This window comes from Phaeodactylibacter xiamenensis, assembly GCF_000759025.1.
Lineage (GTDB): Bacteria > Bacteroidota > Bacteroidia > Chitinophagales > Saprospiraceae > Phaeodactylibacter > Phaeodactylibacter xiamenensis.
Map to the genome: position 1 here is coordinate 1 of NZ_JPOS01000002.1, position 57,671 is coordinate 57,671.

46 protein-coding genes (1 of these 46 running past the window's edge) are annotated in these 57,671 nt (G+C 49.6%); 9 read left to right on the plus strand and 37 right to left on the minus strand.

All coding sequences use genetic code 11. The features are described 5' to 3' along the window. Positions 1-964 precede the first annotated feature (964 nt). The 9 genes from IX84_RS00020 to IX84_RS00070 all read right to left on the minus strand — a co-directional run bounded on the left by IX84_RS00020 (position 965) and on the right by IX84_RS00070 (position 11,897). Positions 965-2,242 (minus strand): DUF4236 domain-containing protein, encoded by a 1,278-nt coding sequence (locus tag IX84_RS00020; protein ID WP_072013633.1) that lies wholly within the window; start codon positions 2,240-2,242, stop codon positions 965-967. 1,008 nt (positions 2,243-3,250) lie between these two features. Beyond that, the gene (locus IX84_RS00030; RefSeq protein WP_044215496.1) at positions 3,251-3,760 is read right to left on the minus strand and encodes a hypothetical protein; all 510 of its coding nucleotides are present in this window, start codon (positions 3,758-3,760) and stop codon (positions 3,251-3,253) included. Between the two features lie 568 nt (positions 3,761-4,328). Further along, positions 4,329-5,873: a DUF5655 domain-containing protein gene (locus IX84_RS30535; protein ID WP_052515650.1), complete on the minus strand. Its 1,545-nt coding sequence runs from the start codon at positions 5,871-5,873 to the stop codon at positions 4,329-4,331. Positions 5,874-6,102: 229 nt separating this feature from the next. After that, positions 6,103-7,557: a tyrosine-type recombinase/integrase gene (locus tag IX84_RS32335; RefSeq protein ID WP_052515651.1), complete on the minus strand. Its 1,455-nt coding sequence runs from the start codon at positions 7,555-7,557 to the stop codon at positions 6,103-6,105. A gap of 409 nt (positions 7,558-7,966) precedes the next feature. Then, positions 7,967-8,674, minus strand: coding sequence for an SH3 domain-containing protein (locus IX84_RS00050; protein WP_044215500.1), 708 nt, complete (start codon positions 8,672-8,674; stop codon positions 7,967-7,969). A 290-nt stretch (positions 8,675-8,964) separates the two neighbouring features. Beyond that, the gene (locus IX84_RS32340; protein ID WP_081968540.1) at positions 8,965-9,465 is read right to left on the minus strand and encodes a DUF4190 domain-containing protein; all 501 of its coding nucleotides are present in this window, start codon (positions 9,463-9,465) and stop codon (positions 8,965-8,967) included. 103 nt (positions 9,466-9,568) lie between these two features. After that, on the minus strand, positions 9,569-10,219 hold the full coding sequence (locus IX84_RS00060; RefSeq protein WP_152604863.1) for an outer membrane beta-barrel protein: 651 nt from the start codon (positions 10,217-10,219) through the stop codon (positions 9,569-9,571). 171 nt (positions 10,220-10,390) lie between these two features. Then, the gene (locus IX84_RS00065; protein ID WP_044215504.1) at positions 10,391-11,089 is read right to left on the minus strand and encodes a hypothetical protein; all 699 of its coding nucleotides are present in this window, start codon (positions 11,087-11,089) and stop codon (positions 10,391-10,393) included. 61 nt (positions 11,090-11,150) lie between these two features. Further along, positions 11,151-11,897, minus strand: a complete 747-nt coding sequence (locus IX84_RS00070; RefSeq protein ID WP_044215506.1) for an outer membrane beta-barrel protein — start codon at positions 11,895-11,897, stop codon at positions 11,151-11,153. Positions 11,898-12,017: 120 nt separating this feature from the next. Between IX84_RS00070 and IX84_RS00075 the strand changes: the two genes are divergently transcribed. Next, positions 12,018-12,395 (plus strand): DUF2116 family Zn-ribbon domain-containing protein, encoded by a 378-nt coding sequence (locus tag IX84_RS00075; RefSeq protein WP_044215509.1) that lies wholly within the window; start codon positions 12,018-12,020, stop codon positions 12,393-12,395. A 415-nt stretch (positions 12,396-12,810) separates the two neighbouring features. On the opposite strand, the gene IX84_RS00080 is transcribed toward IX84_RS00075, so the two are convergent. Beyond that, the gene (locus IX84_RS00080) at positions 12,811-15,066 is read right to left on the minus strand and encodes a hypothetical protein (RefSeq protein WP_044215510.1); all 2,256 of its coding nucleotides are present in this window, start codon (positions 15,064-15,066) and stop codon (positions 12,811-12,813) included. 223 nt (positions 15,067-15,289) lie between these two features. On the opposite strand from IX84_RS00080, the gene IX84_RS00085 reads away from it, so the two are divergent. Both IX84_RS00085 and IX84_RS00090 read left to right on the plus strand, forming a co-directional pair. Continuing rightward, positions 15,290-15,712 (plus strand): DUF423 domain-containing protein, encoded by a 423-nt coding sequence (locus tag IX84_RS00085; protein ID WP_044215513.1) that lies wholly within the window; start codon positions 15,290-15,292, stop codon positions 15,710-15,712. A gap of 89 nt (positions 15,713-15,801) precedes the next feature. Next, a complete protein-coding gene (locus tag IX84_RS00090) occupies positions 15,802-16,413 on the plus strand; it encodes a porin family protein (protein WP_044215514.1) in 612 nt (203 codons plus the stop codon). Positions 16,414-16,490: 77 nt separating this feature from the next. On the opposite strand, the gene IX84_RS00095 is transcribed toward IX84_RS00090, so the two are convergent. The 16 genes from IX84_RS00095 to thyA form a co-directional block, all read right to left on the minus strand. Beyond that, positions 16,491-16,763, minus strand: coding sequence for a hypothetical protein (locus IX84_RS00095; protein ID WP_044215515.1), 273 nt, complete (start codon positions 16,761-16,763; stop codon positions 16,491-16,493). Between the two features lie 58 nt (positions 16,764-16,821). Further along, positions 16,822-17,397 carry a DUF420 domain-containing protein gene (locus IX84_RS00100; RefSeq protein WP_044215517.1) on the minus strand — a complete coding sequence of 192 codons (576 nt, stop codon included), beginning with the start codon at positions 17,395-17,397 and terminating at the stop codon, positions 16,822-16,824. A gap of 9 nt (positions 17,398-17,406) precedes the next feature. Continuing rightward, positions 17,407-18,054 carry a hypothetical protein gene (locus tag IX84_RS00105; protein ID WP_152604864.1) on the minus strand — a complete coding sequence of 216 codons (648 nt, stop codon included), beginning with the start codon at positions 18,052-18,054 and terminating at the stop codon, positions 17,407-17,409. A 143-nt stretch (positions 18,055-18,197) separates the two neighbouring features. Continuing rightward, positions 18,198-18,629, minus strand: a complete 432-nt coding sequence (locus IX84_RS00110; RefSeq protein WP_052515652.1) for a cytochrome C oxidase subunit IV family protein — start codon at positions 18,627-18,629, stop codon at positions 18,198-18,200. A 41-nt stretch (positions 18,630-18,670) separates the two neighbouring features. Beyond that, positions 18,671-19,612 (minus strand): cytochrome c oxidase subunit 3, encoded by a 942-nt coding sequence (locus tag IX84_RS00115; RefSeq protein WP_052515653.1) that lies wholly within the window; start codon positions 19,610-19,612, stop codon positions 18,671-18,673. A gap of 39 nt (positions 19,613-19,651) precedes the next feature. After that, positions 19,652-20,233, minus strand: a complete 582-nt coding sequence (locus IX84_RS00120; protein ID WP_044215522.1) for a cytochrome c oxidase subunit 3 — start codon at positions 20,231-20,233, stop codon at positions 19,652-19,654. Between the two features lie 8 nt (positions 20,234-20,241). Next, complete coding sequence (cyoE, locus tag IX84_RS00125) at positions 20,242-21,135, minus strand: heme o synthase (protein WP_052515654.1); 894 nt, start codon at positions 21,133-21,135, stop codon at positions 20,242-20,244. Positions 21,136-21,231: 96 nt separating this feature from the next. Next, positions 21,232-23,088: a cytochrome c oxidase subunit I gene (locus IX84_RS00130; protein WP_044215524.1), complete on the minus strand. Its 1,857-nt coding sequence runs from the start codon at positions 23,086-23,088 to the stop codon at positions 21,232-21,234. 79 nt (positions 23,089-23,167) lie between these two features. Then, positions 23,168-24,343 (minus strand): cytochrome c oxidase subunit II, encoded by a 1,176-nt coding sequence (locus IX84_RS00135; protein ID WP_052515655.1) that lies wholly within the window; start codon positions 24,341-24,343, stop codon positions 23,168-23,170. Positions 24,344-24,499: 156 nt separating this feature from the next. After that, positions 24,500-25,825 carry a hypothetical protein gene (locus IX84_RS00140; protein WP_044215526.1) on the minus strand — a complete coding sequence of 442 codons (1,326 nt, stop codon included), beginning with the start codon at positions 25,823-25,825 and terminating at the stop codon, positions 24,500-24,502. Between the two features lie 192 nt (positions 25,826-26,017). Then, positions 26,018-26,950 carry a c-type cytochrome gene (locus IX84_RS00145; RefSeq protein ID WP_044215528.1) on the minus strand — a complete coding sequence of 311 codons (933 nt, stop codon included), beginning with the start codon at positions 26,948-26,950 and terminating at the stop codon, positions 26,018-26,020. A 25-nt stretch (positions 26,951-26,975) separates the two neighbouring features. Further along, positions 26,976-27,506, minus strand: coding sequence for a DUF3341 domain-containing protein (locus IX84_RS00150; RefSeq protein WP_044215530.1), 531 nt, complete (start codon positions 27,504-27,506; stop codon positions 26,976-26,978). Between the two features lie 31 nt (positions 27,507-27,537). Next, positions 27,538-28,947 (minus strand): NrfD/PsrC family molybdoenzyme membrane anchor subunit, encoded by a 1,410-nt coding sequence (gene nrfD / locus IX84_RS00155; RefSeq protein ID WP_044215531.1) that lies wholly within the window; start codon positions 28,945-28,947, stop codon positions 27,538-27,540. Positions 28,948-29,011: 64 nt separating this feature from the next. Further along, the gene (locus IX84_RS00160; RefSeq protein WP_044215533.1) at positions 29,012-32,356 is read right to left on the minus strand and encodes a TAT-variant-translocated molybdopterin oxidoreductase; all 3,345 of its coding nucleotides are present in this window, start codon (positions 32,354-32,356) and stop codon (positions 29,012-29,014) included. Positions 32,357-32,392: 36 nt separating this feature from the next. Continuing rightward, positions 32,393-33,823, minus strand: coding sequence for a c-type cytochrome (locus IX84_RS00165; RefSeq protein WP_044215535.1), 1,431 nt, complete (start codon positions 33,821-33,823; stop codon positions 32,393-32,395). 268 nt (positions 33,824-34,091) lie between these two features. Further along, positions 34,092-34,997 carry a thymidylate synthase gene (gene thyA, locus IX84_RS00170; protein ID WP_044215537.1) on the minus strand — a complete coding sequence of 302 codons (906 nt, stop codon included), beginning with the start codon at positions 34,995-34,997 and terminating at the stop codon, positions 34,092-34,094. 141 nt (positions 34,998-35,138) lie between these two features. Between thyA and IX84_RS00175 the strand changes: the two genes are divergently transcribed. Next, positions 35,139-35,801: an START domain-containing protein gene (locus IX84_RS00175; protein WP_160213591.1), complete on the plus strand. Its 663-nt coding sequence runs from the start codon at positions 35,139-35,141 to the stop codon at positions 35,799-35,801. Positions 35,802-35,963: 162 nt separating this feature from the next. Then, complete coding sequence (locus IX84_RS00180) at positions 35,964-37,793, plus strand: UbiD family decarboxylase (protein WP_044215540.1); 1,830 nt, start codon at positions 35,964-35,966, stop codon at positions 37,791-37,793. A gap of 7 nt (positions 37,794-37,800) precedes the next feature. On the opposite strand, the gene IX84_RS00185 is transcribed toward IX84_RS00180, so the two are convergent. Beyond that, entirely contained in the window at positions 37,801-38,538 is a 738-nt protein-coding gene (locus IX84_RS00185) for a DUF3667 domain-containing protein (protein WP_044215542.1), read from the minus strand. A gap of 155 nt (positions 38,539-38,693) precedes the next feature. On the opposite strand from IX84_RS00185, the gene cysM reads away from it, so the two are divergent. Continuing rightward, complete coding sequence (gene cysM, locus IX84_RS00190; protein WP_044215543.1) at positions 38,694-39,578, plus strand: cysteine synthase CysM; 885 nt, start codon at positions 38,694-38,696, stop codon at positions 39,576-39,578. On the opposite strand, the gene IX84_RS33185 is transcribed toward cysM, so the two are convergent. The 8 genes from IX84_RS33185 to IX84_RS00225 form a co-directional block, all read right to left on the minus strand. After that, positions 39,551-39,724: a hypothetical protein gene (locus IX84_RS33185; protein ID WP_160213593.1), complete on the minus strand. Its 174-nt coding sequence runs from the start codon at positions 39,722-39,724 to the stop codon at positions 39,551-39,553. The two genes, cysM and IX84_RS33185, sit on opposite strands and share 28 nt — an antisense overlap. A 57-nt stretch (positions 39,725-39,781) precedes the next feature. Then, the gene (locus IX84_RS30545; RefSeq protein WP_052515656.1) at positions 39,782-41,620 is read right to left on the minus strand and encodes an ATP-binding protein; all 1,839 of its coding nucleotides are present in this window, start codon (positions 41,618-41,620) and stop codon (positions 39,782-39,784) included. Positions 41,621-41,746: 126 nt separating this feature from the next. Continuing rightward, positions 41,747-42,871 carry an FIST signal transduction protein gene (locus tag IX84_RS00200; protein WP_044215544.1) on the minus strand — a complete coding sequence of 375 codons (1,125 nt, stop codon included), beginning with the start codon at positions 42,869-42,871 and terminating at the stop codon, positions 41,747-41,749. Between the two features lie 940 nt (positions 42,872-43,811). Beyond that, positions 43,812-45,011, minus strand: coding sequence for an NAD(P)/FAD-dependent oxidoreductase (locus tag IX84_RS00205; protein WP_044215546.1), 1,200 nt, complete (start codon positions 45,009-45,011; stop codon positions 43,812-43,814). Between the two features lie 88 nt (positions 45,012-45,099). Next, positions 45,100-45,960 (minus strand): DUF1641 domain-containing protein, encoded by an 861-nt coding sequence (locus IX84_RS00210; RefSeq protein ID WP_052515657.1) that lies wholly within the window; start codon positions 45,958-45,960, stop codon positions 45,100-45,102. A 308-nt stretch (positions 45,961-46,268) separates the two neighbouring features. Further along, entirely contained in the window at positions 46,269-47,189 is a 921-nt protein-coding gene (locus IX84_RS00215) for an isoaspartyl peptidase/L-asparaginase family protein (protein ID WP_044215548.1), read from the minus strand. 9 nt (positions 47,190-47,198) lie between these two features. Then, positions 47,199-48,548 (minus strand): SusD/RagB family nutrient-binding outer membrane lipoprotein, encoded by a 1,350-nt coding sequence (locus tag IX84_RS00220; RefSeq protein ID WP_044215550.1) that lies wholly within the window; start codon positions 48,546-48,548, stop codon positions 47,199-47,201. 21 nt (positions 48,549-48,569) lie between these two features. Then, positions 48,570-51,722 (minus strand): SusC/RagA family TonB-linked outer membrane protein, encoded by a 3,153-nt coding sequence (locus IX84_RS00225; protein ID WP_052515658.1) that lies wholly within the window; start codon positions 51,720-51,722, stop codon positions 48,570-48,572. A gap of 597 nt (positions 51,723-52,319) precedes the next feature. On the opposite strand from IX84_RS00225, the gene IX84_RS00230 reads away from it, so the two are divergent. The 3 genes from IX84_RS00230 to IX84_RS00240 all read left to right on the plus strand — a co-directional run bounded on the left by IX84_RS00230 (position 52,320) and on the right by IX84_RS00240 (position 55,962). Next, positions 52,320-53,186 (plus strand): T9SS-dependent choice-of-anchor J family protein, encoded by an 867-nt coding sequence (locus IX84_RS00230; RefSeq protein ID WP_081968543.1) that lies wholly within the window; start codon positions 52,320-52,322, stop codon positions 53,184-53,186. Between the two features lie 64 nt (positions 53,187-53,250). Next, positions 53,251-54,558: a Type 1 glutamine amidotransferase-like domain-containing protein gene (locus IX84_RS00235; RefSeq protein ID WP_044215694.1), complete on the plus strand. Its 1,308-nt coding sequence runs from the start codon at positions 53,251-53,253 to the stop codon at positions 54,556-54,558. 18 nt (positions 54,559-54,576) lie between these two features. After that, positions 54,577-55,962, plus strand: coding sequence for a YfcC family protein (locus tag IX84_RS00240; protein WP_044215554.1), 1,386 nt, complete (start codon positions 54,577-54,579; stop codon positions 55,960-55,962). A 2-nt stretch (positions 55,963-55,964) separates the two neighbouring features. On the opposite strand, the gene IX84_RS00245 is transcribed toward IX84_RS00240, so the two are convergent. Beyond that, positions 55,965-56,549: an OmpH family outer membrane protein gene (locus IX84_RS00245; protein WP_044215556.1), complete on the minus strand. Its 585-nt coding sequence runs from the start codon at positions 56,547-56,549 to the stop codon at positions 55,965-55,967. Between the two features lie 110 nt (positions 56,550-56,659). Beyond that, positions 56,660-57,671, minus strand: partial view of a T9SS type A sorting domain-containing protein gene (locus IX84_RS00250; RefSeq protein WP_044215558.1) — the 3' portion only. Its footprint extends 578 nt past the window's final position; 1,012 of the gene's 1,590 nt are visible here — the last part of the coding sequence; its start codon lies beyond the right edge, outside the window — the gene reads right to left on this strand; it ends in the stop codon at positions 56,660-56,662.

The window sequence follows — 57,671 nt, forward strand, 5'->3', positions numbered from 1 at the left end:
AACGGCCCGGCTACGTGCTGTGCCGGACTCTAAATTTACCATTTTCGTTCCATTTCACAAATGCTAGCGCAGGCAGCAAAAGGCGAATTTGGCGCAGCCTGGCTTTTGCTGCCTGTGCGGGTTTTCCATCTCCATTTTCCTCTCAAAGATTTTTACCGGCATGACATGTAGCCATTGTTGGGCGCTTCCATTTTATTCGTCGTAAACCTAAAAAAGCGACCGGTTTACCGGTTCTGGATACTCCAAAAGGGCCGTTTTTACCGATTTTTCAATCTCATTGAACCGATTCCCTAATTTTGATAGTCTCAAATTGATCTTGAAAACTGATCTCAATTTACCGATTTCAAATTCTTGATCTTGAAAGTCAATCTCCCAAATTGATCCAAATTTCTAATCTCCAGTCTTCAATTTGATTCGGCTAACTTTCAGTTTTCTTGATTGATCTCAAATTCAAGTTGACCAATTCAATCTACTCATTTTCAATCTCCAAAATTTCAACTTGATTCTCGACAACCCGATTCAATTTGATCAGATTCTTATCCGGTGAAAGGTTCAAATTTCTTGTCCTCCTACTCTATTCAATTCGACGGTTTACCCAATTCTTATTTTCCGTATTGAGGCCCTAAACGTAAACCCACTCCAAAAAACTCAATTTCTTCTTTCGATGACAGGGAGCGGTAATTGTTAAGGATCTCAATTATTCGGGAGAACGAATTACCCGATAAAACAACTCTATTTTCCATTTTTTGCCTGCCTAATTGGGCTATACATTCAATTGACCGTAACAAACAAAACTTGGGTTCCAAAAACCAATTATTCCCGATTTTCAAAGGCAGGCTTAATCTCTAATCAATTGTTTTTCAGATTCTTATTCCCAAATGGAGTGCGCCCAACGGGTTGTGCAGCCGCAGTACGGAGCGCAGCGGAGTATTGCCGGCTGCACTGTGTTAGGCCCAGTATCACATTAAAACAATGGTTCAATTTCTCTCAACTGATACGTTTTCGTCAAATCTATTCGATGATGGAAATTTTTGATTGCTTCTGTTGGCTCAATCATGTCCATATTTATTTTAGCTATCGTTTCCCTATCAAAACGAATTGAATAAACATACTGATCTTCTTCGTTTCCAGTTTTCTTCGATATTCTTTGAGTATAACCTGAAAGGTCAATAACTTCAATCGACGGAGAAAGGTTAAATATATTACATGCTAAATAAAACCCTAAACCAATGGCACATCTAGCATATTCTTCTTTTAATTGCTTTTGAGTTTTATTTCTTACCGACAACTTAGATGTTGATGTCAAAATAGCTTTCTGAGTTGGCAAATCTTCTATCTCTGGTAGATCTAAATCAACTCTCATAGTCCTTTCTACCGATGAAAAATCGTAATCGACATAAAAATCTACAGGTAGTTCTGTATCTTCTAAAAACTTTTTAAAAGATTCGGAAATAAACTGAGTATCTCCTTTTAAGCTTAATTCTATTCTCTCAATAATTGACTGAAGGTTCATTTGGGCTTCTGCCAAATTATCTTTCCATCTCTTTACTCTTTCTCCATGATATTCTTCGAGCCTAGATTCAACAAATTTCTCTCGATTTCTTTTATTTCTCCAAAACAGTAAACTTTTGATTTTATTCTTAGCCTCTAGTTCTAAATCTCTTCTACTTTCTTCGACTGTTGGCTCTTTTAAACCTTCAACTTTATTCAAGTAATTTGGGGATTGAATGTCATTTAACTTGTCAGTCAGCTCTTCAGTAGTAATGATTTTTGGAGACTTCCTAAATATTTCAGTTAAAATCTTGGTTCTTAAGTTTATTTCTTCTGCCTTTTCATTGGCTGCTTCTTTTAGTAATTCTTTATATACAGGGTTTCTTTTTATTTCGTATAAAACCTCCGAATTTCTTATAATTTCTCCTTTTTTTGCTCTAACTCCATTGGGTAAATTTTGATTCCTGTTCCAATATATTTGAGGTGAATTATTATCGTCCAATTTCACTTCAATAGATATCTTCGTATCAACTTTTGTTATTGATTCTGAATCATCTCTATAGGTTCTCCCTCTCGTTCCGATTTTTTGCCTATGAGATAACCCTGTTCCAGGAATTCCTGTATTTAGGTACAATCCATTTTTTCCATAATTCATTGATAAGCCGGGTCCTCCAAAAGACATACTAGCTCCTGATTTAGAGAGATTCATATTTACTCCCTTTCCCATTTTAACTCGTTTGCTAAATCTCATATGATTATTTATTTATTTATCTATTTATTTATTGGGCCTAACGGCCCGGCTACGCGCAGGCTGGGATTCTAAAATTAATCTTTTCATCCGATTTCACCAATAACTAGCGCAGGCAGCAAAAGGCGAAACTGGCGCAGCCTGGCTTTTGCTGACTGCAGCGGACTTTTCATTCTGATTTTTCAATCGTAGATTTTTACCCAGCTTGTGTGTAGCCATTGTTATGGGTTGCCGCTTTATTCTTTTACCCGTTTCAAAAAAAGGGCCCATTTCAAATTCTGGACTTTCCAAAAGGCGGCTGTTCAATTCTTTTCAACTGATTTCAATTTACTGATTTTCAGGCGATTCAATTTCAAAATCTTGATTCTTCAATTTGATCTTCGCAAATCTAAAATCAACCAAAAATCCGATGAAATCAACTTATTTCCAGATTCTGATCTCAATTTCCAGAAGATTCAACCTGATTTTTGATCACTGATTTACTCAATTCGATTTCCAGATTCATCAAAATCAGTTTCAGGTTCTTCAAATCTCGAGTTTCTAATCTTAGTTCTCAAATTGATTCAATCAACGGTTTCCAGTTCAAAATTTACAGATTCCAGATTCCCAAATTCTATTTTTGGACGAGATTCAAATTCCTGATTTCTATTTCAAAAGCCGCCTAAACGTAAATCTCATCTGAAAAAACCAATCTCATTTTTCAAGATGGGCCCGGTTAATCTTAGGAATCCAAATTTTTCGTCTTCTGCCCGATTAACCGTAAAGAATACAATACTCGACAGGACTTTTACCCGCCGTTTCAAAATTTCAATTACCCGATTGGGAACTCAAGTTCTCGATTTCTGGACTATTCTCAATTCTGAGTTTTCATTTTTGAGGCGGGACAATCCATATTTTCAATTCCATAGAATGCCAATTCTGATGCGGTACCCCATAACTCGGGCTTGGGCGCAGGCCGAGGCACGAGGCTTGTCGCACAAGCTAAGTTCTGCGCTTTCAATTAATCTACTTCTATATGGAATTACGTTTTAGTCCCACGGAATAACCTACAACACAGATTTCTTTTGGTTCATCTTGGTATATACATTCCCTGTTTATCCTGAAATCAAACATAATTTCTAGCAAATAAGGATTCTTATTGCTACCATCCGATAACATTACCACTTCATCCAACACCCTTCTCACTTCCTCATGAAAAATTATCGGTGTCCCATATTCATCGGAAATAGTATGTATGATATATCTATTATTTCGATCACAACTTAACACAGCTCGAATGCGTCCTTCCTGCTCTTCACCCTTTATCCTGGCAATTGCAGGGTATCTAATTCTTTTATAAACGGATTTGAGAAACTCTATTTGTCCTCCAAATTCAATAAAGTCGTATTCTTCAAAAGTGTATTGCTGAAAAACTTGTAAAGAATCATTTTGCCCCAGTATCCTTAACGATACTGAAACACACAAGAGAACGACAATACTAGTCTTCACAAAAACACCTGCAAACACATTATACTTTCTCATATTGCAATACATTGTTATTTTGAAGGAACATCTCAAACATCACTATAAAAGCTCGATGTTTCATATATAAAGGCATATAAACTTATAAGTCCTTTGTAAAATCGGCTTTTGACATACAGTTCAATCTCTTGTATTCTCTTATGATTTCAGAAGATACTATTATCCATGATTTTGAAGTTCAATAAAAGCTCATCTTCTCAATCTTGCTTTCGAATTCCTATGTAGCCTTGTCTCGGTCTAATATTTCAAATACTGATCTCGTGATTCTTTTCTAGCAAACATACATCCGAAAAATAAAGCAAACATGACCACAGAATATACTCCGAAGATTTCAAGTGGTGATACCCGTCCAACAATATCCGCAACGGTATTTAGATTCTCTGAAAATGGGTTAATTCCCGATAACAGCGAGTGATTGGCAAAAATCAGATAGGCGAATAATATCGTGACAAATAGAAATATTATGAACCTCATAATTTCTTTCTTGTGAATTTTTCTTGTTGCGCAGAACTCTGGGCTGAGCGCAGGCCGAGGCACGAGGCTTGTCGCCCAGCCTAAGTTCTGCGAATTACTCTTTATTCAATTGATACGACTGATTGATAAGTTCGAATAAAGGTTCTAAATCATCACCACTCCTTATAGTTATCTGATAATCTCCATTTCCTAAATGCCCGACCTTCGAAACATCCCTAGCAATATCATTGGGATCGGACAGTTCCCCATATCTGGCATTCAACCATATTTTGACTGACTTCTGCTGAATCTTAATATCAGTGATATTCCTACCTAACTTAAATGATATGTAATGCTTATTGTATTTTACTTCAACATTATCAAGAGATAGAAGATATTCCTTCAAAGACCGGTAGATACCAATAATGCTCTCATCTGTTATCTTGGCTAGATGATCTTCCTCTTTCACTTCGATCTTATCAGATAAAGACTCATTCAACCTCTTGATCTCCTCAATTCTATCCCCGATTAGAAGGGAAGGGATATCAAACGTTGAGCTATGGACTACTAAATTCCGAAATTTATTGGCTATGTGCAGGTCATCCAGTATCTCTCGCGGAATTGCATTAGCATTTGCTAATAAACTTATACTTTTCGATATGGGAACAATGGTGTTCTTGGCCAATTGCTCCCCAATGGAAAACTGCTTACTCAATTTAGAAAGGGTATTTTCTAACTCCTTAAAACTAGCGATGAAGTTACCAACCTGCTGGTTCCTTTCACTAGCTACGTTCTCTACTACATTCTCTAATTCATCATCTGGAACAACAACACGAGAGAGTTTTTCAATAGCTTCTTCAATGATTAGACTTAATTCCTCTACCAATTCTTCAACTTCTTCTAATTCTCCAATTGAAATAAATCTATTGTGTGCAATTGCATTACGGAGTTTGTACAACCTTTCCCACCTTTTTATAAAGAACTCACCTTCACAATCGACCAATTCTTCAAAATATCTACTCCAATTGCTTTCTGGTAGTAAAGATTTTATTTCTTCTAAGTTTAATTCATCTATAGAGTCAGCCTTACTTAATTTCTTTATTAGAAATTCCTTATGATTTGGATATTTCTCACTGAAGAGAAAATTACTCAACTGTATGAAATCAACATTATGTAAAAAATTAGGATCCTTATTCCCCGACCTAATAGACTCTTTGACCTCTTCAGGCATTCTTTCAGATGTCCAATTGATCCCTAGGTTGATAAACATGAACTTAGTAAGAAGCTTTCTCAAGAGATTTTCAACCTTGTAGATTCTTGAGTATGCTCTTTCCGAGTAGTATTGCGCGATATCATCCCAAAGCTTATAAATCTTGGGGTTAATTATCGAGAGAACACTTCTAATTACTCTGATTGACTTCACAAATTTAGGAATCTCATCCTCTTTCTCACACTCAAAGTGAAGCACGAAGTAGGTCGGTTCTTTATCAGCATTGATCTTCCCTGTTTCAACTCGATAGCTGAACTCATAACCCGCAACCGTGATCTTGGTGCTAGTCACTTTTTCAACATCATCATCAGAAAGAAGTAGGCTTTTTAAAGACTTAAGAGAGTTCGTATTTGTACTTGCGACAATTACTAAGAATTCTACTGTATACATTTCATTTGGGTTTCAGTACAAATATATTGATATCAATTCATTTAATTTCGCAGAACTCAGCGCAATACGAAGTATTGCGTGTAAAAAAACTCCCGGTTTATGACCAAAAGATACACCAAAAAAACCAACAAAACCAACCCCGGGGATGTGAAAACAGCAAACATATTGACTTTGACTTAATGTGTTAAATTGCGGGGGTGCGATATACCAAAAGACACCCCCAAACCGATCACGATAAATCCATGTCATCAAGAGGACTGCTTAGGCTTCGTAGGGCATCAGAAGAGACATGCAGGTAACGCTCCGTTGTCTTGATGTCATTGTGGCCCAGCGCTTCTTGTATGTAGCGGAGGTTCTCACCGGCATCCAGACTGTGCGTGGCAAAACTATGACGCAAAGAGTGGACCGTCACATCAGGATTGATGCCAGCCCGGTCGCGTGCACGGCAGAAAAACGCCTGAATGCTCCGCTTGCTGTAGGCTCCGCCTGACTGCCCTTCGAATAGGTACAGCTTGGGGTGGTATTGCTTCAAATATTGATCTAATACGGGCATGACATTATTCGCAAGGACGGTATACCGGTCTTTGCTGCCCTTGCCGTCACGGATGAATATGCACTTGCGGCTCTTCTTGATGTCCCGAACCCGCAAATTGACGGCTTCGCTGATGCGTAGACCGGCAGAATAGATCAGCATTAGTATGCAACGGTGCTTGAGATTGGGTGTGGCGTCAAAGAGCTGACGGACTTCCTCACGGGTTAAAATGGAGGGCAGCCTCAGGGGCTTTTTTGGGCGGCTGACTTTGTAAAGCTGACGCTGATACTTAAGCACCTTTTCGTAGTAGGCTTTAATGGCATTGATGATTTGATTCTGCGAAGATGCGGAGTAATCCCTTGCTTTTACAATGTGTATAACGTAGTCTCGTATCTGATCCGGACTGATATCTTTGGCTTCGCGTTGCGGGAAATGGGACAGAAACCGGGCAAAATGATTAAGGTAACTCTTCATCGTCGCATAACTCATCCGCTCTATGAGCAGTTGCTCTTCAAAGGCTAGCAGTGCTTTTTCGTGCATGGGGGGCAGAGTGGTACTGGGGCGCCAACGCACGCGCTGTGGCTTGGGTAGGCTGATGCTATCGGATCCGCGACCACCTGAACGGGGCGCAAAGTCTGCCTGTATCTCAGGCGTGAGCTCCAAATGCTGACCGAATAGCGAAAACAATAACCGAATACTCTCTTTGTTATCGGGCAAAAGCCAAAACTGCCCAGCCGTGTCAAAGTGCCAGCCGGGTATGATCTCTAGTTTGGAAGCCCAGTCGCTCCTCACCTCGGGCATCTCGATCTTGAACTTCCTTCCTGCAGTGCGGGAGACCCACACCGCCATCTTCTCTTCCCGGATAGCAGGGGCAGGAGGGGTTTCACTGATCTCTAAATTCATCTCCTCCAGAACGGACGAGGCTATGGATAATCCCGGAAACGCTGACCGCAACGCTGTGATTGTACCCGAAGTGCAGGGAAAGTACCAGCAACTATGCGTGGCACTGTACCGATAGCCTTCTATCTGCTTGCAACGGTACTTTGCATTACTGTCATACTGCTTGAAATCAATGCGGAGATACTTCCCGCCCCGGTGATGGAATAAACGAACCTGAATATTTGCTTCCTTGCTTGCTGAAAAATTGCTCATTTTACCAAATTTGAAGGTTATTTATCAAATTACACCTCCAAACATAACCTTATAATTTACTGGTATCAAGCATTTTAAGTGTTTACGTCAACAATATCCGTCTTTAACCGTTACTAGCCGTTATTAACCGTTAAAAACAGATATAGGGTTTTCTAGACAGGAAATAGTGCCTGTAAGGAACACTTAACTGAGTCATCAATAGTGAATAAAGATGCTACGTTGGAATCTCTTTGTCACTCCAGCGGACTTAGTCCTATTGAATCTCTCCTGAAGTCTACGGCGCTTTTTTCTTCAATGGACAAGGGGCTTCTTTCCTGACCGGAGCCTACCTTGCACCCGGTTAACAACAGTAAGGCTCCGGTCTGCAATACGATTACTGCCCGAAGATTTACTATATTCCTAATCAGCTTCAGCAAGCCCATTCCCCGGAAATAATGACAATGCCCCTGTAGCTTTCTAGGGTAAAGCCTCCGGCATTCCAGCCCACATGGATTTTCCCATTCTCATCCTGTATGATACCGGAAACCTGCTTGTTTAGATGCAGGAGCAGCAGGTAGGCTTCTTCAACAGAGTATTCGGGCAGATTCATTTGAAACCCAAACCCTCCGGTGTGAAAATAGGAGGATACATACGCTCCATTACTGAACACGATCCTCTCCGTACCTAGAGTGGTCACGGTATCTCTTCGTTCCAGATAAATAGCGGTATCGCATACTTGCTTAAAGTAATCAGAGACGCTGGTGAATACCCCTGGATCAGACAGGGGTGCCCAACTGGACAAATAAGCATCAAATACAAAACCTTCCACCCCACCGTAAGCCACCTTCACCCAATGCCCGTGAAGTACAACGGCAAAAGGCTTATCATCGAAGGCAGTACCCCGGTCGGTAAGTTTCTGGGAATGATATTGATATTCATTAATGGTTTTGTTGCCCCGGGAAATTACTGCTGCTCCAAACGGTATAGCAGCAATGACTTCAGACTGCAACTCAGGTGCCTTCCTCATATTCAAACCGGATGCAGCCCAGACGTGCAACTCATCTCCTGCCTGATATGTAACAATGGCAGCCCCTAATATTGGAGCCATTAAGCCCATGACAACAAGTGTAATCTTCATGCCGGTAATTATTGCTTTCCCTGTTTTGCTATTTGTCCCCTTATTAGGGAACAGTGCACAACGCAGCGTTATAGTTTCTGCTGCACTGTATTGCTGCTCAGTTCTATTTCAGCACTCATCGACAGGGAAAATGGTAACGATCTTGAAACATAACAAGCCGTTGCAGACGCATGCCTGTACTACATTTGAAGCCAATTGGCTAAAAAGCTTCAACTTGAATACATCCATATGTGCAACAGTCAAGTTGGAACCATATGCCCTCTCTTTGTAGAGGCCCCTTTCTGCAAGGTCTACGCTGCTGCAATGATGATGAGCGCCCCCAAAACGGAAATAATGCCAAGCACTAAACCTGCGATTGCCAAACCTTTCCCAGTCCTCACTTCCGGCTCTTTTTTGATTCTGCTTAGTGCTATAGCGCTGAAGACAATCCCTAAAGTTCCCAGAATGATACCGAGAATGAATATCCCCACAAGACCGGTAACAAACCCTGCAATGGCCAGTCCGTCTATTTCAGCCTGCTCCAGCGCCCCTCTGGGACTTAAATCCTTATTTTTCTTTAGTTTCCTCTTGACAAATTTTAAAGCGATTTTCTCTTTCAAGGTCAGCTTCCTCCCTATCTCAGCCTGCAACTCGCTCTTGCTTTTACTGACCAGAGATTCCGGGCTAAGGTCAAACACCGATGCCGGGCGATCACCGGTATCAACCGCCGGCATTACAGCAGCATGCCCTCTAAAGGAATTGAAAACAAAACAAATGGCAAGAATGCCAATCAGCGTTAAACGATGACTCATGTTGATTGATGTTAATTGGTGAAAAATGCGGTTTTGAAACTTATTTCAGTGTCTGTTGTCTCAAGAGACGCTTTGCAGCTGAAAGCTCCCTGGCTGATCTACACTAAAGCTTGTCCTTCGCGGGGATCCCCAAATAATACACGGCCCCCACAACATACCGCCACCGGGCATGCAGGCTCTCAAAATCGGGATTACTGTTGTGCCGGAAGATAGCACCGTAAGCCTCCCAGCCAGCATTGAGGGCATAACTTGCCTTTACAAAGGGCTCCGTATGAAAAGGCATATAGTCGATTTCCCGAAGCGGAAGGGTTTCCGACGGAATGACGGCAATGTATTCATAGGTAATCGTGGAGTTGCGGTTGTTCGTACTTAGTGTGTACAGCATTCGCATGCCAAAACTGACCGACACCCGGCCTTCCCGAAAACCTGCTGATAAGGGAAGCGTAAGAAAATACGTTCTGCGGTCCCTGTACTCTTCAACTCGAGTCAGCCCGAATGCAAAATCCGAGTCAAATCCCCGACTGTATACCCGGTGAGCGCGATTTAAATTCAAGCCTAACCCAAAAAACACCGGCACTTCCCAAAAGCTCATCTCTGCCAGCCCTCCTACCGTTAGTAAAGGCCGGAAGGAAACTTCAAAATCCTGCCGCATTACCTCCTCCCCGTTATTGAACTGCTCAATACCAATGCCTGCCTGTACGCCATACCTGAAAACCTGCGCGCCAAGCTGACAGCTAAACATTACTAGTAGCAAAATGAGCCCTGCTTTTGAATTTCCTATAATCAAGCCTGGTCTGTTTGATAAAAAACGGTTAACGTAATACTGAAAACCTTTTTGACCGAGATACTCCGGCACGACTGCTTGACTAAAAGGTAAGAGAATTCTAGCTGAATATGCTCAAGCTAGTGGATTGTGTGTATAATCTTAGTCCTTCACTTCCGTAGCGGTCCCCCCTAAATCAAATGCACCAAGCGTATATAGTGCGCCCACTGCAAACCGCCAACGTCCGAAAATAGCTTCATAACTATAATTCCAGCGATAACGAAAGAACATGCCGTATACTTCAAGACCGGGCTTTATTGCTGCACTGCATTTCAAAAAGGGCTCTGAAAAGGTCGTACGCTGGCCCGGAACATACAATCTGCCTTTCTCCACTTTGTCTTCACCGTAATAACTCAGAGATAGCTCTGACTTGCTTTCATTGCGCCATAATATCCTGGAAAAGCGCCAACCGAAGTTTATCCTCAAAAAGCTATATTCAAACCCTATGGAAAGGGGCATGGTCAGCGTGTAAGCCTTGCTGTTCCTGTTCTCCACTACCCGGGCTAATCCGTAGGTGAAGTCACTGTCGAAGGCATACCGGTACTTCCGGTGTACCCGGCTTAAGGCCAACCCCGATTCAAAGAACCAATGCTGGCTTTTTTTGTACCGAAGAAAGCCTCCTGCGGAAAATACAGGTATTCGTGAAGATTCAAATTCGGTAGTGGCACGAGAGTGAAATACTTCGTCCTTGTACTCATCCATCCCTACCCCACCCTCGAGTCCGTAAGTCCAGCTTTGAGCGGAAAGATCAACAACAAACAGGAGCAGGGCTAGAAGGAAAAACCGTGATTTACCGGACATGATTTAAAGCTGAAATGTATGATTTTGACTACCGCAAGTCAGCAAATGATCTGACATCCCCTTACAAATAATACCGCAGGCCCATCTCCAGCCCCAACCCGAGCAACCTTTCCTGTACCGGCCCTTTACGAAGGTTGTTCAACTGATAGCGGCCTATAAGCTGAGTGAAGCCGGAAAGCGACTGTGTCAGATTGAGGTTGCCACCTACCGACAAGAAACCAATGAAGTTGAGCCGGTTCATGGACTCCCGGACCTCGGTAACCGAAGTACCGCCTTCGTAGGAACGCTGCTGCACCAAAGTTCGCCAGTAAATGGCAGGGGAAATACCCACTTCGAAGTAGGGCTCGCAGATGGAGTTGATGAGTGTATACTTCACGCCCACCGGAAATTCAAACATCTGATATTCATACCGGTATTCTGATCCAAAGGGCTCGAATTCCTTCCCGACCGTATTAATGTCTTGTGCCGGGTCAAAGGATTCTACCGGGCTTGTCGTAAAGCCAGGATTGGCATAGCGTGCGCCTGCTTTGATGGCCAGAGAAGGGCTGAGCCCCAAATAGTAATTAAACCCCAAACGGTAATTGAGCTTGTTGTTCTCGTAGCCCTGCCGGTTGCTGATCATCGGTGCGGCAGCTTCGTCGGCGGTGTTGCCACTGATCAGGTGAAAACCGAAGTCTCCACCAACCACTACATCAAAGGCGTCTTGCTGCCGCCAACCGGAACGGCCGTATTGTGCACATAAGTCGCTTGCAGAAGATAAAAAAAGGAGGGTTATAATTCCGAAGAGGGGAAAACTGAGGTTTTTCATGGCAGGTAGTTATTAAATTTGAAGGATTGACACAAAATTAAAAACCTGCTTTGCCTATATTTATTGTGGTTTTTTAATGGAAACCTCTTACCTTAACAAGACAATAATTTTTAAGCATCTATGAAAACGCCGCCCTCTACCGAAAAGCGTACCTGCAAAATTTGTGGACTGCCGATCAAAGGCAGGGCCGATAAGGTCTTTTGCTCTTCTACCTGTAAGAATGCCTACCACGTGGGCTTGCGCAAAGCTACATCCGAAGCGGTGCAGCAGACCGATAAAATCCTCCATCGAAACCGGTCTATCCTAATCGAAATTATGGATGGAAATACCACGCAGCGTAAAGTCAACCGCTCAGAACTGGATAAGAAAAAATTCAATTACAAATACATCACCGGCTATTCCATCAATTCACGGGGTAAAACTTACCACCATGTCTATGACTTTAGCTGGATGGAGTTCTCGAACCAGGAAATTCTTATCGTAAAACGAGGAGCGTAACAAAGTGGACAACCGGACCAATTGAGCATTGATAATCAAAGAATTGCAACTACACCTAAAATAATCCTGTAACCATTTGCAAAAGGCTTCGCCGACCATAAGTCGCAAAGCCTACTCCTCCTAAAGTGCTTTATTGCGATCACCAGACAAGCGCGTCTTCGCTTACAATGTTAATTTAGGCTTTTTTTTATTCTTGTGCAACCCATAATTGAAAAATCATAGCTCTCGCTTCCGATTTTAAGAGCTTTTTTGGAGCGGTTCCCTCATGAAAATCAAGGATTTATGATTCTGGCGAAGTCACTAAATTTGAGCTTAGCGGGCTAAATGAAAATTTACTGAGGAAGTCAGAGCTTGCCCCGCATTTCTACGGGGTTCATAAAGCGTTGATTTGCAACAGGAACGAGCTCCAAACTCTCTAAAGCTCATACAAATACAAGCTCCCTTCATAATAACAAAGGATAAGCAACCGCTCTTCCTCCGCCAAAACAGCGGCCGGTGCATCAGCCGCTACAGGGAAACCCGGCTGTACCTTGCCATCCATGCCGAGCACCCATAACCTGCGGGCATCAGCACTAAACCCCATCAACAGACCTTCGTCTTTCCATTCCTTATATTGTACGCTGTGCAGGGGCGCACCTACCGACCATTTTTGTACTTCCCGGAAATCCGTGCCTTCGTAACTGAACAGGCGCAGAGAAGCGTTGTCCCACATCAAATAATCGCCTCGCTCATCACCCACTATATCCTCAAACCGAAACTGTACAGCTCCCTCATGATTGGGCATAAGCGATAACCGGAAAGTCTGCCCTTCCAGATTAAAAACCTGCACATAACCATCAGATTGACCCACTGCAATACGCTGTTGTTGAGGCCCCAACCGCAGATAAGGAGGAGAAATGGCTTTCGCACGAAGTGGTAATGTATCGAGCTTCAATCGGCCGAGACGGTCAAAGAGATAAAGACGGCCGCTTTCCGATAGCACAGTTATATAATCTTGCCCCTGATACTGCGAATGCTGAACAGGAAAGGAAACCAGCGTGTCGGCCACCTGATTAGGCCCCCAACCGGTCAAAAAACGGCCGTCCTGATCGTACCCATATATGCGTTGATCCCGGCTAGCGACCCAAAGAGCATAAACTACCGGTTGTTCCAGCACGCTTACCTCAAGAGGGGACTGAATACCCGAGGGAACCCTTAGTGGAAAAGGAGCATGCGCTTTTCCCTGCCAGTCCAGAACATGTACCTGATCACCGGCAGCAAAAGCAATGCCGGCTCTTCGTCCTCCATCTAAATACAGGGGCTGCGGCGCTCCCTTGATGCTGTCCCGAAGCGGATAAGCCCAGCGAACGTTCCCTTCCAGGCCCCGGCAAACCAAACCACTGCTTGCCTCCTGAACCAGAATGCTTTGCTCTAACAAAAAAGGACCAGCAATAATGGTTTCCTCCAGTGGTAATTGCCATACCAGCGCCGCCGCCAAACCAGAACGCTGCTCTTGCCTGCGGCTATCCAGGCTGATTGATCCATCTTCATAAATTGCCCCGGTGGTGGAGGACCAGCCACTCCAGAAAGTGCCTGCCCCTATGTCTTCCCCTATCATCAACTGATCGACAAGCCGGGCTGATCGCCCGTGATGACTGTACCACCATGCAGCAGGCCTTTTGGTGGAATCCAGCGCGACCCGGTTATTGAAGGTGGCATCCTGCAAAAGCGAAAGCCCCAATGCACGGGCATTCATCACCTGCTCTATGCCTGCCCGGGAAGGGCTCAGGGCTACATAATCTCCAAGAAACACAATGTACGGGTTGCGAAGCCCTCCCCGAATAAAAGAGCTGAATAAACCATCACCCAACACCTGACGAACTTCAAACATTTGATAGGAAAATTCTTCCAGCACACCCAGCTCTGAACTCAACCGAATAAGATAATCGGATGGGTCGCCTCCATTAACCGAAAGCAGTAGTACCCGATTGTCAGGATACTCCCCCGGAAGAGCCAGCTGTGCAACTACCTTGTGCTTGCCCAACCACGGGTTTATAAAACGGGATAAGGGATTCTGCGCTGATATAGCCACGGCAGGAGCAGCAGTACTCCAGGCCAGTTGTATTGGCAAGTACTCAGCAATCGATTCCATGGACGGAATAACACTCCGATTATCCCGGGAATGCAACCGCCCACGAACCTGTAACCGCTCACGCCCTAAAGCAGTCAGGTGAAGCTGATAATCCGATTTTTCAAGCTCCTGAAGCCATGCAGACAGAGCACCGCCTGCCCTACCACTGAAAAAAGCCGATAGGTTCTCTACTGATACTGTAATCCCAGTATCCGCAACACCCTGCCATTCTTTTTGCCCGCCCTCTAAGGTTGCTATCATCGCTTCCACTAATCGTGACTGTGTGCCGGCTAGCCAGAGGTTGCGGTACTGTGCTACCCATATCCGCCCTGAGAGGACATATAAAGGCACGCCCCGGTAGATTGAGGCCGGCTCCTGAGCAGCAATACTCCGGGCTGCTACAGGTAGGCCACCGTGCTTAGCCACTGACCAACCGTAAGTGCCGGTGCCTATTTGTTGCAACATCCAAAGCCCATCCTCCCAGGCAGAGTCGATACTCAGAATGTCTGATCGGCCGCGCTCCAGCTCCACTACCAATGTCATTTTGTCCGCTACCAGCATATCAATTATTGAAAAATCCTTATCTTCGCTAGGCAAAGATCGGAACACAATAGCAGTTGCAGGCGGTACTGCCTCCTCAACTGTACAAGGATAAATTACTAATCGATATATTGCCAGAATTACTCCGCAACACACTCCTGCAACACCGACCCATTTTAAATGAGATCGCTCTGATTGACCGGTCACTTATTGCACGCTTTTTATTGACTCAATAACAAACTCTATGAGAAAACCATTTCTAAGACTCGGTGGTTTGATGGCCCTGCTCGCAGTTGCACTAGGTGCCTTCGGTTCACATGGCCTGAAAAATGCGGTGGATGCCGCAAGTGTTAATACTTTTGAAATCGGTGTGCGGTACCAGTTTTATCATGCTTTTGCCCTCCTCTCGGTAGGGCTGTTGCTGTACTGGCGCAAAAATAAACTCCTCACAGCCGCCGGCTGGCTTTTCATCGCCGGTATCGTTTTGTTCTCCGGCTCCTTGTACCTGCTCGCAATAAGCGAGTTATTCAGCCTGAACACTTCGGTACTTGGCCCCGTCACTCCCGTGGGAGGTGTGGCTTTTATAGCCGGCTGGGCGTGCTTCATACTGGCTACATTCCAGAAAAATGAAAAGTCCTACCGCCGCAAAGGCAGTGAAGAGGGCTGATTACAGGCACAGCCGCGAACCTTAACATCTCACTTCGCACAAACAAAGGATGCTTCCCGTTGCAATACCGAACCAAAAAACAATCTCTAATGAAAAAGGTATTTGTAACTGTTACCCTGATTGGGCTTTGCATCCAATTCCTGAGCGCACAGGGTGTTTATCTGGGGCCTCGTGTAGGCGCTACTTTTGCCAACGCTAAGGTAGATGGCGACAACGAGCCTGATTTTGACAACCGTACCTCTGTCCTTTTCGGTGGTTCACTGGAACTGGGACTGGGCGATTATTTCGCCATCCAACCTGAAGTAAGCTATATTCAACGGGGATTCGACGGTGGCGATGATGGTATCCTTGACCTCGCTCCTTCCGTCACCTTGAACTACCTGGATGTCGGCGGAATTCTCAAATTGAAAACAGGCAGCAGTGAGCAACTCAGCGCTTACCTTGGTGCCGGCCCATCCTACAGCTATTTACTGAGCGGAGAAGTGGGAGGACTGGACATTGATTTTGATGAAGAGGAAACCTTCAAACGTGGTGACTGGACCGCCAACTTTGCAGCGGGTGTTCAGCTGCCGCTTGGAAAAAGCTACCTCTTTGTTGATGTCCGCTACCTGCTTGGCCTTACTGATGTAAATGAAAACGATGATATAGAAGTCAGAAACCGGTCCTATGCAATTTCTGCCGGCCTAATGCTTCCCTTGTAAGCCTACCGGACAGATTGTAATTAAAAAGCGGCTTGCTGCATCTGTGCAGCAAGCCGCTTTTTTGCTTCTACAAAGCCTTACTCGCCTGCCAATTCAGGCTCTTCCTCATCTTCTTTGCGGCGGTTGCGCCACCAAATGAAGCCAATCACACCAATAAGCATGTAAGGCGTTGCCAGCATATACAAAATGCCGTTATTCAACCCTTTCCCATCGGTGCCTCCATTCTTGAGATTGCTTTCGGCAGACATACGGCACATCGGGCACTGTGCCTGTACATCGGGCGCGGTAGCTACACTTAAAGTCATGGCTAGCGCAAGGATACTGAATAGCTTGATGATCTTATTTTTCATAATTACTTCCGGTTAAGTCGCATAAAGATAACGTTTCCCCTGCCATTTACGTTTCCGCTTACGGATAATATGGCATTAACATGAGATAAGCCACTGGCCCCGTCACTGCTACATAAAACCAAATGGGCCAGACCCAACGGGCCATCTTGCGGTGGCGGTCAAACTGCCCGGTATAGGCCCGGATAAAGGTGAATAAAATAAAAGGCAGGCTAACCGCAGCTAATACAATGTGGGTAAGCAAAATGATCAGGTAAAAAGTCCGCGTACTGCCTACCGCTGCAAGCTCCTCGGCACTGAGCGAGCCATCACCATCCAAATCTCCGAATATAGTCTCAGGGGTGGTGAAGTGGTAAGCAACATAGGAAAGCAAAAACAAGACCGACAACCCCAGCGCCACCATCATAGTCTTCCGGTGAGCTTCCACCTGCTTTTGCTTGATAAAGTAAAGTGCAATGACCAGGGTGACCGCAGTCAGCGCATTCACGCCGGCATGAAAGGGTGCCAAAAAGCCCAGGTCAACTCCATCGGGCAAAGGAATTTTCACCTGCCGCATAACGCCTACCAGAATCAATACGGCTCCCGTGACAATCCATGCGCCGACATTGAGTTTTTTCTCGAGCTGTAAATCTGCCATTTCTTGTGCTTATTTTTCAGTTTCCCGCTCAAAGATGATATCCGGCTCTTCGATAGGGTGTAAGTTTAGAGTAATGTGCTTTATGAGTAATTTCAAATCTTCTGCGTTGTTCATATCATAAGTGCTGCGTACCATCGCACTGTCCGCAAAAAATAACCGGGCATTGTCCACCAGGCTACCCGATTGTACGGCGCCGTCAAGTTTCATCGTTTTCGCAAGTCCGGCTATCTGAGCAGCATCCCCGTGCAAAAAGAAAAACTGCTCGGGGTCTTCTACCTTACTGTCGAGCAACAGCTGCGCTGATTCGGCCCGGGTGGCTATATCCGTACCTGCACGGAAAGTCAGGAAGTAAACATCTTTGCGTTCGTCGAACTGCTCTTCCATACGCTGAAGCAGGTCAAAATAAGCCTCCTTGTTTGCGCCGGTGTAGAAATGGCCAACGACCAGCTGATCAGCAAAGCGCTCTGCTTTCACAAGAGAGTCGTTGTAATTGACGAGTTCAAAATCAGCGAGAGGAGCAATATCTTTAAGTTCATTGAGCGCCTGAATCCGGTAGTTTAGCCCCGTTTGCAGGTAGTACCAGGATCCCAGTGGTAAAACAACCAACAGTAATAATAAACCGCCGATTTGTATCAGATTCATCTTATTCTTCGCCATATGCTTGTTGTGCTATAGTTTTGAGAAAAACACTGGAAACCGGGGATTGTTGAAGGTTGCATCCTATAACAAAAGGGTGAGAAAACTAATTTTCTCACCCTTCAGCAGATGCCTGTCGTACAGGCGTATTAGAACGTAAAAGCTTAACCTTTGAATTCGATGGTTGCAGCATCCTTCCGGAAACCCTGAAGATCATCTTTCTTCACTTCTTCTACCTTCTCTTTGTCTTTATCTTCGATTTGCTGACGGCGCTGCTTCCAGGCTGTTCCTTCCTGGAAAAAAGCAATCAGTGCCCAAACCAGCAGTACAGTAGGCAAAAGCACACTCAGCGCAAGACCTTTCACTTCGTACCGCATGTGCATGAATTCGTAAATAATGTAGTACGCCTTGTAGAGCGACAGTACGATGAGTACGAGCCCTACCACGTAACCCAGCCAGCTGATATCTTCCAGCCCGCCGATGACGTGGCCCTTGCCCAGAAGTGAAAAGAATACTTCTATCAAAGTGACCACGGCCAGAAGTACCAGGCCTTTATAAACCAATTTCTTTGAATCTTCGTAGGATAAGTGTCCCATTATTGATAGCTATTTTTTTGGGTGAACAACAAAGTGGGTCATTAAAGGAGGTAGAATACCAGGAATACAAATACCCACACCAAGTCTACAAAGTGCCAGTACAGACCGATCTTCTCTACCATCTCGTGGCCATTCTTACGGGCCATGTACAAGCCGCTGCCTGCATTGACCATAATAATGATCAGGAAGACCACACCCGAAAGTACGTGGAAACCATGGAAACCGGTAATAAAGAAGAATAATGCGCCAAACGCCTTAGGGCCGAATTGCTGCATTTTCACCTCTCCTGCATCCGGACCGTCTGTTACCAGGTACTTGCGCTGCAGGAAGTTGTCCGAGTTCACAAAGTATCCTGCGTGGTCTCCCTGCGTGTAGTCATGCTCAGCGTGGTCTCCTTCGCCATGATCCTCACCATGACCAGCACCCGCCTTATGAATCAGATAGCTATCTCCGGCTTCGAATACTTCATCCGTTTCTTTGCCATTAGCATCCAGATATACGCCAGACTCCACATGTGTTCCGAATGGATTGACATTCACCGTCATATGCTCTGTAGCAATCAGGTTAGTCCATTCCCATGCCTGACAGCTTAGGAAGCCAATACCGCCAATAATAGTCAGCAGCATCCAGAAAACAACCCCGTTTTTGTTCTCACGGTGCCCTTCCTGCACGGCACGTACCATCGTCACGGAGCTGATGATCAGCAGGAATGACATGATCGTTACGAAAATCAGCGGAGCGTGATGTACGCCGAATGGCGCTGTTGAGAAAACGAAGTCAGGAACAGGCCAGGTCGGGCTGCTGAAACGCAACGCACCGTATGCAATAAGGAAACCTGCAAACGTAAAAGCATCAGAAAGCAGGAAATACCACATCATCAGCTTGCCATAGCTCGCCTTAAATGGCGCTTCACCTCCATCCCAGGAGGAACCGCCCTGATTGTCCAAATCCTGTTTTTCCATTACGGAATCTGTTGTCGCCATCGGTCTTATCTATTTTGTTTGTTTCAGTTGTAGTTGAGATTAAGACTGCTGCAGGGTAAAAAATACCAGCAGGTACACCCACAGAAAGTCTACAAAATGCCAATAGATTAATGTCATTTCAAAACGCAGCTTCCGGGCGGGTGTCACCTTATGCGTTAAAGCAAAAGCGTGAATGATCGCCACAATTAAAGCTGCTATCCCACCCAGTATATGCGCGGCATGAACACCGGAGATCACATACACAAAGGAGCCGGAAGGGTTGGTAGTAAGCTCCACACCAATAGCGGTGAGCGTCTGCCACCCCTGATACTGCAAAGCTAAGAAAGCCAGCCCCAAAATTAAAGTAAACACCAGCAATACTCGGTAAGCCTGCGTTTTACCCCGCTTAAACGCAAGGTAAGAGCCGTGCACTGTTGCACTGCTCAGCAGAATAACTAACGTATTAATATAGAAAATGTCCGGTAAACGGAACTCCAGCCAGTTGCCCGCTGCCTGACGCACAATATAGGCGCTTGTGAAAGCAGCAAACATCATCAAAATACTCGCACAGGCTACGCCTAATGCAAATTTCTTGGGATGGATTTTACTTCTTGTATATTCAGTTGCCACAGTTGCATTCATAATTAAACCTAAATTTTATCTGCAAAAAAGGCTAATAGTGAAACAGGAATGTACAGAAAAGAAAAGAACATCAGCATCAAGGCTGACTTCCGGTTCGCTTTACGGTAAAAATTCCAGCTAAATCCTGCGTAAGCCAGGGATAAAACAACGACAATCCCGGCAGATACCACGCCGCTAACACCCATCCAGTAGGGAAACACCCCTACCGGCACGAGGCAAAGCGCAAAAATAAAAGATTGCAGCGCGATCGAACGATCTGGCTGCTGCCCGCTCTTGGGCACCAACTTATAGCCTGCTTTGTCGTAATCCTCAAACCCAAGCCAGCCAATAGACCAGAAGTGAGGGAACTGCCATAGAAACTGCAGTGTGAACAGGCTTAGCGCCAAAGGCGTAAGCGTACCCTGTGCCGCCACACAACCAATAAGCGTAGGCAATGCACCGGGTATAGCCCCAACAAAAACCGCAACGGGTGAAATGCGCTTGAGCGGGGTATAAAGAAAAGCATACAGCACCAGCGAAAACGTCCCAAAAAACGCCGCCCATGGATTGAACATCGCTAGCAGGGTGATGCCAAACAAACTCTGAAGCCCGGCAAACATCACCGCCTCTGAGACGGTCATGCGCCCTGCTGCCAAAGGACGGTCAGCCGTACGCTTCATCAAACGGTCGTAATCTTTTTCAAGTACCTGATTCAGTGTATTTGCTGCACCAGTTACTAAAAAACCGCCTGCAGCAAGAATAGCTACAGCTCCCCAGTGTAAAACATCCGCTGCAATAGCGAAAGCCACTACTGACGAAAATACAACAGTAAGGGTCAGGCGGAACTTTACCAGCATGTGGTAGTCCTTTACCTTACGCAGCACCAGGCCGCCCCAACTTAACTGTTCTGCTTTAGTAGACACGTCTGCACCTATTGTATTACAGGAGGTAAACCCCGTACTTGAAGGTTACCTCCTGCAAAGTGAATTTATAATTTTAGCTTTTCTGCTGACCTTGGATTAATGCTCATCCTTAGATTCATCAGCGCCAACCGGCTGAATCTGTGGAATGAAATCCTTGCCATCCTTACCGTAGTCATACGCCCAGCGCTGAACAGTTGGAATCTTGCCAGGCCAGTTGCCGTGGATGCCCTCGATTGGAGTTGTCCATTCCAGTGTGGAAGCTTTCCATGGGTTGCGGTCGGTCATCTTCTTACCTTTCCAGATGCTGTAGAAAAAGTTCACTACAAACAACAGCTGGAAGCCAAAGGTGATAATCGCAGCTACCGTAATAAACTGATTCATCAAATCGAAAGAACCAAAGGCGGCGAAGCTGTCAAAACGGTAGTAACGACGTGGCACACCTGCCATACCGAGGTAGTGCATTGGCCAGAATACCGCGTAGGCACCGACAATCGTACCCCAGAAGTGCAACTTACCAAGCGTCTCGTTCATGAAACGGCCGTACATCTTTGGGAACCAGTTGTAGATACCCGCGAACATACCAAAGAATGCGGCAACCCCCATCACGATGTGGAAGTGAGCAACAACGAAGTAAGTATCGTGCAGCTGAATGTCAATGGCGGAGTTACCCAGGAAAATACCTGTCAAACCACCAGAGATAAACATGGATACGAAACCAATGGCAAATAAGCTGGCAGAGTTAAAGCGGACGTTACCGCCATAGAGGGTTGCAATCCAGTTGAACACCTTTACTGCTGATGGCACTGCAATAATCAAGGTGAAAATCACGAAGAAATTCGAGATGAATGGATTCACACCTGACATAAACATGTGGTGCGCCCACACAATAAAGGACAGGAAGGCAATTGCCAAAATAGAGTAAACCATCGCCTTGTATCCGAAGATCGGCTTACGGGAGTGTACGGAAAGTACTTCTGATACGATACCCATCGCCGGCAGAATGATGATGTATACCTCCGGGTGGCCCAGGAACCAGAATAAGTGCTGATACAAAATCGGGCTGCCACCTACATGGTCAAGTGCCTGTCCACCAATGAAAATTTCGCTAAGGAAGAAGCTCGTTCCAAGGCTGCGGTCAAAAGTAACCAACAGGAATGCAGATACCAGAACGGGGAACGAAAGCAGACCAATGATGGCGGTAATGAAAAACGCCCAGATGGTCAGTGGCATACGCCACATGCTCATACCCTTGGTACGCATGTTCAGAACGGTGGTGATGTAGTTAATACCACCAAGCAGTACCGAAACTACAAAGAAGACAAGGCTTACAATCCATAGTGTCATACCTGCCCCGGAACCACTGGAGGCTTGAGGCAGCGCACTCAACGGCGGGTAAGCCGTCCAACCGCCTGCAAACGGCCCTGTATTCAGGAACAAAGAGAAAAACATGACCACTCCTGCCAGGAAAAAGAACCAGTAGGAAAGCATGTTCATGAATGGGGAAGCCATATCCCTTGCACCAATCTGCAACGGAATAAGCAGGTTGGAGAATGTGCCACTCAGACCGGCTGTCAATACAAAGAATACCAGTATGGTACCGTGCATCGTTACCAGTGCATAGTAGAATTCAGGTGCCAGTGAGCCAATGCCCGCATCATTTACGGTAATCCATTTGCCCAGTACCGGCTTCAGCCATGCCATATTTTCCTCCGGGAAACCCAGCTGAAGACGGAAAACGAGAGACATCAGACCACCAATAATCGCCCAAAACATACCTGTGATCAGGAACTGTTTTGCGATCATCTTGTGATCCTGACTGAAAAAGTAAGTCGTTACAAAATTAGATTGAAATTTATCGCCGTGGTGATGATCATGAAAGTGATCATCGTAACCGTACTCTTCGATCAAAAGATCGTCTTCGTGTACTAGCGGCTTATCTGCAACATTAGCCATCTGCTGAAAAATTTTATTGTTATCCGTTCTAATCGTTGTTGTATTGCTTTAACACAAATGCATGATTCTTGTTCCGAAATTATTCGGCAGAACCTTCGCCCTCAGGAGTATCTCCCTCAACCGGGCTCGCGTCTGTGAGTTCGGGCTCCTCTTCCACTGCTTCTGAAGCGAAAGGATCGTCCTCTGTGCCTTTGATGGTAGACTCGTAGTAAGACTGCTGCTCAGAAAGCCAGTTCTTGTACTCTGCTTCTGAAACAATACGTACCGCACGGCGCATCGCATAGTGACCTTTGCCACAAAGCTCCGCACAAGCCAGCTCAAAGTTGAAGTCTTCAAACTTTGTCGGGCCTTCAGGGTCCTCAGGATCCAGAGGTGCATGCCACTCCGGGTATTGAGGTTCTCCGCGGTCATTCAGAGCACCAAGCTTCGCACGGTACTCCTCTGTAGTCGTTGTCGGAGTGAAAACAAAGTAAGTCGGCATACCTGGCACAGCATCCATTTTCACACGGAAGTGCGGCAGGTAAAAGTTGTGTAAAACGTCGCGGGAGGTAATCCGCACACGTACTTTCTTGCCTACCGGCAGTACAATTTCGCTTGGGTGGAAGTCGTCGAGGTTCTTCTCGTCTGACCATACCTGCCCAAGTGGGTTGGTTGCGGAAATCATCTTGTAATCCCGGGCACCGAGCTTTCCGTCAGGGCCAGGGTAGCGCAGGTGCCAGGCAAACTGATAACCTGTCGCTTCGATTTCGATGTAGTCTTCACCTTCTTCCACGTCCGCCATCACATCGTTCCAGGCATCCAGACCGCCCACTACGAGAAAGGTCATCACTACCGCAGGGATAGCGGTCCAGATCACCTCAAGGCGGTTGTTGTGCGAAATGTACTCTGCCTTTGAGCCACGGCGTGCGCGGTACTTGTAAGCAAAGTAGAATAGCAGTATCTGTGTGATGAAGAATACAATGCCCGTGAAGAACAGTGTGATATTAAAAATGTAATCAATGCTGCTACCGTGAGCAGAAGCAGATTCATTAGGACCATACCATAGCATGCTGTCCTTATAATAAATGGCAGACACGGTACAAGCCAGAAGGAACACAATCATGAAAATCATGGAGTAGCCCGCCTGTGTACGGTTGGTCCGCTCCTGTGCTTCCTCTTCACCGCGAATTTTACCCGCCAGCTCTGTCACCTTGCCGATCTGAACGACAATAATGCCAATTAGAATAACGCAAAGTAGTACGAATAAAGCAGTCATTATTCTTTATCTGATTTTGTGTGTAATCAATTCTTCTTTCGCTGTTGCTAAAATACACTCATTCAACAGCTTTACCCCCGTTTCTGATTTCAGACTAATTTTGTTTAGAACCAGTCTAAATAAACCGGGTTTTGCAGTTCTTGCTGAACTACATTTTTAGTGCGCCTCTTCCCCGTGCAGCTCTACATGATGGTGCAGGGACTCCTCGAGGTAAGGATCGTTCTTTGGTGTCAGCGGTGCTTTAGACAGCTGATTCAAAATTACATAGATGAACAAAGCCAAAAAGCCCAGCATCGTTCCCAGTTCAAGCAAGCCAGGGATGGTAAAGCCCATCTCGAATGGCATAGCGTGCATAGCTGCTTCGGTGTGCCCGGCAAGCTCTGCGCCGTGCTCTGCTCCATGGTGCGCACCTTCACCTCCGTGATGCTCCATCGCATGCATGGCAGTCAGTCGTGCACCAGGCTTGATCATCTGGAAGAAATCCCACCAGTGACCAAAGAAAACCACAACAGATGCAAAAACCATAGTACCGTACTTACGTTTGGTGTCATTGCGCATCAGTACAAAGAAAGGCGCAATGAAGTTCAGCAGCAGGTTACCGTAGAAAAGCACAGGGTAGTTCTCCTGCCGCTCCTGGAAGTATACAGTTTCCTCACCGACGTTGCCGTACCAAATCAGCATGTACTGAGAGAACCATAGGTAGGTCCAAAAGATACTGAACGCAAACAGGTACTTACCGAGGTCATGCAGGTGCTCCTGCGTAACGTTCTGCAGATAGCCTTTGCCCTTCAGGTAGGCAATCAGTACAATAGTGGAAGCCATTGCTGCCACGAACCAGCTCGCCCCGGTGTACCACGCAAACAGCGTAGAGTACCAGTGGGCATCAATGGACATAATCCAAAGCCAGATTACCGCTGCACTGGAGAATCCTGCAATAGGAAGGAATGCGGCTGAATAAATCCGGATTTTACGGTGGTGCTCATAAGAAGCATCCCCGTTTTTATCCTCATCGAGAGACAGCTGCCGCATTTTCCAGGCAAAAAAGATCCAAATGCCCATGATGATGATCGTTCCGGCAGAGAACCAGGTGAGGTTCAAAAAGCCAGACTTCCCATTCAGGATCGGATCATTAGCCACTTCCGATGCATCGGTCCAGTGATACAGGTGGTGCATGTGACCTACTGTGGCAATTACCACAACTGCCATCAAAATTAAGCCCGGTATCAAAAACATGGAATATGCTTCCCAAATACGCTTAATCAATGTATGCCAGCCAGCTAGTGCTGTTGTAAAGGCAGACAGGATAAAAAGCGACATCAATGCAATACCCGTAAAGAAAACGGAATTGTGCAGGTAGTTCGTCCAGAAACGGGTATGGAACATATCGTCACCAAAAAAGGTGATGATCATGCACAACAAACCCAGCCCCATGAACCCAAAAAGGACGTTCCGCTGATTGCCAGTAATCGTGAATTGGTCCATTAGTTATTTTGTTTGAATAGTTTTTTCGATTGCTTTTCTTAAGGACGGATAAAAATAAAGGATGCAATTTTGATTCGTTAAAGTTTTCAATACAACTGACCAAAGGGAGGTTGTGTGGAAATTTTAGCGAATCCTAAAAGAAAATTGTATCATTTATTTCCGTTAAACTACTTGTGTAGCCCTTTCACAGAATTACTTTTTACCATGACCGCCATCGCCGTGGCTATGATCACCACCGTGATCACCTTCTCCACTGTGGTCGCCTTCGCTGTGGTCCCCAGCTTCAGCCGGCATTTCAGCTTCGTCTGTCATCTTTTGTGCCAGTGAAGGTGCCTGACTTGCAGGCGTACCAAATGCCGGGTTAAGAGTATTGGCTTCGGCGTTGTATTCCAGCTTCTTCTCCTTAGCCTGCAAGGCACGGATCCAGTGGATCACCTGCCAGCGCTCTTCGTAGGAAATTTTGTCAGCGTAGCCGCCCATCACGTTCTTGCCATACATAATGGCATGATAGTAACGGCCGTTGGAAGCTTCCAGAAACTGATCAAGCAGGAAGTTCGCAGGAGCAGCTGGGTAAGCCGCGTTTGGGTTTTCATCGGAAACCAGATAGCCCACGCCGTCCCCTTTCTCTCCGTGGCAAATGCCGCAGAACTTATTGTAAAGGTCCTCTCCTTTTGCCAGCCCTTCAGCAGTGATTGGGAAAGGGTTATTAATGATCTCAGCAGTAGCACGCTCGCGCTCAGGTTCTGTATCCTCGTAATAATAAGGTACAGAGCCATTGACGGGCACCGCGATACCTTGAATCTGATCTTTGCCATTCATATAGGCCATTACGGCATCTGTAGAGGCGCCGCCTTCCTGATTCGCAGCCAGATAAGCACCTGCGTAACCACGGGGCACGGCACCTTTAGCAGGCAGACCTGCAATGGGCAGCTCCTTGAGCTTTACCACACTGGCACTGTCCCAGGTATTGTAGTAATAATCGGTAAAGACGTTCGCTTCCTGAGCAATGGAATGCCCCATGTCAGGCATGTATTCACTGCCCGGATAGTTGCCATCCGCAGGAGCACAGGAGTGTAATACCACCACTGCAACGAATGCCCAAAGTATATGCTTGATGTTTTTCATCACATCTCTTGTTTATAGTTCTTTCTTAAATATTCTTGGTGTTTACCTCTTCCGCACCCGTTTGGGAAAAGAAGCCCTTCAGCTTGTCGGTCAGGGATTCTTCCGCATTCGTCACATCAAATGCGATGCAGAATTTATCATCCGTGATGCGGTCGTCCAGGGTCGGGATAGTGACGCCCGGGCCAAGGCCACAGATGATATAAAAGGTAACCACCATACCTACCGCCGCAAACAGTACCGTCAACTCAAAGGTGATCGGAATGAATGCCGGCGCAGAAAAGTAAGGCTTGCCTCCAAAAATGATCGGCCAGTCCCGGGTGAAAACCCAGGTCATGAACAGAAAAGCCGTTAGTGTACCGAGCATGCCATATACAAAACCGGTAATGTGCAGGCGGCTTTCCGCAAAGCCCAGCTTAGGATCAAGCCCGTGGACCGGAAAAGGCGTAAACACCTCTGTTATTTCAAGCCCTTCGGCATTGGCATGGTCTACCGCCTTGAGCAGGTACTCCTCGTCGTTGTACAATCCGTACAGAATATCTTTCTTTTGATTGCTCATTATTCTAGCGTTACAGATTCTTCAAATTGGATTAGTGGGCGGCTTCCTTGCTGCCGTGGTGGGTTTTATTGGCATTGGGGCCAATGTACTGATCACCACCCGCCTTTAGGATACTCTTGACTTCCGCTACCGCAACCACTGGCGCTACACGCACGAAGATGAGGTAAAGGGTAAAGAACAGCCCCAGAGAACCAATGAAAATGATGATTTCCACCCAGGTTGGCACGTAGTAGCTCCAGCTTGATGGGAGGTAATCCCGTGCCAGTGTGGTCGCAATAATCACAAAGCGCTCAAACCACATACCGATATTCACGAAGATGGACATCACAAAGGTGACGAAGACGTTCCGGCGCAGGCTCTTCCACCAGAAAATTTGCGGTGAAAGCACGTTACAGGACATCATACCGATGTAGGACCAGTAATACGGCCCCAGTACACGGTTATAGAAAGCAAACTGCTCATAAATGTACCCGGAGTACCAGGCGATGAAGAGCTCCGTCAGGTAAGCCACACCAACGATAGTTCCGGTGGCCAGGATTACCTTGTTCATGCTCTCTATATGCTCAAGTGTGATGTAGTCTTCCAGTTTGAGAATCTTCCGTGTCATGATCATCAGGGTCTGTACCATGGCAAAACCGGAGAAGATCGCGCCCGCAACAAAGTAGGGCGGGAAGATCGTGGTGTGCCAGCCCGGAATTACGGAAGTGGCAAAGTCAAAGGATACGATGGTGTGCACCGAAAGTACCAGTGGCGTCGCAAGACCTGCCAGTACCAGGGAGAGTGCTTCCCAACGCTGCCAGTGCTTGGCGCTGCCCGTCCAGCCGAAGGACAGAAAGTTATAAAGCTTGCGGCGGATGCCTTTTGCCCGGTCACGTACCGTCGCAAAGTCAGGCACCAGACCGGTGTACCAGAACAACAGCGATACCGTAAAGTAAGTCGAGATCGCAAATACGTCCCAAAGCAGCGGTGAGTTGAAGTTTACCCACAGCGGTCCGCGTGTGTTCGGGTAAGGGAAAATGAAAAACGCCAGCCAGATACGCCCCATATGAATAAGGGGGAACTGACCTGCGCAAATAACCGCAAAGATGGTCATCGCCTCCGCAGCCCGGTTTACACCCGTCCGCCAGCGCTGACGGAAAAGCAGGAGGATGGCCGAAATCAGTGTGCCGGCGTGACCAATACCTACCCACCATACGAAGTTGGTAATGTCCCAACTCCAACCGATCGTCCGGTTGAGGTCCCAGGTACCAATGCCCTGCCAGATCGTCCAGGCTACACCAAAGACGAACAGCGCCAGGCCGGTCACCGCTACAATGAAAGCCAGCACCCAGGCAGCGCTCGGCGTACGCTCCGTTGGCGAGCAAATATCTTCAGTAATCTGATGGTAGGTCTTACCACCGGTTACTAAGGGTTCACGAATTGGAGATACTACTGCACTCATTATAATCGAGTCGTTAAATGTTATTTAATTATAGAGGCGGTGGGGAGCAGGCTCCCCACCAGCTTTATGCATCGAGTTCTTCGTTCTTGTTGTTGACACGTGCCTGGTAACGCACTGCGGACTGGGTGTTGATTTCTTCAAGCACCAGATAGTTCAGTGGGTTTTCCAGACGCTCTGCCAGGATGCCTTCCTTGTCGTTGTCGTCACCAAAGACGATAGCGCCGGTTGGGCATGCCGTCTGACAAGCGGTCTTCACGTCCTGATCGCGCAGTTTGCGCTGCTCGCGCTTAGCCGTCAGCTTACCTTCCTGAATACGCTGTACACAGAAGCTGCACTTCTCAATCACACCGCGTGAACGAACCGTCACGTCAGGGTTGAGGACCATACGGGTCAGGTTGTCCGCACCGAATGGAATGGCTTCTTCGCCGTTCAGGTCGTACTCGTTGGCACCGAACAGGTCAGCGGTAGTGTAGTCGAGCCAGTTGAAACGACGTACTTTGTAAGGGCAGTTGTTCGCACAGTAACGCGTACCGATACAACGGTTGTAGGTCATCTGGTTCAGACCTTCTGAGCTGTGGTTGGTTGCAGCTACCGGGCAAACGTTCTCACAAGGCGCGTTGTCACAGTGCTGGCACATCATTGGCTGGTAAACCACATTCGGGTTCTCATAGTCACCGTAGAAGTAGCGGTCAATCCGCAGCCAGGTCATCTCGTGGTGGCGTGCCACCTCGGTCTTGCCAACTACAGGTACGTTGTTTTCTGCAATACAAGCTACCTGACAGGCACCGCAGCCGATGCACGCATTCAGGTCGATGTGCATGGACCAGTGATGACCCTGATCATATACCTGCTCCTTGTACTCATCGTAAGGGTACAGGGTGTGGCTGTTCAGTTTCTGTGCCTCGGTACGCTTTTCTTCAATATGATGAGAAAGGTCCTCAAGCTCAGACAAACTGCCCTGATAGATGATGGAACGGTTAACCAATCCACCCTGGAAACCTTCTCCGATCGTCATTACCGTCTTTTCATCGACGTTGATCTCCTCTCCGGTTTCTGGATCTTCACCCGTAAGGCCCATTGAATGGTGGTACTGTACGCAGGCAAAGCGGTCTTCTTCAGCTACCTTTTCAGACACGCTGTCTACAGTAGCGTAGTATTGTACGTTGCCGTTCTCATCGTAGGAAGTCCACGGGAAAACGTCAACCCCGACATTATTACCAATTGCGCGGCCAAGCATGCCTGTCTCGCTGCGGCCATAGCCCAGAGCAATAGCAAGCGTGCCCTGCATTTGGCCAAACTGCCGTACAACAGTGCAGCGTTGCGCCGTACCGTTCACGGTTACATCCACTATATCAGCCTTACCCTTGCTTTCGTCCGGGTTCAGCCCCATAAAGGAAGTGAACTCATTGCCACCGTCCCAGCCAACAGGGATGGCCAGGTAGTTGCCCCAGGTACAGCGGTTGACCGGGTCCGGCATCTCAAGAAGCCAGGGGTTGTTGCTGTATACACCACCGCCCATATTGACGGTTTCGAAAAGGGAGATTTCGAGTTCGGCACTGGATGGCTTGCGCACCATGCGGGCTGCAGCGTTTACATCGCCGGCAAAAGCAGGTGCCTCCGCAGTATCTTCAGCTACAAAGACGCCGTCGTGCAGTACGCTGTCCCAGAACATTTTGAAGGTCGCAAAACCACTCTGCTTAGGGAACAGGTTTTCCTGCCAGTGCTTCTTCATGTAGTTGAAGATGAAAGCACCAACGTCTTCTTTAGACTTTTCATAGTAAGGATTAGACTTTGCTGCAACTGCAACGCTGTCCGTGCTGCTACCGCCCATCACGCTCATCATATCGTACTTCGCCCAGCGGAGCAGGCTCTCTTCTGTCTGACGGCTACCTGGACGGCCAACCGTATTGAAGATCGGTGCGATAGTGGGTTGAATCAGGCTGTAGTGGCCGCGCTTAGGCTCCACATCGCCCCAGCTTTCCAGGTAATGGTGCGTTGGCGTGATGTAGTCGCAAAGTGCCACCGTCTCATTAGGTACCATGGAGAAGGAAACCTTCAGCCCTACCTTTGAGGCAGCTTCGCGGAACTGTGATGCATTGGGCAGGTCGAATGCAGGGTTAGCGCCGTCCATTACGAACAGCGCGTCCACCCGGCCGGCGCTCATCGCCTTCACCAGGTCCTGTACCGGCTTGTCCATACCCTGACGCTGCATGGAAGCGGCGTTGAAGTCCAGGGTACTGCCATAGTTGCCGAGCATATTGTTGATCGCATTGATCAGGATCTGCTCGCCTTTATTATTGGAGCCGGAAACCACCAGGGACTTGCCGCGGTTGCTGACCAGCTCGTCTGCTACTTTTTGAATTTTGCCAGCCGTGGCACCTTCAAGGTTCGGTCCGCTTACACGGGCTCCGCCGGTCTTGGCAGCAACGGCGTTGTACAATGCAACAATAGCTGCGCCCTGCTCAGAAGGCTTCACCATGATGCGGTTGTCCGCGTTGGAACCGGTGAGGCTCATGTGGCTTTCCACCTGAATGTGGCGGGACATCTTCGCGCCCTTCACCTTCTTGATACGGCGGTTGGTCGCGTATTGGTTGGCAAACTCGGTTGGAGAAATCCAGGTGCCAAGGAAATCAGCATCAAAGCTAACAATCACATCAGCTTTGTCGAAGTGGTAAGCCGGGATCACAGCCTGACCGAAGGAAGCTTCGTTCGCTTCCAGGATGGCAGAGCTTGAAACCGGGTCGTACATGACCACTTCGGTATTGGGGTAAGCCGCTGTGAAATCCTCAAGGGCTTTCTTAGTCGTTGGGCTCATGATGGTGTTCGCCACAATCCGAATGCTGGAACCAGCAGTCAGTTTGCCCATAATTTCACCGTCGATTTCCTCCCAGGACGGGCCCCGTTCATTGCGGTCAGCAGAACGCTGAATCTTGCCCTCTTTCACCCGGTAAGGACCATCGAGACGGTTAGTATCGTAAAGGCTGAGCACGCTGGCCTGCGCACGGGCGCTCGTACCGCCTTTTGTAATATTGGAAAGGGTGTTGCCCTCAATCTTGATGGGACGGCCCTCACGAGTCTTCACCAGCACGGGGCAGTAATCACCGCCCTGCACAAAGGAAGAAGCATAATAAGTAGCGACACCCGGTACGATTTCATCCGGCTTGACCACATAGGGTACCGCGCGCTTCACAGGGATTTCACAACTGGCGGCCAACGTGGCAGCACCAAGACCAAATCCAAGGTATTTCAGGAAGTCCCGGCGGGAAGCTTCCGTATCCATCGCGCCCTGCTTGGACAAGGTGTCAACGACAGGCAGTTCTGTGAATTCGTTTTTGTTTGTTTCCAGGTAGCTGGGATCGTTTTGCAGTTGGTCCACACCGATCCAAACACCATTGTTTTTATTCTTCATTGCTACTTTTTTCAGATTCAATTCAGCTAATGAGGTTTAATAGTGGCACTTCTGGCACTCAAGACCGCCAATGTCTTCGACCGTCACCTTTTCACGCTCGCCGCTGGCGATTTCCTCATGGTAACGAGTGTAAGACTTATAATACTCATTGTCATCAAACTGTACCTCCGTCTGACGGTGGCAGTTGATGCACCAGCCCATAGAAAGCGGAGAATGCTGCTTGGCAACTTCCCATTCTTCCATTGGGCCGTGGCAGGTCTGACATTCCAGCTGACCGACCGTCACGTGCTGTGCGTGGTTGAAGTACACGTGGTCCGGCAGGTTGTGAATGCGCACCCACTCAATAGGTCCCTGAATCTTCTTTTTATGTGGATTGGTCAGTGAGGAGACAATGCCCTCCCACTGCTCTTCGATGAGCTCTTCTCCTTTGCTGTCAATAGAGCCATTCTCTTTGACGTAAGTATCAGCGATCCATTTTTTGTAGACCTTCTCGATGTCGTCCTGATTCATCTCCTCGTAGTTGTCGAGGTAGGTATCAGAAGAAGGATCGTAACCGATAGAAGCATATATTTTAGTCAGCTCGGCAGTACCGTACTGAGAGCCGACCTTGATAGCACGGTGGCAGTTCATACAGGTGTTTGCTGCAGGAATGACGGAGTGCTTGGAGCGGCGGGCACCATCGTGGCAGTACTGACAATCGATTTTCTGAATGCCGGCATGCGTTTGGTGTGAGAATTTGATCGGCTGCTCCGGAGCGTATCCCTGCTGACGGCCGAGCATGATAGCGTTGTTGACGGTAGTGTAACCACCCAGTACAACCAGCGCGAAAATAACAAATGCGATCAGCCCTTTGCTCGTCAGAATCTCAACCAGAGAAGTACGGCGGGCGTCGGAATTGCCTTCGCGTACCTGCAACATGTAATTAAGATTGGAAACGATGCGCGCCAGAACGACTGCAAGGATAGCAAGGATGACAGCGAGTGCGATGAATAGAGGTGTGTTGTTGGGTTTTTCTTCCACAACAGCCACCGCAGCTTCGCCCCCGGCAACGTTCTTTTTATCCGCTCCGGTATAAACGGCTTCGATATAGGCCAAAATGTTATCAATCTCCGAATCGCTCAGGTTTAGAAAGTTGTTCATTACCGTTGGCTTCCATTCTTCCCACAACTCAACGGCACGGGGATGCCCTGAGTTAATCATAGACTGAGACTGACGGATCCAATTGTAAAGATCTTCCTTCGGATAGTCCGCCCAGCGTTCCTGGGTACCGCCCAGTGCAGGGCCAGTGAGGTTATCCTTCATGTTCTTGTTGTGGCAGGTCGCGCAATAATTGCGGAAGAGCGTTTTGCCCTCGTCAATATTTACGGCACCTCCACCATCACCTTCTTCCTGAGCCATTGCCGGCAGTGCAAAAACTGCCATCGCCAAGAGGAAAAGGACTCGGCTAATCAACTGCTTATATGTCATCTCTATGATGCTTATAGTTTTATGGTAAATCGACAATTGCTTGTTCTGTCATTCTATTGTCAGCGCAAATATAGAATGCACTGCACTCATTTAACAATAAAAGTCCGAAACCTTCCACTATTTAGATCTTATCTAAACAAGGCGTTAACCGCCCGAAAAACTTGACTTGAGGAAGGCTTTAAAATCCTCGTTTGCGCAATATTGTTTGCCCAGAAAACATATGAACAAAATTAAATTAATATATACCGCTTGGGTATGATTCTAACACTCAGACTGCCACTTGCGCACGGATAGCAGGATGAGGGTCGTAACCCTTCAGTTCAAAGTCTGAAAAGGTAAACCCAAAGAGGTTTTTCACCTCAGGGTTGATCTTCATCATTGGCAACTTACGCGGTGTTCTCGTAAGTTGCAGCCGGGCTTGGTCTATGTGGTTACTGTACAAATGCACGTCTCCAAATGTATGGACAAATGTCCCGGGTTTCAGTTCGCAAACCTGTGCCACCATCATCGTTAAAAGTGCATAGGAGGCGATATTAAAAGGCACGCCCAGGAATACATCGGCTGACCGCTGGTAGAGCTGACAGGACAGCTTGCCTTCAGCTACGTAAAACTGGAACAGCACATGGCAGGGCGGCAGGCCTGACTGAGCCATAGCCGGGATATCCTGCGGGTTCCAGGCGGTAACGATATGGCGGCGGGAGTCCGGGTTGCGCTTAATTTGCGCTACAACACCGGCAATTTGGTCCACACCGCCGAAATTGCGCCACTGCTGCCCGTAAACCGGCCCAAGCTCTCCCCACTTTTCAGCGAAAGCTACATCTTCCTTAATTTTTTCTTCGAACGCCTTCAATTCATTTTTCCACTCCGGGCTGTATTTGGGGTAGCGGTCTTCCAGCCCATTTGCACTAAGGTAATACTGAAACGGCCACTCGTTCCAGATCCGAACGCCGTTTTGGACGAGGTAACGGATATTGGTGTCCCCCTGTAGGAACCACAACAGTTCGTGCAGAATAGACTTATAATGGACTTTCTTGGTGGTAAGCAGCGGGAAGCCTTCAGCCAGATCAATATGCATTTGGTACCCAAAGACACTGATCGTACCTACGCCGGTACGGTCATCTTTGCGGACTCCATTGTCCAGGATATGCTGCAATAGCTCGTGGTACGCCTGCATGCGGAATGCTTTTTGTTTGCGCCAATTTTGTGGCTTTGGCTTGATGGGACTATGCGCCGGGTGGTAAAAATGTTGGACAAAAATAAAAAGGTCCGACAACCAGCACAGTACTTAAGCGTTAAAAATAAAAATAATTTTTCGATGACAAACAGCACTTCCGCGCTTAAACTTCTTGTTTTCAGTCTTTTATGTCTTTTCTATGGCCATTCTGCCGCACAGGATAACAAAGGGTGGGAACTCAAACGCCAATCTGACGGGCTGAACGTTTACGTCAGAGACGCCGCCAACTCGGATGTCAAGGAGATTAAAATTGAAACGACGCTTGATGCTTCCCTGCATGCGGTGGTGGCCGTACTTAAAGATGTCCCCGTGTACGAAGAGTGGATTTACAAGTGCCAGGAGGCTTACCGGTTAAAGCCTGCGGAGGACAAAGCGAGCCTCTATTATTGCAGGGTGGACTTCCCCTGGCCTATGAGCGACCGGGACTTTATTGCGCAAAGCCGGCTGCGGCAAGACCCGGAAACCCGGATGGTCTATATTGATGTAAAGGGCAAGCCCGATCAAAAGGAGCAAACGGAAGATGTCGTCCGCATCCGCAACCTCGATATCCACTATGAACTGACCCCCGTTTCGAACAGTAAAACCCAAATGAGCTACCGCCTGCATTCTGACCCCGGAGGCGCCATTCCCACCTGGCTCGTCAATATGGTGGTGGACAATGGTCCGGTGAATACGGTAAAAGGTATGCGGGAAATGCTAAAGTCAGAGAAATATCAGAATGCAAAGTTCGCGTTTTTGAAGTAAGACTTCGCCCAACTTTCCTGCACCACCGGTGTTGACTTTCCCGGAAAAACGACTACACTAGTGCGACTGGCCCGAATAACTTGCTGGTTTTTCCACTTATGAAGCCGCTGTTCATGTTGCACTTTAAATAGTCAGGTATTTACGACTTAACCCATTGGAATTATGGCTTATCGCAGTATGATGGAAGCGGTGCGCGACCTGGAACGCCACGGCAAACTTGTCCGCATCAAAGAGGAAGTAGACCCCAATCTGGAAATCGCCAGTATCCACCGCCGTATTTATGATGCGGAGGGGCCTGCGCTTTTTTTTGAGAACGTAAAAGGCAGCCCCTTCCCTGCCTTGTCTAATATTTACGGGACTTTTGAGCGGACGGAGTTTCTGTTCCGTCATACTATAGACAAGGTGCAAAAAGTCATTGAGCTCAAGGCAGACCCGGTCAATCTCCTCAAAAACCCTATGCGTTACCTGTCGGCACCCTTCACCGCTGTTTCGGCCCTGCCCATGCAAAAACGGATGGGCGCGCCTATACTGCACGGTACCACTACAGTCAGCCAGCTGCCGCAAATTAAGTCCTGGCCGATGGATGGCGGGGCTTTTGTCACTCTGCCTCAGGTGTTTACTCTGCCTCCGGGGGAAAAAAGTATCATGCAGTCCAACCTGGGCATGTACCGCATTCAGCTGTCGGGCAACGAGTATGTGCCGGACAAGGAAGTGGGCATGCACTATCAGATTCACCGGGGCATCGGGGTACACCATACCCAATACAACAATAGCGACGAACCCTTCCGGGCGTCCATTTTTGTAGGTGGGCCACCTTCACATGCCTTCTCGGCTATCATGCCGTTGCCGGAAGGGCTTTCGGAGCTGACCTTCGCCGGGATGCTGGGCGGGCGGCGTTTCCGCTATGTACGGCAGAACGGGCATGTACTTTCTGCTGATGCCGACTTTGTCATCACGGGCATCATCCGCAAAGGAGAGAAAAAGCCGGAAGGGCCATTCGGTGACCACCTGGGCTACTACAGCTTAGAGCACGACTTCCCGGTGATGGAGGTGGAGAAGGTGTACCACCGCAAGGATGCTGTTTGGCACTTTACCGTGGTAGGCCGGCCACCGCAGGAAGACTCAAGCTTTGGCTACCTCATCCATCAGCTGGTCAAGCTGTTGACGCCTCAGGAGTTTCCGGGGATTAAAGAGATTAATGCAGTGGACGCGGCGGGCGTGCACCCTTTGTTACTGGCAATTGGCAGTGAACGGTATATGCCGTTCCGCGAGCGCAAGCCGGAAGAAATCCTCACGCAGGCGAACCGTATCATTGGCTCCGGGCAGACTTCCCTGGCCAAGTTCCTGTTTATCGCTGCCGATGGAGACGCGCCAAACCTTAGCACGCATGACATTCCCGCCTTTTTCCGGCACGTGCTGGAGCGCATTGACCTGACCCGGGATTTGCACTTTCAGACCAAGACGACCATTGATACCCTCGACTACTCGGGTACGGGATGGAATGCCGGTTCCAAGGTCATTGTGGCCTGCTGCGGAGATAAACGCCGCGAGTTGAGCGCCGAACTCCCGGTTGATCTCAGCCTGCCCAATGGATTTAGCAATCCGAGGTTTGTACAGCCGGGTATCTTGGCGGTACAGGGGCCTGGATTTACCGGTGACGCTTCCTATGAAGAAGCGGAAACCCTGGCTCATCACCTTCGCCCGTTTGACTGGTCGGGCATCCCGATGATTGTCCTCTGCGATGACAGCGACTTCCTCAGCGGACCGGTCAACAATTTCCTTTGGGCCGCCTTTACCCGGGCCAACCCCTCTCACGACATTCACGGCGTGGATGCCTTTGTGGAGCACAAACACTGGGGCTGCCGGGGCCCGGTGATTATTGATGCGCGGATCAAGCCGCACCATGCCCCGCCTTTGATTACGGACAAGAAAGCGGAAGCGACGGCCGACCGTTTCTTCAAAAAAGGTGGATTACTGGAAAAGTGGGGGTAATATGCAACTACCCCTGCTCTATCGCCCCTTCCGGGTCCAGCAAATAGGCAATGCCGAGCAGGATAGCGAAAATAAGGGCAAGCATAAGGATAGAAAGGACTGAATTTAACAACACCCGGTACCAGGCGCTGCCTTCGGGGCTAAACACTCGTGCACTCCAGAGGAATACTGCACCAAAGAACCAGAAAGGCAAAGACCCCAGCTCCATGCCTAAGAGCAGATAGAGCATATCGTAAAGCAGAGTAAACAGGATGGCCCAAAGTGCAAAAAGATAGATAGCGGCAGTGAAATGCTCCGGGAAACTATGCTTATGCCGGTAGTAGACAGCAGCTGTGGAGAGGCCCAGCATCGGGATCATCAGCAGGAACAGGAATAGCTGAGGCGAAAGGAACGACTTTAGGGAATCTGAAACCCCACTCACATTCACCGTAATGCCCAGAATTTCCTGGTTGACCAAAGCCAGGTGAAGACCGAAAACGAAGAGCATGTACACCACCAGCTGGCTGGGCGACAGGTAGTACCCACGGAACCCCGACCAGTAGTTATTGACGATGTAGCGGGGATTGACCAGTAATTGCCGGAAGGTGCCCAGCAGGGAGCGCTCCGGCAGCAGCAGGCCCGACAGCCAGCCACCAATCACATCCCAGGCGTTGACGCGCCTGCCAAGGTAGCGCTGACCGCAGGAGGAGCAGTAATCGCCCTGTAGTTTGGTTTGGCAGATGGTGCAGGTGGTTGAAGCAGACATATTCGAGCTTTGAGCTATGAAATTAAGGTTTTTTTGGGCTTGGGATTCATTTTTGACTATTTTGATCGTAAAACTTTAGCGGGTGCAAATCCAACCCAAATATCGAAAAGATCGTTATCTAAAACTATAAGTAACCTCAAGATAAAACTCAAGCCATGTCTTCCATCCTTCAGCTCGTTGGCAATACCCCTCTGGTAGAAATCAAAAGTATCATCAACAAACCGGGCGTGCGCGTCTTTGGGAAGCTCGAAGGGCAAAATCCGGGCGGAAGCGTGAAAGACCGCGCAGCTTACGGCATGATTAAGGGAGCCGTGGACCGGGGAGACCTGAAACCCGGTATGAAACTGGTGGAAGCCACGAGTGGGAACACAGGCATTGCGTTGGCGATGATTGCCCGGAGCTTTGGCATTGAAATCACGCTGCTAATGCCGGACACAGCTACTGCAGAACGGGCACAAGCCATGCGGGCTTACGGGGCAGAGGTCATTCTTACGCCGGGGGAGAAAGGCGGGATTGAGTATTCCAGGCAGGTGGCGGAAGAGATGGTAGCCGAGGGCGGTTATTTCATGCTCAACCAGTTTGCCAATCCTGACAACTGGGGCGCCCACTACCATACCACCGGGCCGGAAATTTGGAGAGATACCAAAGAGCAGGTCACCCACTTCGTTTCCAGCATGGGCACGACTGGCACCATCATGGGCACCTCCCGCTTTTTGAAGGAGCAGAACCCGGATATTCAGATCGTAGGCGTACAGCCAACCGATGGCTCCAGCATACCGGGTATCCGTCGATGGTCACCCGAGTTTTTGCCCAAAATTTATGACCCGGAGCGGGTAGACCAGATCATTGATGTCTCTCAGGACGATGCGCAAGCTATGATGCGCAGGCTGGCGCAGGAAGAAGCCATCTTTGCCGGCATGAGCAGCGGAGGGGCGGTTAGAGCCGCTGCCCGGCTCGCGGAAACCCTCGATGAGGGGCTGATCGTCTGCATCATTTGCGACCGTGGCGACCGCTATCTTTCTTCCGGTATTTTTGAATGATGGTGCTGCAGGTCGTGCTGGGCTTTGCCGACCACGCTTAAAAGCTTATGGCAGGCTGATCGCAGCGCCGTCCAGTCAGGTGGGTTCTCTTTGGTCATCCGTTCTATCGTGGCGCAGGCTTTTTCCTGCTGTTTTAGCCCAAGCATAGATAAACTGGGCTTGAATTTGTGAACAACGCTGTAGAGCCCTTCCGCAAGTTGATCCTACAGGTTTGTTTCCACCTGTTGGATCATCTCAGGTATTTCCTTCAGGAAAGTCTGAATCATATCCTGGATAAATGCCTCATCGCCACCACTCATCGCGTGCAGGTACGAAAGGTCAATCTGCTCTGCCGGGGACTCTTCTGCCTGCGGTGCATGATCCTCTTCGCCCTGCGGAGCGGTATCCTCCAGCCATTTAACCATCATCCGGCGGAGTAAATCCGGAGCAAAAGGCTTAGTCACAAAATCGTTCATGCCGGAAGCGAGCCCATGATTGCGCTCTTCAAGCAGGGCGGCTGCCGTGAGGGCCACGATTGGTGTCTTTTTGTTCTTGCCGGCTACCCGGATACGCTTCGATGCCTCCAGCCCGTCCATTTTGGGCATATGAATATCCATCAAAATGATATCGTACTTCTTATGCAAACAGCGGCGTATAGCCTCCAGCCCATCGGGGACGATTTCAGCTTCGCAACCAAATTTTTCAAGAATCCGCTCCACGAGTTTCTGGTTCATCCGGTTGTCCTCAGCCACCAGTACGTTGATGCCCGCCAGCTTGTTTTGGCCAGCTGGCGTTGGAGCGACCGGTGCTGTGGCGACCTGCTTTTGAACCGGCAGGGTCAGATCAATGGTAAATACGGACCCTTTCCCAGGTTCGCTTTCCACGGAAATCACGCCATCCATCAGGGCCAGTAACTCACGTACGATAGACAAGCCCAGGCCTGTGCCGGCATGTCCCTGCCCTACCGCTTTCCGCCCTTGCTTAAACTGATCGAAAATATGTGGCAGATGCTCCGCTTCAATGCCCTGCCCGGTATCGCCTACTTTTATTTGCAGGTCGGCCTTGTCCCCCCGCTGGCTGAGCATGCGTACAGACAAGGTGATAGTACCGGATTCAGTAAACTTGCTGGCGTTATTCAACAGGTTGTTCAGGACCTGTTGCAGGCGCATGGAGTCACCGATAAAAGAAGTGCCCTCCGGCAAGTCCTGCTCATACAGCACTTGTACCGGCTTATCTTTGATGCGCAGTTGCCAGGACTGATGCAGCCCACTGAACAAGCCGTGCAGATCGAAAGGTTTGGGGTCCAGTACTACTTCACCAGCTTCGATTTTGGAGGCATCCAGGATGTTGTTAATGAGGTCCATGAGATTGTCAGAAGCAAACCGCATGACGTTGAGGTACTCCTGCTGATGGCTGTCCAGATTGGTATCGCGCAGCAGGTGGACCATGCCCAGCATCGCATTCATAGGCGTACGTATCTCGTGGCTGACATTGGCCAGGAACTGTTGCTGGGCACGCCGGGCAACTTCTGCCTCTTCCTGCGCGACTTTGCGCTGACGCGTTTCCTCTCGCAGCCGCTCATGCGCCATATAACCTTCTATAGCCACGGCAAATTTCCTGAGCACCGGCCTCAGCTGTCGGAGCGACCGGTCTGACAACGCGGCTTCAGAAGCCCCCTGAAGGAGCATAAATGCGCCGGGCCCCAATAAAAGCAGGGCAACGTGACCCTTATTGATTTGATTAGCCTTTAGAAAACCGGAGAAAGGAGCCTCTTCTGCGGGCCAAACCTGTATGGCATCCTGGTCTAAGGCTGCTATAATCGGATCCGAAGCTGATAATTTGCCCCGAGCGGCTTTGCATGCCGGGCGGGCACACAGTAATTGAAAAGCTTTAGGTTTTCTTTGCCCCCCTTGCTCCGCCACCCATACTGCACCGTAAGCCAGGTTGCGGCGGGCTAACAAGACCGAAAGGAATTGCTCGCAGTTGGAATAGGCGTCAAGCCCCGCTCCTATGGTCAGCGACAATTCATACAGATCGGATATTTCGCGAACGATCTTATCCATGTCAGTGAAGTGTTGTTGTTCAAGGCACCTGTCCACAGACCAAGGCATTGGTTGGTGTTCAGTGTGCTGTTTTAGTGTTTGTGTTTGTCTGTTGGGTTTTTGGGTATCTTCAATAAAGTTAAAGGGCTAGTATAGTGACCCTATAACGATCGTTTTGTTGAAAAATTCCAGGTATCCCTCTCCATAGGAAGATATTTCGCCTAAGCTAAGCATACCCTGTGGGCTGACTTCAGAACGCACCGCTTTGATGCGCTTATTAATCCGTTCCAGTTCTTCTTCGTGCCGGTCTTCCAGGAAAAGGGCCCGCGACACACAGTCCACCACCATCGTATGCCGGACCATAGCTTCTGTGTTCTGAGAACGGGCCAGAGTTTCTTCAACCGCTTCGGCAGCTGAGGCAATGAGGTTATCAGCAGTACCTTTCATGATATTCAGCACGGTGTTTTCGGGCACTTCCCCTACGCAGACCAAGCCACCTTCGCTATTGACGGCAATGGGGTCGCGAATTACTTCCTCTGCATTCGATTTGTAGATCCCAAACGGATAGCCTTTTGCCACCTCAAAGAAATTGTCCTCGGTAATGGCACAGCCGCAATCCTTTTCGATGTAGTTTTTGTACACGGTAAAGGCTTCTTCCCAGTTGAGTTCGCAGATCACGTTTTGGGCAGTCCGGGTGGCGACAATCGGCCCCGCCAGCCTTTTCCAGCCGTGCTTGACGCCAAGGTGGGTATCGTAGTCCAAAAAGGCAATCACGGCGGCATCCTGCAATAATCCATCCGGGGTCAGCAGGCAGGGCTGCTGCCTGAGCGAAAGAGACCCAGCCCCGCCACCAATGAAGTTGACCTGATCTCCAAGCCGGTCATACAGACCCGAAAGGAAATGTGCAATATTTGACATCAGGCCGTCAATCATGATCCAGGCAGTCACAGGCTTTTCCGGGCCTGACAAAACCGTTTTCAGGTCCGGCCATTCGTAGCCGGAGGTATTTAACCCCGACATGATAACCGGTGGAGCGATCGCCTGCAGCTTTTTAGCCACTACCCCCTGTTTGTACAATTTGCTGTTGTGAATCACACCCGGGAAAATCCCCCCAATGAAGGGCAACCCCGCTGTATTCAGGCGCTCAATTAAAGCTTTCGCATCCAGCGCGTCTGATTCTGCTAACAGCAATACGAACAAATCATGAGACCGGATCTCCTGCCCCAGTATGGTCTCTGCTATTACGTTGTAGTCGTCAGACTGAATGTACATCCCTAACTTGGCTTTTGCATTGCACGTACACGCACAATGCGAATCAATAAAGACTTTTTAATGGATAGCTAAGCAGGTAGGCGTGCTATGCTAATGCGCATAGCCGCATTCTCAGATTAATGGATTGGAAAACTTAGACGTGCTATTCCGACTTATCAACGCAGCGGCATGGTGACTACCAAAGAGGAAACCATGCTTAGAGCGTGTTGGGATTTTACACTTCGGGCTGCTCTTGCCAAATTTTGTCCTGCTCTTCGTTGTTCTTCGGTCACGTCCGTACGGATGTTCCCTTATCACGCCCCCGACGGTGAATGTCGGGATCAAAGACTTGATCAAAACAAAAGTAGGCTGCGTTCGCTCCAAAAGCAAAATGCCAACACGCTCTTACTGTTAGTAACGTTGAAATGTCTTCAATGCAATAAATAAAGAAAGGTAAACGTGGTTAAGACGAGGGACTGTTGCTGCTCTTTTAAAGCCTTTTCGGGGGAATAACGGGCGGTAAATGGTCCGTATTCTGTAAAGGTATAAAAACTTGATCACATTCAAAATTTTTTTTCCCTAATACGTCATGGCCGTCTGCATCCCATTGGCCAACTACAGGCCTGTACTGACCGGCATCTGACGGACTAGTGGTCTGTCAAGGCTAAAACTAGGGATTGCCTGCGGCGAATTTTGAGGCTACTCTTCGTTGGATAACCCCTTACGTAGCGCTGCTATGCGCGGGAACATCCGCCTTGATTAGCCTCAAAATTCGCTCCCACTCAACCCATAAATTAACACTTGACAGACCACTAGGGGGCAATGCAGCTGTTGACTTCACCCAACTAATGCGCTCTGTATTCAGCCCTGTTCGAACGGCAGCCCGCAGGAGGAATGCAAATGCCCGGGCACTGAGTCAACAGCACCCGGGCACTAAAGCTAATGGTAAGTGCTACACCGGCTAAAACTCCCGCCCTTTGAGCATCCCATGCCAGTACATTCGCGGCAGGCCATAGGCTTTTAAGGCATACATGCTGTACCGTTCCTTCGACTGATCGAAGGGGAAGGACTCCATGGGCTGCTTGTCGTAATCAAACTCAGCCAGGATCAGGCTGCCATAGCCCGTAACTAACGGGCAGGAGGTATAACCGTCATATTTTTTGCTCATTTCTTTGCCTCCAAGATAAGCCAGTACGTTTGCGACTGTCACAGGGCCCTGCTTGCGGATAGCTGCGCCTGTCTTGGAAGTTGGAAGGTTGCTGCAATCGCCCAGGGCAAAGACATTATCAAAACGAGTATGCTGTGTGGTTTCCTTATTGACCTCCACCCAACCGTTTTCCGCAGCGAGCGGGCTGTTGGCGATGAAAGCCGGTGCGCTCATCGGTGGGGTCACGTGGATCATTTCGTAAGGCATTACCGTTTCTTCAGCGGTCTCCAGGTTTTTGAATACCGCTTCTTTCTGGTCCGGGCGCAGGGCGATCAGCTCAGTTTGCCATACGCGCTCTATGTTTTTGCGGTCGGCCACTTTAGTCAGGGACTCGGCATACTTTTTCACCGCAAAGATGCCAGGGCCGGCTTTGACAAACTTGACGTTAACGTTTTTGCGCACGCCGGCTTTCACCCAGTACTCTTCAGCCAGGAAACAGATCTTCAGCGGAGCGCCCCCGCACTTGATCGGCGTGGAGGGGTGGGTAAAGATGGCGTTGCCGCTTTTGAGGTTTCGGATCGCCTCCCAGGTGGCATCTACCGTTTCGTAAGCGTAGTTGCTCACGACGCCGGTGCCCGGCTTGCCTACGCTTTCCTTCAGCCCCGGGATTTTATCCCAGTCGATCTGAATACCGGCAGCGACGACCAGCACATCGTAGGAAATACTTTCTCCGTTTTTGAGGGTCAGCGCATTCTTTTTCGGCTGGAAGCTATCGACGTATTCCTTTATCCAGGTGGCGCCGTAGGGGATAAAGTCAGCCTGATCGCGTTCGGACTCTTCCTTCGGGAAAATGCCGGCGCCGACAAGCGTCCATAAAGGTTGATAGTAGTGTTTCTCAGCCGGGTCGATAATGGCAACCTGCGGCGGTTTGGGCGTATTCATAAGCTGCGAGGCAACGGTAAGGCCTGCAGAGCCTGCCCCGACAATGACGACTTGATAATGTGCCATGTTCATTCACTTTTTTAATTTGGAAAGGATACAGCAGGTGCGCCCTGCAGCAAGCCAGTACCGCAGGGCGTACCCGTGCTAAAGTTGCGGCAGATCAGAACCGCTTGCCAAAATGTTTGGAGAAGGACAACAGGAAACCCAGTGCCCGCTGACGGTCCTTGTCCGCCATGCCGGTAAGCATCGCCCAGATTCCAGCTGGCTTAACCGGCTCCCGGTTACTGTCCACCATCGCTTCCCCTGCTTTGGCGACCACCCTGATCGTACAAGGATCAAGGACGCCACTCTGCATGAGCGCCTTGAACTCTTCAGAAGTCAGCAGTTTGGTCAGGGCAGTGAGCATTTCCAGGCCATGCTCATTGAGCGTCGTCCAGTCTACTCCACGGGCAGCGGCCCTCTGATAACCCTCGTCGAGCATATCTATGCCCATAGAGGCAAAGCCAGGCAATTTTTCGGAAAGCTCAATGAGTTGATTGATTTTGCTGAGGGTCTCCGGGCGGGTCACTTTCTCTACCAGTTCAGCTACAGCACTTAGACGGGCTGGGATATCAATGCCATTATCGGCAGCCTGACAGCAACCGTCATCCAGGATATCGCCCATCATGCTCATAAGCCCGGGGACCTGATCCGTCATGGCAATCACTTTGTCCAGTTTCTCTACCATTTCCGGAGCAGTGAGCTTTTCTGCAATATGAAGGGCGTTTTCGAGGCGCTCAGCGGGATCCACGCCCCGGCTGCGGGCTTGCTGTATGGCATCATCTGTGATATCAGCAGCCATGCTAATGAGACCCGGCCCCTGCTCCAAAGCAGTAGCCAGCCGGTCTACGGCTGTTTCCATTGTTTCGATGCGTGCAAGAAGGTGATCCAGCGCCTTTAGTGTTTTTTCACTGTTCAGCCGCTCCTGTAGTTGGTACCCGGCTTCCGTATCGGTCCAGGTTGCGGTTCCATTAGCTCCCATAATGTTCTTTGTTTTGCTTTCAGTATGTCGCAGCCAATGCTTTGAGGTGTTTCCCTCAAACCCAATCAGTGGTGTCCAGGACCAAAATATCCGGATTTCTGATTAGACTATGACTACACTTTCAAATATATGAAAGCATGAACATAGATGCCAGCAACACTCCGCCGGATCAGTAAAAAGTACTATAACTCCCCGGGATAGGGCTATAGCGACTATCAGTTGGGCAGAAACAATAACCCCTACAAAAGCGGCGCTACCTGTTACATCAGGCAGCGCCGCTTTTTAAAAATCTTCTTTCAAAGGCAAGATCACGATCGGTAAATCGCAACAACAGCCTTTTCACCCTTCCGGACCCAGCCCCGGTACATTCCCTCCGAGTTAAAAGGCAGGGCTATCTCTCCCTTGTGGCCTACAGCAATCAGGCCGCCATCACCGCCCATAGCGGCTTGCTTGTGATTGATGACGCGGTCGGCAGCTTCAGCAAGGGAAAGCCCCTGATACTCCATAAGGCAGGAAACATCGTAGGCAACCACACCACGCAGGAAGTACTCGCCGTAGCCAGTGCAGGATACGGCGCAGGTCGCATTATTGGCATAGGTGCCTGCCCCGATAACGGAGCTGTCCCCTACCCTGCCGTAGCGTTTGTTGGTCAGCCCTCCGGTGGAAGTGGCTGCTGCCAAATTTCCCCGTAAGTCAAGGGCTACGGCACCAACGGTCCCAAATTTATCACTGTGGTCAAGCTGCACGCGGTTCTTCGCCCGGGCTTCTTCCAGTTGCTGATAGCGGAAGTCTGAAAAGAAATAATCGGGTTCGAGAATCGGCACCTCAAGGTCGCGGGCAAATTCCTGAGCACCGGGGCCACACAGGAATACATGGTCGCTACGCTCCATCACCATGCGGGAAAGGGAGATGGGGTTTTTCACGCCTTCCACCATGGCTACGGCTCCGGCGTTTAGCGTGGCCCCGCACATGATGGAAGCATCCATTTCATTGCGGCCATCGTGGGTGAAGACGGAGCCACGGCCAGCATTAAAGTACTCACAGTCTTCCAGGCTTTTGACAGCAGTCTCCACCGCAGTGAGGGCGCTGCCCCCGGCGGCAAGAGCCTGCTCGCCAGCTGCGAGGGCTTGCTGTAGGGCGCGGCGGTGGGACGCCTCCTGTTCTTCGGTCATTTCAGAACGGAGGATCGTGCCGGCACCACCGTGTATCGCTAGAGAATAAGTTGACATAAACTGGTTTTACTCGGCATCCCACCAGAACCGGTCCTGAAGGTTGGGGTTCTCGGCGGGGAAGCTGTTATTGAATAGGCGTTCGTTTTGGGGGTAAATGAACCGGCGCGGGATAGCGCCTCCAGGATTTTGGGGATTCTCACCATTTGGATTGGGGGCGAGCTCCGGAAAGCCGGTTCGGCGGTAATCCGTCCAGCCCTCCACTTGTGTGAAGTGCGCGATGTAAAGCTGTTGCAGTACGGTACGCAGGTGGTCTTCCGTATCGCCCGACAAGGTGGCGTGGGCATCGAGGTAGGCGTCCATTTCCTCATCCGGGATGCCACCGGTGACTTCCTCGATGTGGGTGCGCACGCCTTCCTGCAGGGCGGCTTCAGCGTCCCCCTCCCCTGCTCTCAGCCGGGCCTCTGCTTCCAGCATCTTTAGCTCAGCGTAGGTGATGATGGGCACGGAAGCATCCTCAGCAGCATAGAAATCGCCTACGCGCTCCAGCCCAAAGGACCGGCGGATGAGCCTGCTTTCCCTGGGGTCTTCCAGCTCATCGAGCAAGTCAGAGAAAAACGGGTCGATTTCTACGTAAGGCGTGTTTTTGAAATAGATGAACCAGGGGTTTTGTTCGGCTTCGGTAAAACCAAAGGTGTAGATCAGGCTCTCTGCCGGCGACTGAAAAGCATTGGCGATGGCATCAAGGGCTTTGGCAGGAGCCTCTGCATCCCGCTTGATAGTGTGCATGTAATAGCGGGCTTTGAGCGCATGGGCCGCTTTGACCCAGCGGTCCAGGTCCCCCTGATAGATGACATCATCATCACCGGGAGAGACCGTGCTTTCAGCCTGCAGGTCCTGAATGGCTTCGTCCAGCAGGGCTTGTACTTCAGCGTATACGGTTTCCTGCGGATCGTAGGATGGGCTGAAGTTGGCCCCGCCCTGAAAGGCCTGCGTGTAGGGAATATCGCCCCAAAGAGAAGCCGCAGTGCCCAGATTGAGCGCCATTAGCACTTTGGCAACGCCAGCGTAATGGGCCGCTCCATCGGCTTCCGATTTTTCGATGATGATGTTGAGGACATTGAGGGGGCCGTTGTAGAAGTCCTGCCAGATAGGGTTCATATTGAAAGCCTCGTCAAGCAGGTAGCTTTCCACGGTGAGCGCCCGGTTGTCTACCCCTGTGAAATACTGACTGAAAATACCGGCAATGACAGCCGCTTCTTCAGATAGGTTCTCGGCAGTCTCCTCCATTGCGGTAGGCAGGAGGACGGTTACCGGCACATCGGTGGGGTCGTTGGGGTTGATGTTGGTTTCCTCCAGCTCGCAGCCTGCCAGAAAGGCGACTGCCAGGAAAAGGAAGGTTATATTTCGAAGTATCATAATACTGATCTTTTAGTCTGATTAAAATCCGATTTTCAGGTTGAAGCCCAGGCTTCGGGTGTTTGGGGTGTTGAAGTAGTCCCGCCCGAAACTGTTGCTCGCACCGGCCAGGTTGGTCTCCGGGTCAATGCCGCTGTAATCGGTGAGCAGGAACAGGTTGCGGCCGCTCAGCCCCAGTTCAAGGCTGCGTACGGGCAGCTTGCCGACAATCGTTTCCGGAAATCGGTAACTGACTGTCAGTTCGCGCAGACGCACCCAGGAACCATCCTCAACCGAGGCTTCAGAAACGCCAGCGAAAGGATAACGCCCGTAGTAACGGGAATCGAGGCGGATGGGCGTGGTATTGGGCTGACCGGAAACATCCTCGCCGTCAATAACAGTGCCTTCTGCATAAACGCCTTCCACTACTACCGCTTCCTCCCGGTTTTCGGTACTCTTGTGGATGCCCAGGTTTTGCATGACGCCCACGGTGCCATTGTAGATATCCCCGCCCTGACGGATGTCCAGCAAGGCGGACACATAGAGCCCTTTGAAGGTGAAACTATTGCGCAGCCCCATAATCCAGTCCGGGTTCGGGTCGCCCACAATGCCGGGGTCCTGTGGATTAAACACAGGATAGCCATCGGCGTCAATGAGGCGGTTGCCGTTGTCATCTCTCGACCAGCGGGTGCCGTAGAGTACGCCGAAGGGCTGCCCTTCGATAGCCCGGTTGTTGGTAGACGCTACGCCGGCGGAACCGAAACTGAGGTCAGGCACGCCTTCGCCCAGTTCTTCCACAGTGTTCTCATTGGCGGTGAAGTTGAGGTCAACATCCCAGCTGAAGTTGCGGCCTTTGACCGGAGTACTGCGCAGCTGTATTTCCACACCGGTATTGCGTACCCGGCCCGCGTTGGTAATAGCTGAAGCGAAGCCCGTGGAAAAGGTAATGGGCACAGCCAAAATCTGGTCTACACTTTCCAGGTCATACCAGGTGAAGTCAATACCCAGGCGGTTTTGAAAGAAGCGTAAGTCCGCTCCGATTTCCAGGGTCCGGGTTTGTTCAGGGCGCAGATTAGGATTGCCGATGGAAGTCGCCGGGCCGAAAGCGGTTTGCCCCTTGACCGGGCTGCCGAGCACGAAGAAGTTGTCCAGAGCATAGGCGAAAGCGTCCTTACCAATACGGGCGTAGGAGAAGCGCAACTTACCAAAAGAGAAGGTCGGATTAGTGGCCAGCCCCAGCGGTTCGGTGAATACGAAGCCCAGGCTATAGCTGTCGTAGAAGAAGGGGACTTCGGTAGTGGGCAAGGTCGAGGACCAGTCCCAGCGCCCGGTGAAGCTGAAGTAAAGGTAATCCCTGAAGCTCAACTGTCCATCGTAGAAAGTACCCAGGATACGGCGGCGGGTCACGTTGTCGTCTGCAAAAGTGACCTGAGAAACGTTGGAAATGTCGTAGAAGTCCGGTATGATGAAGTTTTCCCCTTCCGTTACGTTAGAAAAACCCCGCTCGCTGAAGTAGTTGTGGCCCAGGGTCAGGCGGCCATCAAAGTCCTGTGACAAGGCGCCCTGAGCGGTCAGCAGGAAATCGGAGTTGAAGCTGCGGTAGGAATACAGGTCGCTGAAGATCACGCCTGTACCGAATTCGTTGCTGTTGTTGTCCCAGTAGGAAGTCCGCTCCTCAAAGTAGTAATCCGTACCGGCCCGGTATGAAGTGCTGAGCCAGTCTGTGAAGGTATACTCAAAGCCGGCATTGCCGATAATGCGGTTAACGCGGTCGCGGCTCAGGTTACGGTTGACGGACCAGTAGGGGTTGTCGTAGGCGCTCCAGTAGGTGCGCTGTGTGCCATCCGGGAAGGAATAGGCAGCGGGCTCATCTTCCGCATTATCAAAACCACTAGCCAGGTCGAAGGTTACGGGCGCGCGGGTCAGGCCCAGCATTACGCCGGACAGGTTGGAGCCCCGGTTGGTGCGGTCGCCGCCGGAGTTGGTGTAGTTGGCAGAAGCGGAAACTTTGAGGCGGTCGTTGATGCGGGTATCGCCGGAGACCTTGAGGGTAAAACGCTCGAAGGTACTGTTGGGCACAATACCCGTTTGGCGCAGGTAGCCGCTGGAGACGAAGTAGTTGGTTTCTCCGTCGCCACCGCTGGCACTGAGGTAGGTATTGGATGTCACTCCGGTATTGAAGAAGTTGTCGAGATTATTAAAAGGCACGACCCGGCGATCGGTAGCGGAGGGATCGCTTTGGCCTACGATACGGCCCAGGGAGCTGTAGCGGTAGGATTCATCCCCATCGTAGCGCAGGGTATCGATGCGCGGGCCCCAGGAGCGGTTCGACTCGCCCGGGCCTGCGTAGACTGGTACGCCTCCGGAGAGGGCGCCTTGTGCGAAGAGTTGTTGTTGTCCCGGCAGTTTGTTTACCTGATCGAAAGTCACGGACTGGGAGAAGCTGATGCCCCCGCCTTTTCGGCCCTTTTTGGTGGTGATGAGCACGGCACCGTTGGCGGCACGCACGCCGTAGAGGGCGGTAGCCGCACCACCTTTGAGGACGTTGATGGTTTCGATGTCATCGGGGTTGATGTCGATGGCCCGGTTGGACTGATCGGTGAAATTGGAGCCCGCGAAGCTGTTGTCGATAGGCACGCCGTCAATGATGAACAACGGAGAGTTTTCATTGAGAGAAGTCCGTCCGCGGATGACGATGTTAGCGGAGGCGCCCGGGTTGCCCGAGCTACTGATAACCTGAACACCCGCCACCTTTGAGCTTAGGGCATTGACTAGGTTGGTCTCCCGGGAACTGACCAACTCTTCGCCCCCCACTTCTTCGGCAGAGTAGCCCAGGGCTTTTTTGCTGCGCTCAATGCCTACCGCAGTAACCACCACCTCATCGAGGACTTCGGCAGACTCGCTCATGCGGATGTCAATTTTCGTCCGGCCATTGAGGGGTACTTCGAGGCGGTTGTAGCCGATGTAAGAAAAGATTAGAGTGGAAGCGTTCTCCTCTACATCTAGAGAAAATGCCCCGTTGAAATCAGTAATCGTGCCCACATTGGGGCTGCCTTTCACAAAAACACTCACGCCAATGAGCGGCTGAGGCGGATCGGCATCGTCCGTTACGGTGCCGGTTATGGTCTGCTGCGCAGCGAGCGGCAACATTCCCAACAGGCACAAGCCGACCAACAAAAGGATGGGTCTGAACATGTTTACAATATTTTGAAGACTGAGTGAATCACATCAGCCAGATAGAAAAAGGGAACAGGCCATTGCAGTAGCTGCTGATGACCGATGGAAAGCTGGAAAACGAGTAGTATGACTAGCAATCAAATATGGGCTGCAAGCCGGAGAGACTGGGCGTCTCCTGCAGGAAGCGGGTCGTTTTGACCGGTAAAATGGCTTGCTGGATTTGCATAGTTAGCGTTTATATCCGGATGCAAAAATATGGATTTGTGACTGAACTGCAAAATCAAGCCCCGCCTGCCCTGCCTTAACTACCAAAATCACCCGCTGAAAATCAGGAATACCATCTGAAATATGGAACAGAATTATTTTTTTCGTACTTTTGGGTTTCGACTTTAAGCAGTCCCAATTTATGAGTACCTCATTTTGCGTTAAAACTCAGGCCACTCAACCTACCCACAAGCAGCTCAGCCTGATGGGCCTGCAGCCTATTTTCGACTGCTAAACCAAGCTTCCTGTAAAGTTTTTCCCCTGTACTGCGATTGACAGCACCTTCTGGTCTGTTGATGCCATTCACGGGGCATTCATATTTTCCCTATTTGTTTATTTAAATTTTTTGCGATGAAAAGACTAGTACAACTTGTCTGCGTAGCCGTAATGCTGGCTACCCTGTCTGCTACTGCACAGGAAACGATTGTTTATGATTTTGAAGACGGGGTTATGCCCGAAAGTTTTACGCTGATCAACCGGGACATGCTCGTACCTAATCAGCCAGATGATGCGGGCTTTGCCGATACAGCCTGGATGGTGATTGAGAGCGGGCTGCTGGAAAGCTTTGCTGCGCTGAGTATCTCCTGGTATGTGAATGATGCCGGCCCGGCGGACGACTGGATGATCCTGCCGAAAATCAGCGTGACAGAGAACTCTATGCTGAGCTGGACGGCGATTTCCACGACGTCCTCCGGTGATTTCCCGGACAGCTATCAGGTGCTGATTAATGCGGAAGAGCCGACTTTTGAGAGCTTCGAAGCCAATGGTGCTATTTTGGCCAGCTTCGACCCCGAAGAGTGGGAAACCCCACAAATGCGCGAGGTGAGCCTGGCAGACTATGCCGGGCAGAGCGTGCATATTGCTTTCCGCAACGTCACCCCCAGTGGTGATGCTCTGCTGATTGACGACATCACTATCACCGAGGGCGAGATTAGTAGCGTAGCAGAAGTCGATAATGCCGCTTTTGAATTCAATCTCGCACCTAATCCGGCAATGGATGCGGGTACCGTGCTGCAGTACACGCTGGAACAGGCAGCTGATGTAGCGATTAGCATTCAGGATATGAGCGGCCGTCAGGTGCAGGAGTTACGTCAGGGGCGCCTTGGTGCGGGTCGCCACAACGTACAGTTGGAGACAAGCAGCCTGCCAGCAGGTGTTTACGCGGTGAGCGTACGCACGGCTGACAAAGTAGGCACTACGAAACTTATTGTTCGATAACCTCTTGACTTTAAGGGCCGGGGCACCCCCGGCCCGATTTTTCCTTACTTTTATCCGATCTACCATGCTTACCAGAACGCTCTTTTTGATTTTGACCGTCCTGCCTGCTTTCTTACAAGGACAGGGGTACACTCGTTTTTTTACCGGCGACACCACGGATGTGGAGACCGACCCCATACCCGGCATCGTGCTCGCGGGCGGCGGGGGCGATAATGACCAAGCCATGCAGTGGATGCTGGAACGGGCCGACAGCGGTGACGTGGTCGTGCTGCGGGCAAGTGGTTCCGATGGCTACAATCCCTACTTTTTTGAGGACCTGGGTGTTTACGTCAATTCGGTGGAGACCATTCGTTTTGACGATGCCTCTGCGGCGAATGATCCATATGTGGAAGCCCAAATCCGTAATGCCGAATGCCTGTTCTTTGCCGGAGGCGATCAGTACGACTACCTTTCCTACTGGCAGGGAACACCGGTACAGGAGGCCATCAATTACCTGATTAACGAGAAAGGGGTACCGGTTGGTGGCACGAGTGCGGGCATGGCTATTCTTAGCAACTGGTACTATGCGCCTTCCAGCTTTTCGCTGGATGCGGAAGAAGCCCTCTCCGACCCTTTCCACCCGGACTATGAAGTGCTGGGGCAAAACGATTTTCTGGAGGTCCCCTACCTGGATAACACCATTACCGACACCCACTACGAGCAGCGGGAACGGCCCGGTCGGCATATGGGCTTTCTGGCACGCATAGCGGAAGCTACCCAAAGCCGGTCTTTCGGCATTGCCGCCAATGAGTACACCGCAGCCTGTATTGATGAAAACGGCATCGCCCGGGCATTTGGTGAATTCCCGGAATTTGAGGAAGATATTGTATTTTTCCTGCAGTCTAATTGTCAGGAGGAATTCCTGCCGGAAGTGATGGAAGCGGGAACGCCCTTAACCTGGAACCGGGGACAAAGTGCAGTGAAGGCATATGCTATTCCGGCCCGGACGGATGGCTCGGGCAGCATTGACCTGAATGACTGGCAAACAGTGCAGGGTGGCGAGTGGCAAAACTGGTATGTGGAGGCGGGTGAGCTGGCCCGCATTCCGGAGACCAATGGCGACTGTGCGGATGTGCTAAGTTCAACGGCTGACCAGAGTTCCAATACGACTTTCCGTGTCTTCCCTACTCCGGCTTCCGGGCAGCTGTTTTGGGAATGGAACGGTGCATCGGCTACCGGGCAGTTGTCCTTGCGCATGATAACCGGCCAGGTAGTGCGCGACTGGTCCAATGCAGTTTCTCCGGTTGATATTTCCGGGCTGCCCGCTGGCGTGTATACCCTGGAAGCCATTATTGACGGGCAGCTGGCGGTCAAAAAGATTATCATTGAATAGCAATACCCCTCTTCAAATATGAAAAAACTCCCGGATACCCTGCTGATCATTTTTGGAATTATGATTGTGTTTATCGGCCTGACCTGGCTGGTGCCCGCTGGTGAATTTGAGCGGACGGTGGTCAATGGGCGGGAGGTGCTCGTACCCGGTTCGTACGAACGGGTGGAGGCCAATCCGCAGGGGCTGGGGGCATTGTTACAAGGGCCGGTCCGGGGGTTTATTTCGGCGGCGCAGATCATTGCCTTTGTTTTTTTGGTGGGTGGTGCGTTTGGTGTTATTACGCGGACCGGAGCAATTGATGCCGGGCTGCAAAGCATTATAAAGTTCAGTGAGCGGCACCCGAAGTACCGGCACTGGATACTGCCGGTGGTGATTACGCTGTTTTCGCTGGCGGGCGCTACCTTCGGGATGAGCGAAGAGGTGCTGGTCTTTGTGCTGATCACGATTCCGTTGGCCCTGGCGCTGGGTTACGATTCCATAACCGGAATAGCCGTTTCCTTTGTGGGGGCCGGGCTGGGTTTTGCCGGGGCGTTTATCAATCCGTTTACGATTGGGGTGGCGCAGGGCATTGCTGAGCTGCCCCCGGCAAGCGGGATGGGCTACCGGCTGATGGTCTGGGCGGTCACTACAGTGATTGGCATTATCTACATTATGCGCTATGTGCTAAAGCTGGAAAAGGACCCCACGCTGAGCCCGGTGTATGAGCTTGATCAGCAGCGCGACCTCAGGCAATTGGGCAAAACTGAGCACCAGGAATTTACCCGGGGGCACCGCTATGTTTTGCTGGCACTTACGGCGGCACTGCTGCTGCTCGTCTACGGTGTGGGGCAATGGGGCTGGTACATCAATGAAATTGCCGGGCTCTTTATTGGATTAGGAATTGTAGCTGGGGTTATATCTCACCTGGGGCTGGAAGAGAGCGTTGATGCCTTCAAAGACGGTGCTAAAGATATGTTGACTGCAGCATTGGTCATTGCCATGGCAAAGGGGCTGATCGTCATTGCGGAGGATGGGAAAATTATTGACACCCTTCTGCACACGATAGCAGGGTTATCGGAAGGCCTGCCCAAGCCGGTCACCGTGGAAATCATGTTTATCTTTCAGACTTTGCTCAACTTCTTTGTGCCTTCCGGGTCCGGGCAAGCCGCCCTGACGATGCCGATCATGGCACCGCTGAGCGATCTTTTGGGCATCAGCAGGCAGACGGCGGTGCTGGCTTTTCAGTTTGGGGACGGACTGTCCAATCTGATTATCCCCACGAGTGGGGTAACGATGGGCGTGCTGGCGATTGCCAAAATTCCCTACAACGTGTGGGTGAAGTGGTTCCTGCCCCTGTTCCTGATCCTTTGTGCCGCCTGCATGCTGATGTTGCTTCCACCGGTCCTCTTCTTTGAGTGGCCCTAAGGTTACTTATCGTTTGCGTTGAGGATATTCAGTACCTCATTGGTGATATCAAATCCGTCACGAGCACCGAGGAGGCTTGAGCCTTGTCCGTACTGTAGGATGAAGTCGTAGCCCCGTGCTTCCTGCAGACTATCCATGAGATTGCGGAGATTGTCCTGGAAGTCAGCGGCCAGTTGCTGCTGCTCTGCGCCGAGGGTAGCGGATAGCTGCTCCTGTTCGGCGAGCAGTTCCTGTTGTTTTTGACCGAGGCGTTGCTCCTCTGCTGCAATCTGATTAGGAGCGAGCAGCCCCTGCTGTACTTTAGCCTGCACCTGACGAAATTCCTTTTCCAGAGCCTGCATACGCTGATTGAGGCCTTGGGAAGCGGTTTGCTGACGAGCCGCCAGGTCTTCCTGTTTTCTGCGGAAATCCTTGTAGTTGTTGAGCAGGCTGTCGGCATCGATGTAAACGATGTCTAACGTCTCATCTGTACTGGCAGCGGCCGTGGCAGAACTATCGGCTGAGGCAGTGCCCGATTGCTGCGTGAACAAATAGATGACTGCGATTAGCAGGATGGCATTAAGTGCCAGAGAAATATTGGCTTTCATTAGATTGATTTTCCGCAAAGGTAAAAAAATACGGGCTACCCTTCCGAAGAAGAATAGCCCGCAGTGAAAATTCACCTATCCCTGAATTGGGAAAGGGTCATTTTATGCCATTAAGGACGTGCCGTACCCAGGATGACGCGCTCTACGTGGCTTTCACCACCTGCTACATCAACGTGGATAAAGTACATGCCTGCCTGCTGATTCGACAGGTCGAAACGCTCGGTTACATTCTCAACGGCATCAATCTGACGCTCTTCGATGAGCTGGCCTACTGCATTCATAATGCGGATATTGGCTTTCTGGCCAAAGATGGAGCCCAGGTTCACGTTCACAGCGCCGCTGGTTGGGTTCGGGAAAACACTGATGTCAGTTTGTGCAGATACACCAGACAGATTGCCGGCACCGGCCAAGCCCATATTGCAGTCCGCAGCAAGGCCTTCCAAAACAATGGAGCAGCTTGGGTCATTCTGATCAGCGATGGTGATGTTCACTACATCTCCTACTGAGAATGGGCCTACGAAGTACCTTCTTGGGAAGAATACGTTCTGCAGGGTAGGCTGGCCTCCGTCGTTGCTGATGGAAACAGCATTGGCAGAGCCCAGGTCACCCAGGTTCACCATGACCATGAATACGCCGGGGCCACAGTAGGAAGTAACGGTTGCTGCAGCTACAGGCTCAACGCAAACTACAGAGCAGGGCGCACAGTTAGAACCGCCGCAGTCTACACCCTCTTCGTCTCCGTTTTGGATGCCATCGTCACAGGTGGGGGCAGCCACACAAGGGTCGCAGTTAGAACCACCACAGTCGATACCTTCTTCATCTCCGTTTTGGATGCCATCGTCACAGGTAGGACCAGTGACCGCATCACAGGTTACCGTCCAGTCGAGTGGGTCCGGGCAGCAACCACTTCCACTTGCACAGCTGACGGAGCCGTCAGAATCGACAGTAACGTACATTACTCCGCTGTTGGCTGTTACCGTAACACCAGTCATGTCTCCACCATTGTTGTCTGAATATAGTTCAATGCCGGATGGGGAGTTACCATCGAAAATCAATACATCATCACAGCAGGATTCAATGCCTCCAGCGTTGAAGGTGATGGTCAAAGGAGTTCCATCGCCT

Bases quoted from the DNA above. Each gene is read 5' to 3' on its own strand.
- IX84_RS00020 (WP_072013633.1), bottom strand. From the start codon at position 2,242: ATGAGATTTAGCAAACGAGTTAAAATGGGAAAGGGAGTAAATATGAAT.
- IX84_RS00030 (WP_044215496.1), bottom strand. From the start codon at position 3,760: ATGAGAAAGTATAATGTGTTTGCAGGTGTTTTTGTGAAGACTAGTATT.
- IX84_RS30535 (WP_052515650.1), bottom strand. From the start codon at position 5,873: ATGTATACAGTAGAATTCTTAGTAATTGTCGCAAGTACAAATACGAAC.
- IX84_RS32335 (WP_052515651.1), bottom strand. From the start codon at position 7,557: ATGAGCAATTTTTCAGCAAGCAAGGAAGCAAATATTCAGGTTCGTTTA.
- IX84_RS00050 (WP_044215500.1), bottom strand. From the start codon at position 8,674: ATGAAGATTACACTTGTTGTCATGGGCTTAATGGCTCCAATATTAGGG.
- IX84_RS32340 (WP_081968540.1), bottom strand. From the start codon at position 9,465: ATGAGTCATCGTTTAACGCTGATTGGCATTCTTGCCATTTGTTTTGTT.
- IX84_RS00065 (WP_044215504.1), bottom strand. From the start codon at position 11,089: ATGTCCGGTAAATCACGGTTTTTCCTTCTAGCCCTGCTCCTGTTTGTT.
- IX84_RS00070 (WP_044215506.1), bottom strand. From the start codon at position 11,897: ATGAAAAACCTCAGTTTTCCCCTCTTCGGAATTATAACCCTCCTTTTT.
- IX84_RS00075 (WP_044215509.1), top strand. From the start codon at position 12,018: ATGAAAACGCCGCCCTCTACCGAAAAGCGTACCTGCAAAATTTGTGGA.
- IX84_RS00080 (WP_044215510.1), bottom strand. From the start codon at position 15,066: ATGCTGGTAGCGGACAAAATGACATTGGTAGTGGAGCTGGAGCGCGGC.
- IX84_RS00085 (WP_044215513.1), top strand. From the start codon at position 15,290: ATGAGAAAACCATTTCTAAGACTCGGTGGTTTGATGGCCCTGCTCGCA.
- IX84_RS00090 (WP_044215514.1), top strand. From the start codon at position 15,802: ATGAAAAAGGTATTTGTAACTGTTACCCTGATTGGGCTTTGCATCCAA.
- IX84_RS00095 (WP_044215515.1), bottom strand. From the start codon at position 16,763: ATGAAAAATAAGATCATCAAGCTATTCAGTATCCTTGCGCTAGCCATG.
- IX84_RS00100 (WP_044215517.1), bottom strand. From the start codon at position 17,397: ATGGCAGATTTACAGCTCGAGAAAAAACTCAATGTCGGCGCATGGATT.
- IX84_RS00105 (WP_152604864.1), bottom strand. From the start codon at position 18,054: ATGGCGAAGAATAAGATGAATCTGATACAAATCGGCGGTTTATTATTA.
- IX84_RS00110 (WP_052515652.1), bottom strand. From the start codon at position 18,629: ATGGGACACTTATCCTACGAAGATTCAAAGAAATTGGTTTATAAAGGC.
- IX84_RS00115 (WP_052515653.1), bottom strand. From the start codon at position 19,612: ATGGCGACAACAGATTCCGTAATGGAAAAACAGGATTTGGACAATCAG.
- IX84_RS00120 (WP_044215522.1), bottom strand. From the start codon at position 20,233: ATGAATGCAACTGTGGCAACTGAATATACAAGAAGTAAAATCCATCCC.
- IX84_RS00130 (WP_044215524.1), bottom strand. From the start codon at position 23,088: ATGGCTAATGTTGCAGATAAGCCGCTAGTACACGAAGACGATCTTTTG.
- IX84_RS00135 (WP_052515655.1), bottom strand. From the start codon at position 24,343: ATGACTGCTTTATTCGTACTACTTTGCGTTATTCTAATTGGCATTATT.
- IX84_RS00140 (WP_044215526.1), bottom strand. From the start codon at position 25,825: ATGGACCAATTCACGATTACTGGCAATCAGCGGAACGTCCTTTTTGGG.
- IX84_RS00145 (WP_044215528.1), bottom strand. From the start codon at position 26,950: ATGAAAAACATCAAGCATATACTTTGGGCATTCGTTGCAGTGGTGGTA.
- IX84_RS00150 (WP_044215530.1), bottom strand. From the start codon at position 27,506: ATGAGCAATCAAAAGAAAGATATTCTGTACGGATTGTACAACGACGAG.
- nrfD (WP_044215531.1), bottom strand. From the start codon at position 28,947: ATGAGTGCAGTAGTATCTCCAATTCGTGAACCCTTAGTAACCGGTGGT.
- IX84_RS00160 (WP_044215533.1), bottom strand. From the start codon at position 32,356: ATGAAGAATAAAAACAATGGTGTTTGGATCGGTGTGGACCAACTGCAA.
- IX84_RS00165 (WP_044215535.1), bottom strand. From the start codon at position 33,823: ATGACATATAAGCAGTTGATTAGCCGAGTCCTTTTCCTCTTGGCGATG.
- thyA (WP_044215537.1), bottom strand. From the start codon at position 34,997: ATGCAGGCGTACCACGAGCTATTGCAGCATATCCTGGACAATGGAGTC.
- IX84_RS00175 (WP_160213591.1), top strand. From the start codon at position 35,139: ATGACAAACAGCACTTCCGCGCTTAAACTTCTTGTTTTCAGTCTTTTA.
- IX84_RS00180 (WP_044215540.1), top strand. From the start codon at position 35,964: ATGGCTTATCGCAGTATGATGGAAGCGGTGCGCGACCTGGAACGCCAC.
- IX84_RS00185 (WP_044215542.1), bottom strand. From the start codon at position 38,538: ATGTCTGCTTCAACCACCTGCACCATCTGCCAAACCAAACTACAGGGC.
- cysM (WP_044215543.1), top strand. From the start codon at position 38,694: ATGTCTTCCATCCTTCAGCTCGTTGGCAATACCCCTCTGGTAGAAATC.
- IX84_RS33185 (WP_160213593.1), bottom strand. From the start codon at position 39,724: ATGCTTGGGCTAAAACAGCAGGAAAAAGCCTGCGCCACGATAGAACGG.
- IX84_RS30545 (WP_052515656.1), bottom strand. From the start codon at position 41,620: ATGGATAAGATCGTTCGCGAAATATCCGATCTGTATGAATTGTCGCTG.
- IX84_RS00200 (WP_044215544.1), bottom strand. From the start codon at position 42,871: ATGTACATTCAGTCTGACGACTACAACGTAATAGCAGAGACCATACTG.
- IX84_RS00205 (WP_044215546.1), bottom strand. From the start codon at position 45,011: ATGAACATGGCACATTATCAAGTCGTCATTGTCGGGGCAGGCTCTGCA.
- IX84_RS00210 (WP_052515657.1), bottom strand. From the start codon at position 45,960: ATGGGAGCTAATGGAACCGCAACCTGGACCGATACGGAAGCCGGGTAC.
- IX84_RS00215 (WP_044215548.1), bottom strand. From the start codon at position 47,189: ATGTCAACTTATTCTCTAGCGATACACGGTGGTGCCGGCACGATCCTC.
- IX84_RS00220 (WP_044215550.1), bottom strand. From the start codon at position 48,548: ATGATACTTCGAAATATAACCTTCCTTTTCCTGGCAGTCGCCTTTCTG.
- IX84_RS00225 (WP_052515658.1), bottom strand. From the start codon at position 51,722: ATGTTCAGACCCATCCTTTTGTTGGTCGGCTTGTGCCTGTTGGGAATG.
- IX84_RS00230 (WP_081968543.1), top strand. From the start codon at position 52,320: ATGAAAAGACTAGTACAACTTGTCTGCGTAGCCGTAATGCTGGCTACC.
- IX84_RS00235 (WP_044215694.1), top strand. From the start codon at position 53,251: ATGCTTACCAGAACGCTCTTTTTGATTTTGACCGTCCTGCCTGCTTTC.
- IX84_RS00240 (WP_044215554.1), top strand. From the start codon at position 54,577: ATGAAAAAACTCCCGGATACCCTGCTGATCATTTTTGGAATTATGATT.
- IX84_RS00245 (WP_044215556.1), bottom strand. From the start codon at position 56,549: ATGAAAGCCAATATTTCTCTGGCACTTAATGCCATCCTGCTAATCGCA.